General features: G+C 47.2%; 52 protein-coding genes and 1 tRNA gene (2 of these 53 only partly in view). 40 read left to right on the top strand and 13 right to left on the bottom strand.

Annotation, left to right across the window (positions count from 1 at the left end):
• The 9 genes from D0C16_RS06160 to D0C16_RS06115 all read left to right on the top strand — a co-directional run.
• On the top strand, nt 1–813 hold the 3' portion of the coding sequence (locus tag D0C16_RS06160; protein ID WP_225318924.1) for an AI-2E family transporter. 285 nt of this gene lie to the left of the window's left edge; the window shows 813 of its 1,098 coding nt (coding positions 286–1,098); its start codon lies beyond the left edge, outside the window; the stop codon is at nt 811–813.
• Nucleotides 814–1,012: 199 nt separating this feature from the next.
• A complete protein-coding gene (locus tag D0C16_RS06155) occupies nt 1,013–1,174 on the top strand; it encodes a DUF1328 domain-containing protein (RefSeq protein WP_151031500.1) in 162 nt (53 codons plus the stop codon).
• Between the two features lie 50 nt (nt 1,175–1,224).
• On the top strand, nt 1,225–1,518 hold the full coding sequence (locus tag D0C16_RS06150; protein ID WP_151031499.1) for a hypothetical protein: 294 nt from the start codon (nt 1,225–1,227) through the stop codon (nt 1,516–1,518).
• 44 nt (nt 1,519–1,562) lie between these two features.
• Nucleotides 1,563–2,018, top strand: coding sequence for a hypothetical protein (locus D0C16_RS06145; RefSeq protein ID WP_151031498.1), 456 nt, complete (start codon nt 1,563–1,565; stop codon nt 2,016–2,018).
• Nucleotides 2,019–2,428: 410 nt separating this feature from the next.
• Nucleotides 2,429–3,748 (top strand): sigma-54 dependent transcriptional regulator, encoded by a 1,320-nt coding sequence (locus D0C16_RS06135; RefSeq protein ID WP_151031496.1) that lies wholly within the window; start codon nt 2,429–2,431, stop codon nt 3,746–3,748.
• Nucleotides 3,749–3,767: 19 nt separating this feature from the next.
• Entirely contained in the window at nt 3,768–3,989 is a 222-nt protein-coding gene (locus tag D0C16_RS06130) for a histidine kinase (protein WP_151031495.1), read from the top strand.
• A 38-nt stretch (nt 3,990–4,027) separates the two neighbouring features.
• Nucleotides 4,028–5,482, top strand: a complete 1,455-nt coding sequence (locus D0C16_RS06125; protein ID WP_151031494.1) for a CHASE3 domain-containing protein — start codon at nt 4,028–4,030, stop codon at nt 5,480–5,482.
• A gap of 48 nt (nt 5,483–5,530) precedes the next feature.
• The gene (locus D0C16_RS06120; protein ID WP_151031493.1) at nt 5,531–5,974 is read left to right on the top strand and encodes a response regulator; all 444 of its coding nucleotides are present in this window, start codon (nt 5,531–5,533) and stop codon (nt 5,972–5,974) included.
• Between the two features lie 21 nt (nt 5,975–5,995).
• Nucleotides 5,996–7,927: a response regulator gene (locus D0C16_RS06115; protein ID WP_151031492.1), complete on the top strand. Its 1,932-nt coding sequence runs from the start codon at nt 5,996–5,998 to the stop codon at nt 7,925–7,927.
• A 59-nt stretch (nt 7,928–7,986) separates the two neighbouring features.
• Here D0C16_RS06115 and miaB read toward each other — a convergent pair whose 3' ends face one another.
• Entirely contained in the window at nt 7,987–9,363 is a 1,377-nt protein-coding gene (miaB, locus tag D0C16_RS06110) for a tRNA (N6-isopentenyl adenosine(37)-C2)-methylthiotransferase MiaB (RefSeq protein ID WP_151031491.1), read from the bottom strand.
• Between the two features lie 164 nt (nt 9,364–9,527).
• Here miaB and D0C16_RS06105 point away from each other — a divergent pair, with 164 nt between their 5' ends.
• Nucleotides 9,528–9,854: a DUF6172 family protein gene (locus D0C16_RS06105; RefSeq protein WP_151031490.1), complete on the top strand. Its 327-nt coding sequence runs from the start codon at nt 9,528–9,530 to the stop codon at nt 9,852–9,854.
• An 87-nt stretch (nt 9,855–9,941) separates the two neighbouring features.
• Here D0C16_RS06105 and D0C16_RS06100 read toward each other — a convergent pair whose 3' ends face one another.
• A complete protein-coding gene (locus D0C16_RS06100) occupies nt 9,942–11,294 on the bottom strand; it encodes a DEAD/DEAH box helicase (protein WP_151031489.1) in 1,353 nt (450 codons plus the stop codon).
• Between the two features lie 194 nt (nt 11,295–11,488).
• On the opposite strand from D0C16_RS06100, the gene D0C16_RS06095 reads away from it, so the two are divergent.
• The 5 genes from D0C16_RS06095 (at nt 11,489) to D0C16_RS06075 (ending at nt 16,892) form a co-directional block, all read left to right on the top strand.
• Nucleotides 11,489–11,998, top strand: coding sequence for a MarR family winged helix-turn-helix transcriptional regulator (locus D0C16_RS06095; RefSeq protein WP_151031488.1), 510 nt, complete (start codon nt 11,489–11,491; stop codon nt 11,996–11,998).
• Entirely contained in the window at nt 11,995–13,026 is a 1,032-nt protein-coding gene (locus D0C16_RS06090; RefSeq protein ID WP_151031487.1) for an HlyD family secretion protein, read from the top strand. Before D0C16_RS06095 ends, D0C16_RS06090 begins: the two co-directional genes overlap by 4 nt.
• Nucleotides 13,027–13,062: 36 nt before the next feature.
• Nucleotides 13,063–14,640 (top strand): DHA2 family efflux MFS transporter permease subunit, encoded by a 1,578-nt coding sequence (locus D0C16_RS06085; RefSeq protein WP_225318923.1) that lies wholly within the window; start codon nt 13,063–13,065, stop codon nt 14,638–14,640.
• Between the two features lie 150 nt (nt 14,641–14,790).
• Nucleotides 14,791–15,132 carry a DUF1820 family protein gene (locus tag D0C16_RS06080; protein ID WP_151031486.1) on the top strand — a complete coding sequence of 114 codons (342 nt, stop codon included), beginning with the start codon at nt 14,791–14,793 and terminating at the stop codon, nt 15,130–15,132.
• A gap of 257 nt (nt 15,133–15,389) precedes the next feature.
• A complete protein-coding gene (locus D0C16_RS06075; protein ID WP_151031485.1) occupies nt 15,390–16,892 on the top strand; it encodes an FGGY family carbohydrate kinase in 1,503 nt (500 codons plus the stop codon).
• 96 nt (nt 16,893–16,988) lie between these two features.
• Here the strand turns inward: D0C16_RS06075 and D0C16_RS06070 are convergent, their stop codons facing one another.
• Nucleotides 16,989–17,840: a pirin family protein gene (locus D0C16_RS06070; RefSeq protein ID WP_151031484.1), complete on the bottom strand. Its 852-nt coding sequence runs from the start codon at nt 17,838–17,840 to the stop codon at nt 16,989–16,991.
• 72 nt (nt 17,841–17,912) lie between these two features.
• The gene (locus D0C16_RS06065) at nt 17,913–18,512 is read right to left on the bottom strand and encodes an FMN-dependent NADH-azoreductase (protein WP_151031483.1); all 600 of its coding nucleotides are present in this window, start codon (nt 18,510–18,512) and stop codon (nt 17,913–17,915) included.
• A gap of 132 nt (nt 18,513–18,644) precedes the next feature.
• On the opposite strand from D0C16_RS06065, the gene D0C16_RS06060 reads away from it, so the two are divergent.
• The gene (locus tag D0C16_RS06060; protein WP_151031482.1) at nt 18,645–19,583 is read left to right on the top strand and encodes a LysR family transcriptional regulator; all 939 of its coding nucleotides are present in this window, start codon (nt 18,645–18,647) and stop codon (nt 19,581–19,583) included.
• A 54-nt stretch (nt 19,584–19,637) separates the two neighbouring features.
• On the opposite strand, the gene xthA is transcribed toward D0C16_RS06060, so the two are convergent.
• The 5 genes from xthA to D0C16_RS06035 form a co-directional block, all read right to left on the bottom strand.
• Nucleotides 19,638–20,450: an exodeoxyribonuclease III gene (gene xthA / locus D0C16_RS06055; RefSeq protein ID WP_151031481.1), complete on the bottom strand. Its 813-nt coding sequence runs from the start codon at nt 20,448–20,450 to the stop codon at nt 19,638–19,640.
• Between the two features lie 75 nt (nt 20,451–20,525).
• A complete protein-coding gene (locus D0C16_RS06050) occupies nt 20,526–22,637 on the bottom strand; it encodes a carboxy terminal-processing peptidase (protein WP_151031480.1) in 2,112 nt (703 codons plus the stop codon).
• Nucleotides 22,638–22,809: 172 nt separating this feature from the next.
• Nucleotides 22,810–23,700, bottom strand: coding sequence for a transporter substrate-binding domain-containing protein (locus D0C16_RS06045; protein ID WP_151031479.1), 891 nt, complete (start codon nt 23,698–23,700; stop codon nt 22,810–22,812).
• Between the two features lie 188 nt (nt 23,701–23,888).
• Nucleotides 23,889–24,305 (bottom strand): hypothetical protein, encoded by a 417-nt coding sequence (locus D0C16_RS06040; protein ID WP_151031478.1) that lies wholly within the window; start codon nt 24,303–24,305, stop codon nt 23,889–23,891.
• Between the two features lie 236 nt (nt 24,306–24,541).
• Nucleotides 24,542–25,621 carry a 3-deoxy-7-phosphoheptulonate synthase gene (locus D0C16_RS06035; RefSeq protein WP_151031477.1) on the bottom strand — a complete coding sequence of 360 codons (1,080 nt, stop codon included), beginning with the start codon at nt 25,619–25,621 and terminating at the stop codon, nt 24,542–24,544.
• Between the two features lie 356 nt (nt 25,622–25,977).
• On the opposite strand from D0C16_RS06035, the gene D0C16_RS06030 reads away from it, so the two are divergent.
• The gene (locus D0C16_RS06030) at nt 25,978–28,170 is read left to right on the top strand and encodes a patatin-like phospholipase family protein (RefSeq protein WP_151031476.1); all 2,193 of its coding nucleotides are present in this window, start codon (nt 25,978–25,980) and stop codon (nt 28,168–28,170) included.
• Between the two features lie 73 nt (nt 28,171–28,243).
• Here D0C16_RS06030 and D0C16_RS06025 read toward each other — a convergent pair whose 3' ends face one another.
• Nucleotides 28,244–28,996, bottom strand: coding sequence for a TIGR04219 family outer membrane beta-barrel protein (locus D0C16_RS06025; protein WP_151031475.1), 753 nt, complete (start codon nt 28,994–28,996; stop codon nt 28,244–28,246).
• A gap of 65 nt (nt 28,997–29,061) precedes the next feature.
• Nucleotides 29,062–29,982 carry a LysR family transcriptional regulator gene (locus tag D0C16_RS06020; RefSeq protein WP_151031474.1) on the bottom strand — a complete coding sequence of 307 codons (921 nt, stop codon included), beginning with the start codon at nt 29,980–29,982 and terminating at the stop codon, nt 29,062–29,064.
• A gap of 156 nt (nt 29,983–30,138) precedes the next feature.
• Between D0C16_RS06020 and leuC the strand changes: the two genes are divergently transcribed.
• The 23 genes from leuC (at nt 30,139) to D0C16_RS05905 (ending at nt 55,888) form a co-directional block, all read left to right on the top strand.
• Nucleotides 30,139–31,557: a 3-isopropylmalate dehydratase large subunit gene (gene leuC, locus D0C16_RS06015; RefSeq protein ID WP_151031473.1), complete on the top strand. Its 1,419-nt coding sequence runs from the start codon at nt 30,139–30,141 to the stop codon at nt 31,555–31,557.
• Between the two features lie 14 nt (nt 31,558–31,571).
• A complete protein-coding gene (leuD, locus tag D0C16_RS06010; RefSeq protein WP_151031472.1) occupies nt 31,572–32,219 on the top strand; it encodes a 3-isopropylmalate dehydratase small subunit in 648 nt (215 codons plus the stop codon).
• Between the two features lie 49 nt (nt 32,220–32,268).
• Nucleotides 32,269–33,345 carry a 3-isopropylmalate dehydrogenase gene (gene leuB / locus D0C16_RS06005; RefSeq protein WP_151031471.1) on the top strand — a complete coding sequence of 359 codons (1,077 nt, stop codon included), beginning with the start codon at nt 32,269–32,271 and terminating at the stop codon, nt 33,343–33,345.
• 31 nt (nt 33,346–33,376) lie between these two features.
• On the top strand, nt 33,377–34,483 hold the full coding sequence (gene asd / locus D0C16_RS06000; RefSeq protein ID WP_151031470.1) for an aspartate-semialdehyde dehydrogenase: 1,107 nt from the start codon (nt 33,377–33,379) through the stop codon (nt 34,481–34,483).
• Between the two features lie 350 nt (nt 34,484–34,833).
• The gene (locus tag D0C16_RS05995) at nt 34,834–38,133 is read left to right on the top strand and encodes a FimV/HubP family polar landmark protein (RefSeq protein WP_151031469.1); all 3,300 of its coding nucleotides are present in this window, start codon (nt 34,834–34,836) and stop codon (nt 38,131–38,133) included.
• 86 nt (nt 38,134–38,219) lie between these two features.
• The gene (gene truA, locus D0C16_RS05990; protein WP_151031468.1) at nt 38,220–39,119 is read left to right on the top strand and encodes a tRNA pseudouridine(38-40) synthase TruA; all 900 of its coding nucleotides are present in this window, start codon (nt 38,220–38,222) and stop codon (nt 39,117–39,119) included.
• A gap of 134 nt (nt 39,120–39,253) precedes the next feature.
• Complete coding sequence (locus D0C16_RS05985; RefSeq protein WP_151031467.1) at nt 39,254–39,880, top strand: phosphoribosylanthranilate isomerase; 627 nt, start codon at nt 39,254–39,256, stop codon at nt 39,878–39,880.
• A 33-nt stretch (nt 39,881–39,913) separates the two neighbouring features.
• Nucleotides 39,914–41,125 (top strand): tryptophan synthase subunit beta, encoded by a 1,212-nt coding sequence (gene trpB / locus D0C16_RS05980; protein WP_151031466.1) that lies wholly within the window; start codon nt 39,914–39,916, stop codon nt 41,123–41,125.
• A gap of 57 nt (nt 41,126–41,182) precedes the next feature.
• Entirely contained in the window at nt 41,183–41,992 is an 810-nt protein-coding gene (gene trpA / locus D0C16_RS05975; protein WP_151031465.1) for a tryptophan synthase subunit alpha, read from the top strand.
• Nucleotides 41,993–42,060: 68 nt separating this feature from the next.
• On the top strand, nt 42,061–42,921 hold the full coding sequence (accD, locus tag D0C16_RS05970) for an acetyl-CoA carboxylase, carboxyltransferase subunit beta (RefSeq protein ID WP_151031464.1): 861 nt from the start codon (nt 42,061–42,063) through the stop codon (nt 42,919–42,921).
• Between the two features lie 10 nt (nt 42,922–42,931).
• On the top strand, nt 42,932–44,218 hold the full coding sequence (folC, locus tag D0C16_RS05965; RefSeq protein WP_151031463.1) for a bifunctional tetrahydrofolate synthase/dihydrofolate synthase: 1,287 nt from the start codon (nt 42,932–42,934) through the stop codon (nt 44,216–44,218).
• Nucleotides 44,219–44,263: 45 nt separating this feature from the next.
• Nucleotides 44,264–44,890: an SPOR domain-containing protein gene (locus D0C16_RS05960; RefSeq protein WP_151031462.1), complete on the top strand. Its 627-nt coding sequence runs from the start codon at nt 44,264–44,266 to the stop codon at nt 44,888–44,890.
• A gap of 75 nt (nt 44,891–44,965) precedes the next feature.
• Nucleotides 44,966–45,487 carry a CvpA family protein gene (locus D0C16_RS05955; RefSeq protein ID WP_151031461.1) on the top strand — a complete coding sequence of 174 codons (522 nt, stop codon included), beginning with the start codon at nt 44,966–44,968 and terminating at the stop codon, nt 45,485–45,487.
• Nucleotides 45,488–45,530: 43 nt separating this feature from the next.
• Nucleotides 45,531–47,057 carry an amidophosphoribosyltransferase gene (purF, locus tag D0C16_RS05950; protein WP_151031460.1) on the top strand — a complete coding sequence of 509 codons (1,527 nt, stop codon included), beginning with the start codon at nt 45,531–45,533 and terminating at the stop codon, nt 47,055–47,057.
• A 41-nt stretch (nt 47,058–47,098) separates the two neighbouring features.
• Nucleotides 47,099–48,310 carry an O-succinylhomoserine sulfhydrylase gene (locus D0C16_RS05945; RefSeq protein WP_191968655.1) on the top strand — a complete coding sequence of 404 codons (1,212 nt, stop codon included), beginning with the start codon at nt 47,099–47,101 and terminating at the stop codon, nt 48,308–48,310.
• A 102-nt stretch (nt 48,311–48,412) separates the two neighbouring features.
• Nucleotides 48,413–48,489: transfer RNA gene (locus tag D0C16_RS05940), tRNA-Val, on the top strand.
• A 204-nt stretch (nt 48,490–48,693) separates the two neighbouring features.
• Entirely contained in the window at nt 48,694–49,272 is a 579-nt protein-coding gene (locus D0C16_RS05935) for a hypothetical protein (protein ID WP_151031459.1), read from the top strand.
• 44 nt (nt 49,273–49,316) lie between these two features.
• Nucleotides 49,317–51,245 (top strand): trypsin-like peptidase domain-containing protein, encoded by a 1,929-nt coding sequence (locus D0C16_RS05930; protein ID WP_151031458.1) that lies wholly within the window; start codon nt 49,317–49,319, stop codon nt 51,243–51,245.
• A 404-nt stretch (nt 51,246–51,649) separates the two neighbouring features.
• On the top strand, nt 51,650–53,554 hold the full coding sequence (htpG, locus tag D0C16_RS05925; protein ID WP_151031457.1) for a molecular chaperone HtpG: 1,905 nt from the start codon (nt 51,650–51,652) through the stop codon (nt 53,552–53,554).
• A gap of 157 nt (nt 53,555–53,711) precedes the next feature.
• Complete coding sequence (locus D0C16_RS05920) at nt 53,712–54,179, top strand: methylglyoxal synthase (protein WP_151031456.1); 468 nt, start codon at nt 53,712–53,714, stop codon at nt 54,177–54,179.
• Between the two features lie 2 nt (nt 54,180–54,181).
• The gene (locus tag D0C16_RS05915) at nt 54,182–54,727 is read left to right on the top strand and encodes a hypoxanthine-guanine phosphoribosyltransferase (protein WP_151031455.1); all 546 of its coding nucleotides are present in this window, start codon (nt 54,182–54,184) and stop codon (nt 54,725–54,727) included.
• Between the two features lie 3 nt (nt 54,728–54,730).
• On the top strand, nt 54,731–55,480 hold the full coding sequence (locus D0C16_RS05910; RefSeq protein ID WP_151031454.1) for an S-methyl-5'-thioinosine phosphorylase: 750 nt from the start codon (nt 54,731–54,733) through the stop codon (nt 55,478–55,480).
• 189 nt (nt 55,481–55,669) lie between these two features.
• Nucleotides 55,670–55,888 carry a cold-shock protein gene (locus tag D0C16_RS05905; RefSeq protein WP_151031453.1) on the top strand — a complete coding sequence of 73 codons (219 nt, stop codon included), beginning with the start codon at nt 55,670–55,672 and terminating at the stop codon, nt 55,886–55,888.
• Nucleotides 55,889–55,986: 98 nt separating this feature from the next.
• On the opposite strand, the gene D0C16_RS05900 is transcribed toward D0C16_RS05905, so the two are convergent.
• Both D0C16_RS05900 and mfd read right to left on the bottom strand, forming a co-directional pair.
• Nucleotides 55,987–56,919: a CsiV family protein gene (locus D0C16_RS05900; RefSeq protein ID WP_151031452.1), complete on the bottom strand. Its 933-nt coding sequence runs from the start codon at nt 56,917–56,919 to the stop codon at nt 55,987–55,989.
• A 46-nt stretch (nt 56,920–56,965) separates the two neighbouring features.
• A protein-coding gene (mfd, locus tag D0C16_RS05895) for a transcription-repair coupling factor (protein ID WP_151031451.1) crosses the window boundary here: on the bottom strand, nt 56,966–57,671 show its final stretch. The gene runs 2,756 nt beyond the window's last position; only the last 706 of its 3,462 coding nucleotides appear in the window; the start codon falls outside the window, past its right edge — the gene reads right to left on this strand; its stop codon occupies nt 56,966–56,968.

Here is a 57,671-nt window from a genome sequence, read left to right as displayed (position 1 = left end):
CCGGCCAGTCACTGGATAGGTCGATTGCCGGAATTAAGCGATAAAATAGCAGTTGCTACAGGTGAGTTGGCATCATCATTCGATTCAATTAAAAGCTACTTGTTTCCTGTCGTAGAGGTAGAAGGAGCTATGGTTAGCGTCGCAGAGTCCTTGTTAGTGGCTGCTTTTTCTGCCGTGGCAGGAACTACCGCGACGTTTGTTATTCAGATAACCGTTGTGTTTGTAATTGCGTATTTTTTCCTTGTATACGGCGATGCGCTCATGCGCAATTTGCTGCGAGCACAGTCATCCTTTAGTGAAAAGCGAAAGACTGTCATTATTTTTCAAACTGTACGCGATGATATTTCTCATTATGCGCTGGTTATTTTTCTTATTAACGCAGGCTTGGGTATGGCTACCGCTGGGGTCATGTTTGCCTTAGGGGTTGGCGACCCTTTGCTGTGGGGAGCGTTAGCTGCAACGTTGAATTTTGCCCCTTACTTAGGGCCTTTATTCTTATTGGTGATTCTTACAGGGGTTGGTTTTATAGAATGCGAATCTATAGGGGGCGTACTGATGGTTCCCGGGGTTTATCTGTTGTTGAATTTTTTTGAATCGCAATTCGTAACACCAACGGTGCTAGGTAAGCGATTTAATATGAATCCTCTGTTGGTTGTATTGTGGATGTTTGTCTGGGGTTGGGTATGGGGTGTTATCGGGATTTTGATTGCAATTCCAATGTTAGTTTTTTTTAAAATACTCGCCGTCCATATTGGATTAGTTGGTGGTTGGATAAATATTCTTGATGTTTCTCCAGGTTCTTCGCGGTGTTAAAAAAATTATTAAAAATTGAAAAATTTTCAAAATATTGAGTTTTATTAGTTGCGAAATAATTTTCACGTATTTTAAGTTATATATTTAACGTATTGAAAATTAAGTAGTTATAGTTGAATTTAAGTCGATTAAAGCTATTTTTTGGAAGATTGGCACGGTCATTGTTACAGGCATAGTAATCCCTTAAAGGAGGTTTTTTATGTTGTACTACTCGATTGTGTTTTTTGTGATTGCAATTATCGCTGGTTTGCTGGGGTTTGGTGGCATTGCAGGTGCCGCTTCAGGAATAGCACAAATACTATTTTTTATTTTCATTGTGTTATTTGTTCTATCCCTGCTATTCGGACGGCGGCGCCTATAACCAAGTTGATATCCCTGCCGATCTACTTTACTAACATAGAGGAAATGATTATGGCTACCACATCTTCACTCAAAAATTCGGGTAACGAAAAGCTCAATGACATTACTATGTCAGAAGCAATTACCCAATTCAAAGAGGCCACTTCCGGTGTTTATGATGCAGTTAGCATGATAGGCGCTGCATCCGCCGCCTCGGCAACAAACCGCATTAATGCAGGTAAGGAGCAGGCTATGGAATTGGAAGCAAAAGCGGAGGACGTAGTAAAGGCCAGGCCACTTGTGGCAATTGGTGTTGCCTTTGCAACGGGGTGGTTGGTGTCACGCCTATTACAAAGTCGGCACTAAACCCCGTATCGGGCTTCTGAGTTTTATATCTGGAGAGTTTGATCATGGAAATACATGATCTGAAAAATGGTCCCCCCGAAGAGCAAGCAGCTTCGGGGGGTTCCAGTTTAACCAGCGAATTGGAAAATACCTTACAGCTCGGAGCGCAAGTTATTCACTGTGCCGTTGGTGTGGCAGATTTAGCAAACGCGGAACTACAGCTTGCAATCCATTCATTACCCAGGTTGCTGATGTTGTGGCTAATTAGCATGCCAATACTGCTAATCACATGGTGTTCGTTTTCGGTATTGATTGCCTGGTGCGTATATGAGTTGAGCAATATTGGGGTGCTTGGATTTCTGGTGTTTTTTTTAATGCAACTATTTCTGTTATTGGTCTGTAATTCGTTGTACAGAAAATATCGTACACGAATGATGTTACCAAACACGTCAGCGCAAATTCGAGATTTTATAAAGGTGCTCAATTATGGATCTTCAAGCAAGGGTGAAACAAAAAAATAGCCAGTTACTGGTGCATCGCAATGTGCTGTTATTGAACATGCGGCGCCATGTAGTGGCGAGTGATTCTAAAAAGCTACTGCCGGCTTTTGTAATCGCTTCGTTTTTCTTGGGGTTCATTTCGTATCGCGCGCGCGGTTTCTTTGGTGGCATTCAAGCATTAAAAATGGTTAGGCGTTTTCTTCTTTTTGGTCGCAGTTGAATATTGACTGGTGTCACGTTTTTCCAGGTCTGTTTATTTATTCAGAAAGTGTTCATGTTATTTAAAAGTGAGCAGTTGTTATTTTTGATGGCGCATCGTTTTCTTTAAAATAGTGATAGAAGTCGCTAACTGATTGATTTGATCTGCATTATCCTCTGTGAGTGGTGCTAGAATGGTTCTGCGCTCCGCTGGTAAACATGAGGGTAATATCGTGGCTGAAGTACTATTAGTTGACGATGACAATATTTTTTTGGATGCTACGGCAGAGCTGTTGAAGCTTTTGGGGCACAACGTAAAGGCGGTAAGTTCGGTTGCACGTGCGCGTGAGTTGATTGACGAGTTTCATTTCACGCACATGATACTTGATCTGATTTTGCCGGATGGAATTGGTTTGCACTTGTTAGATGCTTTGCCAGAAAGAAGCAATACGAAAATTATTCTTGTAACTGGCCATCCCTCCGTGAAAGAAATTGTTAAAAATCTATACGGCTCAAATGTTAATTACCTGATTAAACCTATCGATCTTTCGCAACTACAATCAATTTTTGTTGAAAGTAAGCCACTGACTGCTATTCAGCAAAAAAGTTCATCTTTACATTTCAATTATTTGGTGGGCGAATCAGAGCCCATGAAAAACCTTTATCAAATGATCGAGCGGGTAGCCGCAACCAAAGCCAATGTAATGCTGATGGGTGAGAGTGGTGTTGGTAAAGAAATGGTGGCGGCTGCGATCCATTATGCCAGTAACGTAGAGGGAGATTTTGTTGCTACAAATTGTGGTGCGTTTTCGCGTGAATTGATCAATAGTGAGCTATTTGGTCACGAAAAAGGGGCCTTTACTGGGGCGTCTCATCGTAAAATCGGTGTGTTTGAGCAGGCGGATAAAGGGACTTTATTTCTGGATGAAATCACCGAGATGCCACTGGATTTGCAGCCCAATTTATTGCGTGTCCTTGAGACACAAAAATTAGTTAGGCTGGGCTCTGTCGCGTCCGTTGATGTTGAAACAAGAGTGGTTTCTGCTACTAACCGTACGGAACTTGAAATAGCTGAGCAACAGTGTTTACGCCAAGATTTATATTTTCGACTTGCGGTCTTTCCTATTCATATCCCGCCGTTGCGAGCGCGCAAAAGTGATATTCCATTGTTGGTTGAGTATTTTCTTAACACATTCAACCAGCAATATGACAGTGAAGTTAGTATTAGCGAGCAATCTTTGGGGCGATTAATGGATTATGACTGGCCCGGAAATGTGCGTGAATTGCGTCACGCTATTCACCGTGCCTATATCATGGCAGATCCACAGACGAAGCAACTGCTACTTCCAAATGACCTTACATCGCCTTTTTCCAAAGTTAGCTCACAGCAAGCGGCTGGAATTACGGTAGGTAAAACCGTCGAAGAAGTGGAGCGTGAATTGATAGAAGTTACTTTGCAGCATTTTGATGGCGACAAAAAGCAAACAGCGGATATGTTGGGGATTAGCTTGAAGACGCTTTATAACCGCTTAAACAGTTATGTAGACGCATAGTGTTAGTTTTGGAGGGCCAATGGATAGCAAAGTTATTAGCGATAGATTAATACATGATGTACGTAATCCATTGAACAATATTTCGATCAATGCTGAGTTGGGGAAGCTTACATTGGAGAGGACTGGCGATATAGCCCGCGCGATACGGATTTTTGAAGTTATTTTACTCGAGTGTCGCGCGTGTAGCACGAGGTTGGACGCATTCAAAAGCACCAACGGTCCCGATGAGGCAGGACGGTGAATCCGATATCCTCTGTGAGCGAATCGGGTTTTGGAGGGATGCCAAATTATGTCTGGCACTTGGTGCTGGCTTCGGTAGTCAGCTTTTTTTTAATCAGTACTGCACTTTCGTACCGCTCAGTCAATATTATCGCAGAGAATAACCGCAGTATTAATAATAATCTTCAAACTATTAATCTCATCAAAGACCTGAAAACCGAGATATATGCCGCAGAAAGTAGCCACCGTGGCTATCTGTTAACGTCTAACGAGAAGTATCTCGAACCCTATCATAATACGCTGGTCATTATTGATGATCTCTTAAATAAATTGCGTGAAGCATCCAGTAACATTCCCTCGCAAGCGCAACGTTACGATCAGCTATATTCAAAAATTCTCGATAAAATCAATGAAATGCAATTGATTGTCAGTCTGACTGATGACGATCGCTTTCGTGATGCCGTCAATAAAATCCGGACGGATGAGGGGATCAAAATAATGGAGGAGATTACCGCGTTAATCAGTGAAATGGAAAAGGATGAAACCTTTCGGTTAAAAGAAAACAAGAATCATGCAGTCAATAATCGCCAATTTATTGTAGCATCATTACTGTTGACCAACTCTATAGGTCTGGCGCTATCCCTGGGAATATTTTTTATTTTGTATCGAAATTCCGCAAAAATAGAGAATCTATATCGTGAGTTGGAGCGGGCGAATAGTGAACTGGAAGTCAAGGTCGATATGCGCACTCAGGCGCTAATGCAGTATTCTGAAGAATTGCATCGCAGTAATAAGGACCTGGAGGCATTTGCATTTGTGGCGTCGCATGATTTGCAGGAACCATTGCGCAAAATACGTGCGTTCGGCGATCGACTGCAACAAAAGTTCATGCAGGAACTGGGTGAGCGCGGTGCTGATTATGTGATGAGAATGCAGGCGGCATCCGAGCGCATGTCGGCATTAATTAATGACCTATTAAGCTTCTCCCGCGTGACTACCAAACAAAAGCCTTTTGAGCGCGTCGACCTGAATCAGGTAATTGCCAGAGTGTTGGATGATCTCGATTATGCGATCGAAGAATCTGGTGCACGATTGTATATCGAATCGTTGCCCGCTATTGACGCAGACGCTTCGCAGATGGGGCAGGTATTCATGAATCTGATGACTAACAGTATAAAGTTTCACAAGCCAGATACTGCTCCCGAGATTCGAATCACTTGTGACGATAAAGTTCCCTCACCATTGGTGGAAGATACAAGGGAATGGTGTTGCATACAGTTTGCTGATAAGGGAATAGGTTTCGATCAACAATATTCTGAGCGCGTATTTAATTTGTTTCAGCGCCTACACGGACGCGATGAATATTCAGGGACCGGCATTGGCTTGGCCTTATGCCGAAAAATTGTCGAGCGCCATGGCGGTAGTATTGACGCTGAAAGTGAACAGGGAAAGGGGGCTACATTTATTATTCGTTTGCCAATAACTCAACCGGTGATAGAGCCGATACACCTTTAACGTTAAGTGGCGTCAACTATATGTTGCGCGAATGAGTGGTGGCAAATTATGAATATTTCTAAAAAAACATTGGTGATTTTGATGGCGGAAGATGACACGGATGACCGTCTTCTTGCGCAAGAAGCGATGTTGGAGAGTCGAGTTTTAAACGAACTGTATTTTGTTGAAGATGGGGTACAGCTATTGAGTTATCTACATGGTAAGGGAAGTTATTCGGATCGCACTCGCTACCCCATGCCGGGACTAATTTTATTAGATTTAAATATGCCGAAAATGGATGGGCGAGAAGCACTGGCAAAAATTAAAGCTGACAAAAGTTTACGTCGCATTCCCGTGGTGATTTTGACTACGTCTAAAGCGGAAGAGGATATGGTTAAGGGATATGATTTGGGTGCTGCCTCCTATATTACCAAACCAGTTACGTTTGAAGCATTGGTCGAATTGATGAAGGCGTTGGGCAGATACTGGGTGGAGTTCGTGGAATTGCCATAGATTTTATCTGGAGACGGTGTTATGCACGCGGTAAAACTACTAATCGTAGATGATGATGAGGACGATTTTTTGCTGACTAAGGAGTTGTTGGGGGAAATTGATCAGGGATATCAGTTGGAGTGGGCACCTTCGTTTAATGAAGGTTTGGCGCGTCTGAGTCAAAGCAGTCATGATTTATGTTTAATGGACTATAAATTAGGCGCTCAGGACGGTATTGCTTTGTTACGGCAGGCCCAAAATGCGGGTTTTACGGGGCCAATTATTTTATTAACCAGCGTTCATCGGGAGGATGTTGATATCCAGGCGCTGGAAGCTGGTGCTGTGGATTATCTGGTTAAAGCTGATTTGAGTGCTGAGCAACTAGCCCGCGCGATCCGTTATGCATTAGCGCGTAGTGAAGTAGAGCGCGAGCGTGTTGAGCGGTTAAAAGCGGAAGCTGAAAACCGTTCGAAAAGTGAATTTCTCGCCCACCTTAGCCATGAATTACGAACTCCCTTATCGGCTATTCTTGGGTTTACGGAATTGTTAATTAATAAAATAATCGATACAGAGAGCCTTGCACACTTACATATTGTGCATAGAAACGGCAAGCACTTGTTGGGCTTGTTGAACGATGTGTTGGACCTATCCAAAATTGAAGCGGGCAAACTTGAACTTGAGCTGCAAACCATTTGTTTGTCGTCATTTTTGTGCGATATCTACTTTTTAATGCGTGGCGCTGCTATTGATAAAAATTTAGAACTGCGCATAGAAGCTACCCAGCCATTACCAATAGAGATCGTGACTGACCCAATGCGGTTGCGGCAGATTTTGTTGAACTTGATTGGCAACGCGATTAAGTTTACTGAAGAAGGAGAAGTCGTTTTACGTATAGAGCGCGTTCTGGAGGACGGAACAGAACAAATTTTGTTTACGGTGAAGGATTCTGGAATTGGTATTGCCCAAGATATTATGGAATTAATTTTTGAACCTTTTGTGCAATCCAAAGATACCTATGCGCACCCTCGTGCAGGAACAGGTTTGGGGCTAACTATTAGTAAAATGCTGGTTGCGCGATTAGGGGGAGCTATTCGCGTTCGAAGCGAAGTTGGTAAAGGCAGTGAATTTAGTTTTTCGATAGATCCGGGCGATATTGCACAGGCAGATTCTGCATTATTAACGTTGAATTTCGACATGGTTGGAGAAAAATCCACCATTGTGCCGCAATTACGTGGGCGTGTTCTCGTTGTAGATGATCTGCGCGATATTCGTTTGTTGATCGGACATTTCGTCGCGCTAACTGGTCTGGAAGTGATGTATGCCGTTAATGGCGACGATGCAATACGGTTAATTACTGCTGAAGCGGCTCAGAATCGCCACTTTGATCTGGTGTTGATGGATATTCACATGCCGGTGATGGGTGGGCACGAAGCAGCTAAAAGATTGCGCCAAGCCCGTTTTGAAAAGCCGCTGATTGCATTGACAGCGGCACATATGAAGGGTGATATGGATAAGTGCTTTGAATCGGGATTTTCATTTTACCTTGGTAAACCCGTTGATCAGTCGCGCCTGTATGAGTGCCTTACACGTTACTTACCCCTCGTGCCCACCGATGCAAACAGTGGTGCAGCCCAAGGGCGAGTAATACTCGTAGTGGAAGATGATCCAGATGCATTGCAGGCGATGTCCGCATTGCTCGGGCTGCTGGGGTGGCAGGTAATAACGGCGACCAGTGCCGCAGTAGCTTTGCGAAAAGCCAAAGACTATGTTCCGGATATTATTTTAGTTGATGTCAACTTGCCCGATATGAGCGGCTATGCGTTTGCGGAGCAAGTTCGTGCGTTACAACCAGCGACGCAAATTATCGTGGTTAGTGGCGAGGAGATTGATAAGCAGCGCGCGGAGGATGCCGGAATTAGTGGCGCTTTGTTAAAACCTGTTTCCTTGGCTCAGTTGGAAAAATTTTTGAAATAAAAAAGCCTGCAACAGTGCAGGCTTTTACAGTTGGTGGCGCAACGCATGCGCTGATGAAATTAAAGTTTGATCCAGTCGCTATCCAATTCCGAGCTCAACAATGTACCCCGCAATGAGTTTGGCAGGGCCTCTTCAATTAGTACATCCGCAAACTTTCCAATCAAATCGGCGTTGTCACAGCGGAAATTCACTACGCGATTATTCTCGGTACGGCCGCACAATTGGCCAGGATCTTTTTTAGAGTAGCCAGAGACCAGAATACGCTCGGTGTTGCCTACCATGCGACGGCTGATGGCCATGGCTTGCTGAATAATGCGGTCTTGCAGAATCGCCAAACGCTGTTTCTTCAATTCCTCGGGGGTTTCATCGGGCAAGTCGGCTGCAGGAGTACCAGGGCGCGGACTGTACACAAAGCTGAAAGAGGTATCGAATTCCATATCGTGGATGAGTTTCATGGTCGCTTCAAAATCTGCCTCGGTTTCACCGGGGAAGCCGATAATAAAATCGGATGAGAAGCTGATGTTGGGGCGGATTTTCTTAATGCGGCGCAGTTTGGATTTGTATTCCAACACCGTGTGACCGCGCTTCATCGCCATCAAAATGCGATCCGAGCCGCTCTGTACTGGCAGGTGTAAGTGGCTCACCAGCTCAGGTACATGGTTATAGACGTCGATCAATGAATCAGTAAATTCCACGGGGTGCGAGGTGGTGAAACGGATCCGGTCAATACCATCTACTGCCGCCACATAGGTTATTAACTCGGCGAGATCGATAACGGTACCGTCAGTAGCTTCACCACGATAGGCATTTACGTTTTGGCCGAGCAGGTTAACTTCGCGCACACCTTGTTTGGCGAGGTGGATAATTTCGGCCATTACATCGGCTACCGGGCGGCTGACTTCTTCGCCGCGGGTATAGGGCACTACACAAAACGTACAGTACTTGGAGCAGCCTTCCATAATGGAGACGAATGCGCTAACGCCGTCGGCATCTGGCTGGGGCAATTTGTCGAACTTCTCAATCTCCGGGAAGCTGACATCCACCACAACGACGCCGTTGTTCTTTTTGGTTTCCATCATTTCCGGCAAGCGGTGCAGGGTTTGCGGGCCAAAGATCAGATCCACAAAAGGCGCACGCTCGGCAATGGCAGCGCCTTCCTGGCTGGCGACACAACCACCAACGCCGATAACCAGTTCCGGGTTCTTTTTCTTGAGGTGTTTCCAGCGGCCCAATTCGTGGAAGAGTTTTTCCTGCGCTTTTTCGCGGATAGAGCAGGTGTTAATGAGAATAACATCGGCTTCATCGGGGTTTTCGGTCGCCACCATGTTGTGGGACTCGCCCAATAAGTCACGCATGCGCGATGAATCGTACTCATTCATCTGGCAGCCGTGGGTTTTGATATAGAGCTTTTTGGTCGGGGTTTCTGTGGCGGACATCGACAACACCTGCGTAAACGCTGATTTGATTAAAAATCATGCAAAAATAAAGGCGCGCATTATAGGCGGTTAGGGCCGCAGAATCACCATTTGTTTGCACCCGAAAAGGGTTCATTGCGGTAAGATGCGCTCCCGGATTTACCCCTTATTACTATCGAGCGATCATGAAAAAGACATTCAAACTCAATATCGAAGGCAAACACCCCGAGCGTTTGTTCGAAGCCATCAAGCACGAGGTGCGCAAATACGTAAAGCGCGAGCGCAATAAAGCCTTGCCAGCGGGCAGCAACTATTGGGCGTTTGATTGTCGCTTTGGCGCTACTGAAGCAGAGGCAGAAGAGGTTCGTCTGGCGGTCATTATTGACCTGATGGATAAAATTAAAGCTGCTGGTGGAGAAGGCTTTTACGTGGAGATTCTCGCCCGTGCAGCGACACGCAAGCCGCGTGCATACGATGATGACCTGGATAACGACGAGGATTTGGGGGATTAATTCCCAGCTGAGGATTCATAAAAAAGGCCGGCTGTTGGGAAGCAGACGGCCTTTTTGTTTTCCGAAGGTTTTTTCGTATTTTAGCGATTAGCGCTTTTTCGGCGCAGTTGGTTTTGCACTGCGGGTTGTTTTGGAGCTGGTGCGCGCCGGTTTGCTGGCTGCCGGGCGAGCGCTAGCTGCCTTGCCTTTTGCTGGTTTTGCAAAGGCAGATTTTTTAGGATTGCCCGATTTGGGTTTACTGGCCGGTTTCGCAGCGAGTTTAAGCAAGCCGCTTTTGGGTTTGGTAACTACCTTAACGACTTGCTCGGTAACCTCAAAGCCTTTGATTTTTTCACGTTTGATTTTGGTGCCAATTACATCTTCAATCAGTGAGATTTTGTGTTCTTCCGCCGGTGTCACGAGTGAAATCGCAGTGCCCTTTTTGCCGGCGCGACCGGTGCGGCCTACGCGGTGTACATAGTCTTCGGTAAAGAACGGCAAGTCCAGGTTCACTACAAAATCCAGCCCCTGAATATCCAATCCGCGTGCGGCGACTTCGGTCGCAACCAGCACTTGCAGTTTGCCTTCTTTAAATTCCTGTAGTGCGCGGCGGCGTGAACCCTGGGTTTTCTCGCTGTGAATAACCGCTGCATCAACCTTGTCATTTTTCAAAGCCTGGATCAGTTGTTCTGCAGCTTCACGCGTACTGCTGAATACCATCACCTGATACCAGTTTTGGCTGTGTAGTAAATGGATAAACAGCTCGTATTTGCGGGTGCTATCTACGGGATAGAGCACATGGTCTACGGTTTCGGCCACTGAGTTGCGTTTGGAAACGGTGATCAGGGTAGGGCGATTCATCGCCTGCTTGGAGAGGTTGGTTACCAGCGGCGAGCCGGTTGCAGAGAAAAACAGAGTTTGGTGCTTGCGGGTGATGCTGGTGAGGATTGCGTGCATATCCACCACAAAGCCCATATCCAGCATGCGGTCGGCTTCGTCGAGCACGGCAAATTCCACTTTGGCAAGATTCACATTTTCCAGTTCGATGTGTTCTTTCAGGCGGCCGGGAGTCGCGACCAGAATGTCTACGCCGGCACGCAATTTGGCTCCCTGACTGGTGACTTTTACTCCACCGTAAACAGCAGCAATTTTAAACGGCGTGAATTGCGCAAACTCTTGCAGAGCTTTGGCGATTTGCTCCACCAACTCGCGTGTCGGGGCAAGGATGAGTGCACGGACGAATCCTGCTTCAGTCCCTTTGGGTTTTTCCAGCATTTGTTGCAGCACTGGCAGGCTGTAAGCCGCCGTTTTGCCGGTGCCGGTTTGGGCCGTGGTAAGCAGATCAAGGCCGCGGCGGGCGGCGGGGATGGCCTGCTCCTGCACTGGGGTAAGGGTTTTAAAGCCGATGACTTTAAGGGCGCGCAGCAATTCCGGCGCAAGTCCAAGGGAGGTAAAGTTCATGGGCGTATCCACCAGTCCAGCTGAAAAAGGGCGCGCAGTATAACGACTAAAACCGCTTTTGGGGTTAGCGTTGGCGATCTTTTGAGCACTTTATAACCCAAAAACGATTTTCATGTCGCGCTAAGGCGAAACCCATCTTTGGAAAAATAGTAAGCTATGTATATTATATATTTAACTTGTTATGAGGATGGTTTATGAGTTTGTACGACCTTGATGATATTGGCCCTCTGGTTCCCGAAAGCGAAAGCCTGGGTTTTTTGCTGGCCGATAACGTGCGTTTAACCCGTCGTATCGCCTCTCATTATTTCGAGCAATACCAACTTACGTTATCCCAAGCGAAGGCACTCTTGGGGGTTCGTCGGTGGCAGGGTATTCGGCAGGTGGACCTGGCGGATTATATGGATATCCAACCCATCAGCCTGGCGCGCTTGTTGGATCAATTGGCCGAAAACGGGTGGATTGAACGTCGCCCTGATCCCAAGGATCGTCGCGCCTTCCAGCTTTTTTTAACCCCTTCGGCTGCGCCAATCTTGAAGATGATTACGGCAGCGTCCGCCGAGTTCCAACAACAAGCGCTCGCGGGTTTAACCCCGGAACAACAACAGGCTCTGTTTTCCGGATTGAATCAGGTACGTGAAAACCTGACGGTATTAAGCAAGAACATTTCTGAATCCAAAGTGGTATCTGAGGTAAGTGAAAAATGACTGAAGCATTGAAGTCGCGCCGCTTTTTGTTACTGGTTGCCATACCGGCGTTGCTGGGGCTAGTCGGGTTGGTGATATATCTTTCTGGCGGCCGTTATGCAACTACGGAAAACGCCTATACCAAAGCCGATGTCATCAATATTCGCCCGCGCGTTGCCGGGGCGGTGGAACAGCGTTTGGTAGCGGAAAATGAACATGTCAAAGCGGGTCAACTGTTATTGGTGTTGGATCGCAAACCCTATGACGTTGCTTTGGCAAAGGCCAACGCTAAGCTGGGTGAGGTACGTACTACTCTGGCAGCTCTACACGCGAGTTACCGCGAGAAGCAATCCGAGTTGCAGCTGGCCATGGCCAATCGCGATTACGCCGTAAAAGAACAACAACGCCAGGCCAATCTGGCAGAGCGCAAACTGGTGGCAAAAGCAACATACGATGAAGTGAGCCACACCCGTCGTATTAATGACCAACAAGTTGTCACTATTCAGCAGGATCTTAAACGCATCGCTGAGTCACTTGGCGGTGATGCAGGTTTGCCTATCGAGCAACATCCCAGTTATTTGGCGGCTAAAGCGGAAGTAGAGCAGGCGCAGTTGAATCTGGAATACACCCAAATCACCGCGCCTAAAGACGGCGTAGTTACCAAACCACCAGAGGCAGGCGAGTTTTTGGCAGTGGGTAGTGCGGTTATGTCACTGGTAGCGAGCGATAACCTCTGGGTAGAAGCGAATTTCATTGAGACTGACTTAACCCATGTGCGTGTCGGGCAAAGCGTCAACGTAAAGGTGGATACTTATCCTGGTGTAGTCTGGGAGGGAGAGGTACAAAGTATCAGCCCGGCAACCGGCGCCGAGTTCTCGGTAATCCCGGCGCAGAATGCCACGGGTAACTGGGTGAAGATCGCGCAGCGGGTGCCGGTTCGCATCAGTATTAAGCCCAACGAAGCTGCTCCACGTTTGCAAGCGGGTCTGAGTACAGGTATTGAAATCGATACCGGCTACAAACGCTCATTGCTCGGATTTTCCATCTAATTTTTTGTGTTGAATTTTTCGCATGGGAGAGCTGTTGTGGCCCAGGTAGCGAGTGATGCTTTACCCAATGCTCCCGAAGCAAATGTGTCCCCAACCAGCGTGTCGGCTGGCAAGCGAGGGTTAATTACGGCGTCAGTAATGCTGGCGACTATTATCCAGGCGCTGGATACTACTATCGCCAATGTTGCTTTGCCCCATATGCAGGGCAGTATGTCGGCCACCCAGGATCAGATTTCCTGGGTGTTGACATCCTATATAGTCGCGGCGGCGATTTTCCTGCCGCTCACCGGTTTTTTGTCTGATCGTTTTGGTCGCAAGCGTTTAATGCTCTGGTCTATCGCGGGCTTCACCATCACCTCCATGCTCTGTGGTGCGGCACAAAACCTGCCGCAAGTGGTGATTTTCCGCTTATTGCAAGGGATCTGTGGCGCGGCGTTGGTGCCTTTATCCCAATCGATTTTGCTGGATACCTACCCCAAAGAAAAACACAGTCAGGCGATGGCGGTTTGGGGTATGGGCGTAGTACTTGGCCCTATCCTTGGTCCGACACTGGGTGGCCTGTTGACTGAGCATTACAGTTGGCGCTGGGTGTTTTACATCAACGTTCCCCTTGGCGTATTGGCGTTTTTAGGGGTAATGGCGACAGTGAAAGAAACAGCGATTAATACCAAACGTCATTTCGATTTGCTGGGCTTTGCGTTTCTCAGTTTAGGTATTGGCGCCCTGCAAATGATGCTCGACCGGGGCGAGAGCCAGAACTGGTTTAACAGCTCGGAAATCGTTATTGAAAGTATTTTGATGGGGTTGGGCTTCTATTGGTTTATCAGTCATATCTTTACTTATAAGCAGCCATTCATTGAGCCGGCGATTTTTAGGGATCGTAACTTTTCCATCGGTCTGATCTTTATGTTTGTGGTGGGTATTATCCTGCTTGCCACTATGGCGCTATTGCCGCCGTTCCTGCAAAACCTGCTGGGTTATCCTGTGGTAGATGTGGGTTTGGTAATGGCGCCGCGCGGCATGGGGGTCATGTTCTCCATGATGATCGTAGGCAAAATCGCCGGCAAAATTGATCCGCGCGTGCAGGTGGGGTTCGGGTTGATCCTCACAGTGATTTCGCTGTGGGAAATGACCTTGTTTAATACCAATATTACGGGTTGGGATATTGTGCGCACCAGTGTGGTCCAGGGCGTTGGTCTGGGCTTTATCTTCGTGCCTCTGTCCGCAATTGCCTTTGCCAGCTTGGAAGGGCGTTTCCGCAATGAGGGAACCGCCTTGTTTAGTTTGACCCGCAATATCGGCAGTAGTATTGGGATATCGGTAGTAATGGCAGAGTTGCAACAGAATATTCAACGCAATCACGCTGCTTTTGCGGACTACATTACGCCTTACAATCAGGCATTGGCGAAAGTGGGTGAGACTGGCCATTGGGATATAGCGACTACGACCGGTCTGATTTCTATCAATAACGAAGTGCAACGCCAAGCGGCGACTCTCGCTTACCTGCAGGACTTCCAACTGATGATGTGGGTGACTATCGCGGCGCTGCCACTGTTACTGTTATTGCGCAGACCCAAGCCGGGTGGTGCGCCGGTGAATGTGGCTGCAGACTAGTTTGCTAATAACACAATCGACTAATGCCGGTGTATGAAAATCAGCCATGCGGGGCGAGAATAGGGGAAACTTGTGTTATCCTGCGCGCCCTTTGCCGGGCATGCTTGTCCTTGCCCCGCACGTATTTTGAGAGATGTCCAAGAGAGAGTTATGGCTGCCAAACCCGTTTATAAAGTGATATTCCTGAACCAGGGCCAGGTTTACGAAGTCTTTTGCTCCGCGATTTACCAAAGCGAGATGTACGGTTTTATTGAGATTGAAGAGTTTGTGTTCGGTGAGCGCACTCAGGTGTTGATTGATCCTGCCGAGGAAAAACTCAAAAACGAATTTGCCGGTGTTAAGCGTTCTTATATTCCGATGCATTCAATTGTCCGTATCGATGAAGTGGAAAAAGAAGGCCCGGTGAAAATCACCGAGATCAAAGGCGGCAGCGATAAAATCGCCCAATTCCCCTATGGGACTTTTATTCCTAATCCCAAGCCGATTGAATAATTGAAATTGGCATAATCTCGAAGGGGGGAGAATAGTATTTGATTTAAAACTGTATGAGGCATGGATGCCGATTCGAGCCTACATGGGTGTAGTGGGCAAATAGCAAAACATGTTTTGTGCACACGGAACGACCGCAATTTATTGCGGGCAGGCCCCGAAGGGTATTCACGGCGTGTTTTAAATTGAATACTATTCTTCACCTTACCTCTCCCGCATTTAGTTACTAAACTTGCTTTATCGTTTTACGAGCAAGTGCCATGAAAGAAAATCTCTACCTCGCTATAGACCAGGGTGGACAAAGCTCCCGTGTGGGGGTGTACTCCAAATCCGGTGAATTAATTTGCCAATTCTCAGCGCCTTGTGCGACCAGCCATTACCAGCCTGAAAATTCTCCCTATCCTTATATCGAACAAGACGGCAATGAAGTTTTGTTGGGCATTCGCCAATGCCTGGATAAGGTTCTCGATCACCTGGGTGAAAGAGTCTGCAATATCAACGCGGCCAGTTTTGCAGGGCAGGGCTCATCACTTTTATGTTGGAATTCAAAAACCGGTGACCCACTCACACCGGTATTAAGCTGGCAGGATATTCGCGGCGAACCCTACCTGAAACAAATCCCCCTAACACACCAGCAAGCGCAAAGTACTACTGGCTTGCGCATGTCGCCGCATTATGGCGCCAGCAAAATTCGTTGGTGTCTGGATAATTGCGACCGCGTTAAACAAGCGCTGGATCAACAGTCGCTGGCGATAGGACCTATAGTCAGTTTTATTTTCTGGCATTTACTCGATCAGAAGAATCATGTCGATCCCGGCCATGCACAGCGGACCTTATTGTGGAATTTACATCGCAACGAGTGGGATGAGCGTTTGCTTGAATTGTTTCAAATTCCAAAATCCGTTTTGCCTGAGTGCCGATTTCACAACAGTCATTTTGGTAATCTGAAAATGGGTCACCATGTAATTCCGTTTTTCGCCAGCGCACGCGATCAAGGCGCTTCACTATTTGCGGTGGGACTGCCGGATGTTTCAACTTGTTATGTGAATATGGGTACAGGTGCATTTATTCAACGCATCAGTAATATTTTGCATGCACCAGATGGCTTATTGGTTAGCCCGCTATGGATTCCGCAACACACTTACGGTGAAGCTGAAAATATTAATGCATCATCGCCGTGTTACTTAAATGAGTTGGCGGATAAGCCTTGGTATGCATGGGAAGCAACTGTAAATGGTGCCGCTTCTGCGATGACTTTTATTCAGGAGCAAACAAATCTGGAAATTACGCCTGTGCAGATGGAGGCTGCACTTCAGCTAAATCCCCAACGCGAAGTGTATTTTTTAAATGCGATAGGTGGATTAAGCGCGCCCTATTGGCGAACGGATCTGCTCTCGCGGTTTGCAGAGGGTTTGTCGGCGCAAGAAAAAATCCTTGCCTGGATTGAATCGGTCATTTTTCAGATCGCAGTGAATATCAAGTTAATGAAAACGTCGGGCGAGATTAGTTCTATCCGTATCAGCGGCGGGTTTAGTAAGTCCAATGCAATCTGCCAGAAGCTCTCGGATATCAGCGAGTTAGAGGTTTGTCGCAGTGATAATGCTGATGCTACCTTGCAAGGTGCGGCCTGTATGGCGACGGGCTTATCACCCGATTGGCAGCCGCACTTTCAATCAGAGGTTTTTTGTCCGCAAGAAAATGCCGATTTAAATAATCGTTTTCATGCTTGGCAAAATGCCATGCAAAAATGGCTAACCCCGTAGGGGCGCAATTTATTGCGTCCAACCATCAGTCCAAAAATATTTAAATAGTTAAACATAAAACAAAAAGGGCGCAATCAATGGCGCCCCTACGACATCTTACTCGGCTAAAGTACCATCACGATAATCCTGAATGGCTTGTTCAATTTCTTCGGTGCTGTTCATCACAAAAGGCCCGTATTGCACAATTGGTTCTTTGATGGGTTTGCCCGAGATCACTAAAAAACGTGCTTCAGTGTCTAATGCCTGCACACTTAATTGATCGCCTTTACTGAGTAAACCGGTATTACCTTTGGTGAGTTTGCGCTTGTCTTCACCTATCGCGATTTCACCTTCATACACATATAGAAATGTATTGTGATCTTCCGGTAGGGCATGGTGGAACTCATTGCCCGCGGGTAAATGTACATCCCAATAAATGGCCTCAGTAGTGAGACCCTGTATGGGGCCGCTAACAACTTTTCCACCCACAAATGCCGTATTCGCAATTACTTTGATACAGCCACCATTAGGTAAATCGGCTACCGGAATTTCTGCTGATGGGATATCTCGGTAGTGTGCTGGTTTCATTTTTTCGGCGGCGGGCAAATTTAGCCACAATTGAAATCCACGCATTAATCCATGTTCCTGTTGTGGCATTTCCGAGTGAATGATTCCGCGCCCTGCAGTCATCCATTGCACATCGCCATCACGCAAGTGACCTTTGTTGCCCATATGATCTTCATGCAACATATGACCTTGCAACATATAGGTCACAGTTTCAAAACCGCGATGGGGGTGAGCAGGAAAACCGGCGATGTAATCATCGGCGCTACTGCTGCCGAACTCATCGAGCATTAAAAATGGATCAAAACGTGAATAAGGATTTTGACCCAGGGTACGTTTGATGCGAACACCAGCACCGTCGCTGGTCTCGCGGCCTTGTACGATTTGCTGTAGCTGGCGTTGCATAATTTTTCTCCGAAAATTGTTGCGTCGTTTGTTTGCGTCTCGTCCAGGTTCACTCTTGGAAGTTGCGGCTGCTTAAGCCGCAACTTCCTGAGCAATTTCAGTTTTTGCTGCGGCAAAAGCCTGATCTTTTTGGCCCATATTCAAACCTTCAGCGTAAATAATGTGTACATCTTTCAAACCCACGAAACCTAAAAAGTTTTTCAGGAATTGGCTTTGGGTATCGCTAGGTTGCCCCTTGTGCACACCACCGCGAGTTGCAATTACATATACCGGTTTATCGTTTAACAAACCTACCGGGCCAGTTTCGGTGTATTTAAATGTGACGCCAGCACGCGCTATATGATCGAAGTAGGCTTTGAGTGTGGAAGGTACACCAAAGTTATACAGAGGAACACCAATCACTATCGCGTCCGCCGCTTGAATTTCCGCGATGATATTATCCGAGTAATCCAGGACTGCTTGTTGCTCGGCGGTACGTCCTTCGGCCGGGCTGAATAATGCTTGCACACGTGCCGCATCCAAATGAGGAACTTCTTCCTTAGCGAAGTCGCGGACGGTGACTTCGCCGGTTGGGTTTACGGCTTTCCAACGTTGCACAAACTCGTTGGCCAGCGTAGTGGAGTTACCGTTTTCGCCGAACAGACTGCTATTGATTTGTAAAAGCTTAGCCATGATCAAATCCTCTTGGTTAGGTGGCGTGATTGCCATGTGCTCATTAAATGATTTGACGAATGAATGATAAATACGGATATTTAGCGGTATATGATCTAATAATTGAATTGATCACCAATAATGAGGGTGGATATGCCAGATTCTGGTCCTGTGGTGGTTACCGCCATCAGCGAAAACAAGGTGACTCTAGAGCAGTGGCGCGCATTGCTGGCAGTGATCGATGCTGGCGGCTATGCCAAGGCTGCTGAGCTGCTCAACAAAAGCCAGTCAGCAGTTTCCTACTCGATTTCGCAATTGGAGTCCGCGCTGGGCGTAAAAGTGTTCCAGTTACAGGGGCGCAAAGCGGTTCCTTCGCCTGCCGGTGAGTTGCTGTATCGCCGCGCACGCCAATTGCTGGAGCAAGCGGAGCGACTGGAAAAGTCTGCGGGCTGTTTGTCGATTAAAGTGGAGCCTCTGATAAAAATCGCGGCTGATTTGATTATTCCCCCCATTCGCGTTCTGCAATGCCTGGAGATATTTGCCAAGGACTTTCCGGACACCCGGGTTGAGATTTTTGAGTCTGTGTTGAGCGGCACTGAGGATGCGTTACTGCAACGCCATGTTGACTTGGCAATCGGGGGTCGTGTTCCGACCGGCTTTATGGGCGAAAAGTTGGTAACCGTGACTATGCATGGCGTATCCAGTCCTGATCATCCGTTACAACAATTGGGGCGTGCAATTAACTACGAGGACATGCGTCAGCATCGTCAGATCATTGTGCGCGATTCAGGGCAGTATCGCCGTCGGACAGAAGGTTGGCAGGAGGCGGATCAGCGTTGGACCGTCAGCCATATCAAGACGTCGTTGGATGCGATTCGTATGGGGCTCGGATATGCCTGGTTACCCGATGCGTACACACATGAAGATATTTTGGCTGGGCGTCTGAAATATCTACCCGTCGAAGTGGGAGCTGTACGTGAGGTGCCGACTTATCTCACCTTTGCCGATAATGAGTTTTCCGGGCCAGCAACGCGGCGTTTGGCGGAGGTGTTGAAAGAAAACTTACCAAAGATGTGTGGTTATTCGATATAACCGGCAAGCAAAAAAAATCGGCCCGACGGCCGATTTTTTTGAGTTGTTTTTCACTTAAGCTTTAAGGTCAACCCAAATGGGGCAGTGATCTGAAGGTTTCTCCATACCGCGAATCTCGTAATCGATACCGGTATCCGCACATTTATCCAGTAGGCTTTGCGTCATTAAAATCAAATCAATACGCAGGCCGCGTTTAGGTGTATCTTCAAAGCCGCCGCTGCGATAGTCAAACCAACTAAACAAATCACTGACGGTCGGATTTTTTTCGCGGAAGCTGTCTTTTAGGCCCCAAGACAATAGATCATTTAGCCACTCGCGTTCTTCCGGTAAAAAGCTGCATTTACCAGTCCGTAGCCAACGCTTGCGGTTTTCGTCACCGATACCAATGTCGATATCCTGGTGGGAAATATTCATATCGCCCATCACAATAATTTGCTTGTCAGGTGTGTGCTCGCCTCTTAAATAGCTGTTCAGGTCTGCGTAGAATTTGCGCTTTGCAGGAAACTTTACCGCGTGATCTCGGCTTTCACCTTGAGGGAAATATCCATTTAATACTGTGATTTCCCCTAGTGGAGTATCGAAAACACCACCGATAAAACGACGCTGTGCATCTTCAGCATCGCCGGGAAAACCTTTAATGACTTTTTTAAACGGATAACGTGATAAAAGCGCAACGCCATAGTGAGTTTTCTGGCCGAAATATTCAACTTCGTAACCGAGTGCTTTAATCGTTTCCAAGGGGAAGTCAGGGTCGTTCACTTTAGTTTCTTGCAGGCCAATAAAATCCGGGCGATGTTTTTCGACAACTTCTTCCAGTTGATGCATGCGAGTGCGAACACTATTTACGTTAAACGAAACTGCAATCATGGTTGGGCCTTCTTCTGGTAAAAAAACACCCGAACATTGCTGCTCGGGTGTTTTGGTTAAAGCAATATAGAGATGTTACTGTTTCGCCACTTTGGAGTCAGGCTGCTTAATTTGGTCGATAAAATCTGCCAGTATGTGGCCTGCCTCCATCAGGTAAGGATCTTCCTTTGGTTTAATTTCTTTGTCCGCTTCTTTGGGTGGAGCATCCTCGTCTTCATCGCCACCATTGGCAGCCTTGAGCGCAGCGTAATCTGCATAAGGCTTTTCTCCTTTGGCAACGCGGCGCTGATTTTCGTTATCCAGCGTGCGCTTTTCCATCGTTTTTTGCTCTGCCTGACGGGTTGCCAAACGTAACGAAACCACTTTTTTGTCTGCAGCTTCTTTAAACATTTCGCTTTGCTTGTTCAGAAAAATGAATTCCGGGTCCTTCGCCATGCGTTCCTGATGTTCGGTTTCAATTTTTGGCAAAAACTTGTTGATACTGTAATAATTCTGATGTGGAGCAGGGTGAATACGATCCCATGGCAACGCATTGTCGTAGCTGCTTTCACCAATTTCACTTGGGTCTAGTAAACTGGGTAGCTGCACATCTGGAATTACACCGCGGTGCTGAGTGCTATCGCCGGAAATGCGGTAGAACTTGGCTTCGGTGATTTTCAGGCGGCCATGTTTTAAATCTACCAGATTTTGTACAGAGCCTTTGCCGAAAGTGGTTGATCCAATGACGATTCCGCGGCCGTAATCTTGGATGGCGCCAGCAAAAATTTCTGATGCAGAAGCGCTTAAACGATTAATCAAAACAGCAATTGGAGCGCGATATGCCGCTGGCTGATAGGCGCGGTAATTGCGCGAAATAGTGTCGTCACTTTGACGAATTTGCACCACAGGACCTGGATCTACAAACAAGTCTGTCAGCATGGCTGCTTCTGGTAAGGAACCGCCGCCGTTATCGCGCAAATCGATAATTACACCATCCACTTTTTCTTTGTTTAAGTCGTTAAGCAGGTTGAGTACATCGCGCGTAGTGCTTTTGTAGTTCGGGTCACCTTTTTGATAGGCCTCAAAGTTCATGTAGAAAGTCGGAATGTCAATAACGCCAAGTTTATAGGTTTTTTCGCCATCTTTGACTTCGAATACTGCTTTCTTGGCCGCTTGATCTTCCAGTTTCACAGTTTCACGTTTGATGGTAATTGTTTTATTGGCGGTGGCGGTTGGGTCAGACGGAATGACCTCCAAGCGTACAAGTGTGCCTTTCGGACCGCGAATTAGTTTCACTACTTCGTCCAGTCTCCAGCCAACTACATCAACAAACTCCCCATTAGCGCCCTGAGCAATAGAAATAATTTTGTCATTGGGTTTTAATTGACCTTGTTTTTGCGCGGGGCCACCGACCACAAGGCTACTAACCTTGGTGTAATCCTCATCACTTTGCAGTACAGCGCCAATCCCTTGTAATTCCAGCGACATGCTGATGTCAAAGTTTTCCGCATTTTCCGGTGATAGATAATTGGTGTGCGGATCATAGAGCATGGTGAGTGAATTCATCATCACACTAAATGCTTCTTCTGATGTTTGCTGTTTCAATCGGCGCAGTTGATTGGCATAACGTTTACGTAGCGTGGTTTTACTTTCGTCCAGCTTTTTTCCGGACAACATAGAGTTTAATAAATTGGATTTGAGGTACTGCTGCCACAGTTTATCGGCTTCTACCTGATTGGTTGGCCAGCTGGCCTTTTCCCGATCCAGTTGAATGCTTTCTTCTACGTCGAAGTCAAAAGTGGTTTTGGGGTCGTCAAGTTCTTTAACCACTTTTTCAAGCCGTTGGATCATGCGCTCATTAAAACGATTGTAAATCGCAAAGCTATTGTCGAGCTTGCCCTTTTTATAATCGTCATCAAAGCTTTTGCGAAACTTTTCAAATTCTGCAATATCGCTTTGCAAGAAAAAGTTTCGCGCGCTATCCAATGATTTCAGGTATTCATCAAAGTAGCGGGATGACAATGCATCGTTAAATTCTTGATCGCGGTAGTGTTCACTATCCAACTTTTGAACCAGATCAATGGCGGCTTTACTTTGCTCGTCACTGGGTTTCAGTATCTCAATTTTGTCGGCGAAGCTCAGTGATGACAGACTGAGTAGGAGACTAAACAGCGTGAGCTTAAACGGTCTAACAACAGCAGTTTGCATATGGGGATTTCTCAATAGGTCAGGCGCTTCCAGACGATATGCTGGACGAAACACTGCTTACTATAGCGGAATTCAGCACTAAAGGCAGGCGCCAAGCCACTGTTTATGGCGGCGATTGGCGTCCAGTATCCAGTTAAGATGCACATTTAATGAAAAAGTTGCGTTCTGGATATTACTGCGCGGCTTCGGCGATGGGTTCGCTCACTGATTTGGGGGATTCTCCCATCAAATCCAGCCAGAGTTCTTTTCGATCTAGCGGCGTCGCTTTGGGGAGGTAAGGATTGGCAATACGAATAGCGTGGCGGTGTTTGAGGTCCGCTTTACCCAGTGCTTCTTTTACTTCCGGGCTGTTGTAAAAGTAACGATCAAAGGCGCCGTCTTTAATCGCAGATTCAAGACCAAATTCTATGTCTTTAGCAAGTTCGGGGTCTTTAGGGCTTACAAAAAAGTAGGTCGGTAATGGGTAAATGAGCACCAGGTTTTTCTCTACGGTCAATTTTAAATTGGGGAAGGCAGAGAGTTCTGTCCAGACTTCATTAGCACCGCGTGGAAACGCATCAAAACGGCCTCCGTCCAACATGTGGTAAAGGCTTGGCTTTTTAGTGGCTTTGACTACTTGTAGACCTGCGCCCTCCAAAATAGAAGCATCTTGCCAACTTCGGCCCTGGCCAAATTTGATTTTTTTCAAGTCGTCGAATGTTTTGACTCGGTCAAAGCGCGCCTGATCTCCCTGGCGGATAAAAAATAGACGGTGGTTCATCAAACCGCGGTATGCATCTATGCGGATAGGTATAAAATCGCGCTCCATTTCTTCTGAGGTGCCGCCCCACATTACCGAAATACTGCCAGATTTAACTGACTCCATTACGCGAGGGCGGGAATAAACTTCAGAGGTGGTAGCGTAGATATATTCTTTGTTGGAATACGACAGCGCCAATTTTAGCAAACCGTTCATGTAATCAGTTTGGACATTGGATTTCATATTGGTGGTGACTGTTTTCTTTTCCGCTGCAACACCGGGAAGAGTGATTAGTCCGGCAACTAATATCAGCGCGCTGGACATAAAAAACCGGTGAAACGAACAACTCAGCATGGATAAAAAAAACATAAGACGGCTCGCCAGGTTTATATGGTTATAGGGCTAAAAGTAGCACATAAATCTTATTAACGCGGTTTGCCGATAAAATCTATTTGCCAAATAAAAATGCCACAGTGGGCGCTGCGGCATCTCTTGGCTTTTATTCTTTTAGGTTAGCAGGCAGTGCTGCAATCAAACATCATTTGCATAAAATCAATTTGGTCGTTATGAGTTACCGGCGTGATAGACACCTTGGTGACTTGGCGGTTTTCCCACGCATAATCATAACGAGTAAAATTCGTTGTGCCATTCGCGGTTTCATCCGCGCTGATCACCATACTTTGGTGAGGTGAGGTATCCAGTAAATCCAGGAGTTCGCGAATGGTCTTGTCGGCTCGCTTGGGTTGTAGTAACTCATGCGTACCTTTGTGACTAACAAAAATATAATCGCAACCCAGCATTGTGCTCAAGCTTAAGTGAAATTCTCCACGCGCTACAGCAGTTGCAACGTCAAAACCCTTTAGATTGTGATTCGCTCCCAAGTCTGGCGTTCGATAACTATCAAGTTGGGCGTTTTGGCTGTGAGACATGAAGTGCTCCGCAGGGCTGATGGATTATTGTTATTGCGTCCCGCAACTTCGTTCCAGAGTTTACAGAAATTAACAGGTGAAAATTTAACAGTCGAGCAAGGAAAAAACCATAGGCAAAAAGACGAAAGTGTCGATCAATTTAACAGCTTTTGCGCGATGCACCTCTCAAAAAGGAATAAAAAAAGCGGCTTTTTAGCCGCTTTTCTTTTTGCATCAATAGGTTGTCGCCTCGATCTTCACTGCGTGCGAGCGCGTGCAACCAGAGCTTCTTTGATGGTATTACGCATATTGCGCAGGGTTTTTTCCGTCGTTTCCCAATCGATACAGGCGTCAGTGACCGATACGCCGTATTTCAAATCGCACAGGTTTGCCGGGATGCTTTGGTTGCCTGCGCCAATGTTACTTTCTACCATCAGACCAATGATAGATTTATTGCCTTCAATAATCTGATTGGCAACATTCTCCATTACCAGCGTTTGCAACTCATGATTTTTGTTGGAGTTGGCGTGGCTGCAATCCACCATAATGTTGGGAACCACTTTTGCTTTGGCTAGCTCCTGCTCGCACACCGCAACACTTACGGAGTCATAGTTAGGCTTGCCATTGCCTCCGCGCAGTACAACATGGCCATAACCATTGCCGCGGGTATGAATAATGGATACCTGACCTTCGGTATTGATTCCAAGAAAACGATGGGGTTTGGACACTGATTGCAATGCGTTAATGGCGACCGTTAAACCGCCATCGGTACCATTCTTGAACCCAACCGCCGATGACAAACCACTAGCCATTTCGCGATGAGTTTGCGATTCGGTTGTGCGTGCGCCAATTGCTGACCAGCTAATCAGGTCGTGCAAGTACTGAGGTGATATTGGGTCCAGAGCTTCAGTGGCTGCCGGCAAACCTATCTCAGCAATATCTAGCAACAGTTGGCGACCAATGTGCAGACCTTCTTCGATTTTGAAGGAGTCATCCAGGTATGGGTCATTGATCAATCCTTTCCAACCAACTGTGGTGCGCGGCTTTTCGAAGTAAACACGCATAACCACATAAATAGTGTCGCTGACTTCTTCTGCCAGCTTTTTCAGGCGTTGAGCATAATCCTTAGCGGCGGCCACATCGTGGATGGAGCAGGGGCCAATCACCACAAAAATGCGATGGTCTTTGCGATCGAGTATGTTGCGCACAACCTCACGGCCCTGGGTAACGACTTCGCGCGCCTTTTCGGTGAGAGGAATCTTTTTCTTAAGCTCTGCTGGAGAGATCAGCAGCTCTTGCGAGACCACGTTGAGGTCATCGACTTGGGTACTGGTCATGATGCAATTTCCTAAAAGTATCAAATCGAGGGGCATTCTACCGAAATTAAATCGAAATGTGGGATGTTTTTTTAAATATCGACGATAAATAAAGATAATCTGTCTGATTTTTTGGTGTTTATGAGGCTGAAGCTACATTATATGCATGATTATTGGAAAAATTGTGGCGGTTATCCTGCTAATGGATTTAACAAAAGGATATTTATCCTTCAAGGATTGTACGAATAGGATGCTGCGCTAGGTAAATACTATACGCGTAGGTTAAATTTTGATCTTGCAGTGGCTGGGCTGGTTTATTCTCTGTGCGATTGTTATGTTTGTGCTACAGGGTAACCACAAGGTTGGATTTCTTATATATGGCAAGATTTAAGGAGCGGATTGCTAAGGCAATCGTTGGGCTGCTAGGCAGTTGTTTGCTGGTTGCTGTCGCTCAGGCGGCGGAGAGACAGCGAACTGCGTTGGTTCTGGGCGGTGGCGGCGCGCGTGGAGCGGCGCATATTGGTGTTTTGGAGGTGTTGGAACGAGAGCACATACCGGTGGATTGTGTGGTGGGAACCAGTATGGGGGCTTTGGTCGCGGGTTCATATGCAGCTGGGCTTTCCCCGAAAACTATGCGCAAGAAGCTCTCAGAAGCAGACTGGACGGATATTTTTTTGGACGTGGCAGATTTCTCGCAATTGAGTTTACGCCGGAAAAAAGTTAGTCAACGTTATTTGCCGGGGACTGAAATGGGTGTCACCGATTCAGGATTGCAATTGCAAGGGGGCGTTGTTGCCGGCGAGAAAATTAAACTCTTTTTCAATCAGCTGGTTGATGCCAACCTAGGTGAGCGCACTATTGAACAGTTGCCGATTCCGCTCGCGATAGTGGCAACAGATATCGGTACAGGTGAACGGGTAGTGTTTCGAGAAGGCAGCCTCACCCAGGCAATGCGCGCGAGTATGTCTGTCCCAGGGTTGATGGAGCCGGTGGAGTACAAAGGGCGAAAGCTGGTGGACGGTGGCTTGGTCGATAACTTGCCCGTCGAATTGGGGCGAGAGCTGTGCATGGCTGATCGCGTCATTGCTGTGAACGTAGGGTCGCCCCTAAAAGAGCCTGAGCGCATCGGTTCGCTATTAAGCGTGACTGCTCAAATGATCGGAATCTTAACCAAACAAAATGTTGAGCGATCATTAACCACATTGTCCGGTGCAGATGTTTACATCTATCCGGAATTAGGTTCTCTTAAAGCTTCTGAATTCGCTCGTTATGATGAAGCGGCAGATATTGGTCGCGCGGCAGCAGAAAAACAGGTTGTAGCTTTACGTGATTTGGCTGTTGATGAAAATACTTACGCTGCGTGGAAAAAGCGCAATAAAGTCGCGCCAAAAACGGAACTGGTGGTTGATGAAATTCGAATATCTCCTACGCAGCGAGTGCATCGCAATTATGTTGCTCGTCAAATTCATCAGAAGCCAGGGGAAATGCTCGATCGGGCTGTATTGGAACAGGATTTGATTCGTACTTATGGTGATGGCTTTTATCAGACTGTTGATTATCGTGTGATTAACGAAGATTTTAAAAATGTGCTCGAAATTACTGCGAGCGAAAAAAAATTAAGCTCGGATTATGTGATTTTTGGCTTTTCGATAGATAACGAATACCGTTATGGATCAAATTTTAATTTTCGCGCAGCCTATCGTAGTACTTGGCTAAATAAGTATGGCGGTGAGTTTTTTGCGACAGTAGATATGGGAGGGGCGCCACAGGTGGAGCTGGATTTTTATCAGCCGTTAGACACGCGTCATCATTTTTTCGTGGAGCCTCGATATTTTCGAAAGCGTGAAGATTTAGGGTTATTTGTCGATGACATACGCATCGCTGAGTATCAATTAGATACCTCTGCTAGTGAGGTGATGCTTGGTTTGAATTTAGGAAATTTTGGCCAATCAAAGTTTGGTTGGCGCGAATATAAAATCCTGGGGAAAACAGAGATTTTTTCTGCAGATCTACCCTATGTACGTGAGCAGTATGGTGGGCTGCTCTATGAGTTTAGTCTTGATAAGCGCAATCGCCTGCATTTTCCTTCACACGGGTGGCGCGCTGATCTTAGTTATTTCGATTCGCATGCAGAGAGTTATAGTAAATTGTCTGCAGATGTTGGTGGTGCTTATAAAGTAAGTGACTACGTGTTTGGGGTTCGCTCCTCATATGTCACTTCTGTTAAAGGTGATGCTCCGCTCTATGATGCGGCCCTGTTGGGTGGTTTTTTGAATATGTCAGGTTACGCTAGCAACCAGATTATCGGCGATGATGCTTTTTATGGTCATATTCGATTGGAGAAAATTATTGGGCGTATGCCCCTTGGTTTAAACGGGGATTTGCGGCTGGGTTTTGGGCTTGAGGCGGCCAGGCTTGAAGAAAATTACTTAATGTCAAAGAGCGATGATTGGCTTGATTCAGGTGTGATTTATCTTGGCGGCGAAACGCCTTTGGGCCCCTTGTATCTTGGTTACGGGTTTAGTTTCCGCGGAGATTACAATATGTACTTGCAGTTAGGTGCTTTGTAATTTCGATAAAATTGCGTGCGGAAACACTTGGCAACGGCGGGCATATTATCTGCCCGCCTTTTTAAAATTGCTGTTAAAAGTGAAAAAGGGCTGCCACGTAAGGGCCTTTAATCTCCAGGTTGGTAGCTACGTCATCTTCGTTAATATCAAGCTTCACTGCGCGATAACCGACTTCTAACCCTAAATCGAGCGATGAGTCAAACATGTATCCTATTTTGGCGCTGTAGTCACTCAGGTTGTTTCCATCGTAACTAATGTAATTTCCTTCAAATCCGGCTGAGAATCCGCTGAAAGGCAAATCAAATTGAAATTTGCCGTAAATTAGCGGTACCCCAACGTCAATGTCAATGTCGTCACTGAATTGCATGGTTTCTGCTTTTAGATAACCAGAATATTTTCGTAGCGTGATACCCAAATCCAAATTGAGCCAATTGTCCAGCACCTCGTAATAGAGTGTTGCGTCTGTGTAACTCAAATCAAAATCGGTTTTTACATCGCTTCCCGCAGGGAAGGTGACGTCGCCAATACTAAAGCTTTTTTCAATTGTGCTGCTTTGGTCGCTGGTAATATCGTTTTGTTGCACTTTAATGTTGGGCAGAAAGGGTACAGGGTGTTCGATGGCAATGTAATAAAACGCATTATTTTTTTCTTCCATTCCTAAATCTTGTGCTGTTACCGCAGGATCGCCCGCTTCACCGGAATATTCGCCCTGCCAGCTTCCAGCCCCGGCGTAGATGCCAAAGACGGTATCAGCAGAAACGTGTTGGCAACCGACGAGTGCCAGAGTGGCGAGTGTGATTTTTTTTACAGGAAAGGTGTGTTGCATAAAAGCATCCTATGGCATTAGTTGATTTCTAGAGAAATTGATATTGAGAAATTGTGCCGTAAAATTTACAGCGTGCCCGCTAAATGTTTCGCAGAAATGTCACCGCCTTGCAAAAGTGATAAAAAAACCCTTGCAGCGTTGTTCAGGGTGCGTTGATTGTGATGAATACATCCCAGTGGGCGCATGATTGGCGGATGGTTAACGTTGAGAATTTGTAATTGCGTGTCGATAATTTTGCGCGGCAACACGCCCCAGCCGAGATTAATACTGAGCAGCATTTTGATAGTATCGAGGTGATTGGAAATCATGCCTATATCGAGCGGCAAGTTTTCACCATCAAACAAGTTCTTGATGAGCTGGGTTGTGTAGGTGTTGGTATCCGGCATTATCGCCGGGTGCTTGCTTAAATCGGCCAGGCGAAGATGCGATTGTGTGGCATCGGAGCTTCCTGATTGCGCAAGGGGGTGAGAGGGCGCGACGACGAAGTGGAGTTGATCGTGCCAGAGAGTGTGGCTTTGGAGTCGTGGGTCTTGCGAAAGCGCGAGCGTAATAATGGCGAGGTCGAATCTGCCTTGTAGGATTTCATGGTATGCCTGCTCCGAATCGAGAAAATGTAAGTCCAGCTTTACCTGTGGGTAACGCGTCGAAAATTCGCGCAAATAGGGTGGCAAATAGTGCAACCCCACATGGTGACTGGTTGCGATACTCAGTTTGCCCTGTACATCGCCTTGTAAATCTGCGATGGCCCGCTGCGCGGCAATCACTTCACCCAAGATTAACTTGGCTTTGCTTAATAAGACCTGACCAGCCTGGGTTAGTGCCACTTGGCGGCCAATTCGATCAAATAAAGGTGCTCTAAGTTGTTCTTCCAGCAGAGCTATGCGCTTGCTTATCGCGGGCTGCGTGAGATGCAACCGCTCGGCAGCAGCAGAAAATGACCCATTCTCAGCGATGGCGACAAATGCCTGTAGGTGTTGAGTATCCATTCGTAGAATATTTAAACTATTCCTAAATGGAATGCAATATATAAAAAAGATAAATTTGTTTTATGGGTTTGGCGAGCGTAGCATGGCTGCATTCTTTCGATAAGTTTCTCTGCAACCCTGTGAGCCCCGGATTTAAGGGCTAATTAGGAGATCACCATGGCTAAAACCCTTTATGACAAACTCTGGGATGCCCACCTCGTCCATCAAAGTGACGATGGTTCTGCCCTCATCTATATAGATCGTCACATAGTTCACGAAGTGACTTCGCCGCAGGCGTTTGATGGTCTGCGCATGGCGGGCCGCAAGCCTTGGCGGGTGGACTCTATTCTCGCGACGCCCGATCACAACGTTCCTACTACCCAGAAAGAGCGCGCTAATGGCGTGAAAGGGATTCAGGACCCTGTTTCCCTGATTCAGGTACAGACTCTGGATGACAACTGCGATGAGTTCGGCATTCTTGAGTTCAAAATCAATGACGAGCGTCAGGGCATTGTGCACGTTGTAGGGCCGGAAACCGGCGCCTGTTTGCCGGGTATGACCGTGGTCTGCGGCGATTCTCACACCGCGACTAATGGTGCCTTGGGTTCTTTGGCGCACGGTATCGGCACCAGTGAAGTTGAGCATGTCATGGCGACCCAGTGCTTGGTTGCCAAAAAAATGAAGAATATGTTGATAAAGGTGGATGGCAAGCTGGGTCTTGGCGTTACTCCTAAAGACGTGGTGCTGGCGATTATCGCCAAAATAGGTACTGCGGGCGGTACTGGTTATGCGATGGAATTCGGCGGTCAGGTATTCCGCGATATGAGTATGGAAGGTCGTATGACCGTATGTAACATGGCGATCGAAGCGGGTGCGCGTGCCGGTATGGTGGCGGTAGATCAAACCACTATCGATTACGTAAAGGGCCGCACCTATGCACCTAAGGGTGAGTTGTGGGAAAAAGCAGTTGCCGACTGGAAAAACTATGTCAGCGACGAAGGTGCCCATTTTGATGCGGTGGTAGAAATCAACGGCGCTGATATCAAGCCGCAAGTGAGCTGGGGCACATCGCCAGAGATGGTGGTGTCGGTTGAAGATAAAGTGCCTGATCCTGCACATGAAGCTGATCCGGTTAAGCGCAATGACATGATTCGCGCGCTGCAATACATGGGTTTGCAAGCGAATCAGCCAATCACATCGATTCATGTTGATCGCGTATTTATTGGCTCTTGCACCAACTCGCGCATTGAAGATATTCGCGCTGCTGCAGAAGTGGTGAAAGGCCGTACTAAAGCTGCCTCAGTAAAAGAGGCGATTGTGGTTCCAGGTTCTGGTGCAGTAAAAGCGCAAGCCGAAGCGGAAGGTTTGCATAAGATTTTTATCGAAGCTGGATTGGAGTGGCGTGAGCCAGGCTGCTCTATGTGCTTGGCGATGAATGCTGACAAGTTGGGTGCAGGCGAGCATTGTGCCTCTACATCTAACCGCAACTTCGAAGGTCGTCAGGGTTACGGTGGTCGCACTCACTTGGTGAGCCCGGCGATGGCGGCAGCGGCGGCAATTGCTGGCCACTTTGTTGATGTGCGTACATTTAACTAATAGGAGTAGGTGCCATGAAAAGTTTTACCGTTTTAAAAGGCATTGCTGCTCCTATGGATCGCGCCAATGTCGATACCGACATGATCATTCCCAAGCAGTTTTTGAAATCCATCAAGCGCACTGGCTTTGGCAAAAACCTGTTTGATGAGTTGCGCTACCTTGATGAAGGCAAGCCGGATCAAAGCTGCGAAGGCCGTCCGATCAATGCCGAATTTCCGCTGAATTTTCCGCGCTATAAAGACGCCAGTGTATTGTTAGCGCGCGAAAACTTTGGTTGCGGCTCAAGCCGTGAGCATGCGCCCTGGGCGCTGGATGACTATGGTTTTCGCTGTGTAATCGCACCGAGCTTTGCCGATATTTTCTTCAACAACTGTTTCAAGAATGGCTTGTTGCCAATTATTTTGAGCGAAGCGATTGTTGATAAATTATTTAAGGAAATGTACGCAACAGAAGGTTATGAGTTGACGATTGATCTTGCTGCACAAACAGTTACTACGCCATCAGGTGAAAGTTTTGGTTTTGAAGTTGATGCTTTTCGTAAGCACTGCCTGTTGAACGGTTTGGACGATATAGGTTTGACCTTAGAGAAAGCCGACGCGATTCGCGCTTACGAAATCAAGCGCCGCGCTGAAGCTCCTTGGTTATTTGATGTCGTCAAGTGATCATTGAATAAAATAGGCAGAAAAATATTTTTAATTTTGGAGATTGCCCGTGGGTAAACATATTTTAATTCTGGAAGGCGATGGCATAGGTCCAGAAATCGTGCGTGAAGCGCGTAAGGTTCTCGACGTTGTTAATGCCAAATTTGATTTGGGTCTGACCTTCGAAAATGACCACATGGGTGGCTGCGCCATTGATGCCTATGGTGTTCCCTTGGCTGATTCTACGCTGGAAAAAGCGCGCAAAGCGGATGCGATCTTGTTGGGGGCGGTAGGTGGTCCCAAGTGGGATAAGTTGGATCGTTCCATTCGTCCGGAAAAAGGCCTGCTAAAAATTCGCTCGCAATTGGGTTTGTATGCAAACCTGCGTCCGGCGCTGTTATATCCACAATTGGTTGATGCTTCTTCCCTGAAACCGGAAGTGGTTTCCGGTTTGGATATTTTGATTGTGCGCGAGCTGGCTGGTGGTATTTATTTTGGTGAGCCGCGCGGTATTCGTGTGCTGGAAAATGGTGAGCGCGAAGGTTACAACACCTATAAATACTCCGAGAGCGAAATTATCCGAATTGGTCGTACCGCGTTTGAGATGGCCCGCAAGCGCAACGGGAAAGTGTGTTCGGTCGACAAGGCTAACGTACTGGAAGCGACTATGTTATGGCGCGAAGTTATGGATACCCTGCACAAGGAGTATCCGGACGTCGAGTTGTCGCATATGTATGTGGATAATGCAGCCATGCAGCTGGTGCGCGCGCCAAAACAATTCGATGTGTTGGTGACTGGTAACATGTTTGGTGATATTTTGTCCGATGCGGCTGCTATGTTGACTGGCTCAATCGGCATGTTGCCGTCGGCCTCGCTCGATAAAGATGGTCGTGGTATGTACGAGCCATGTCATGGTTCGGCACCGGATATTGCCGGGCAGGGCATTGCTAACCCGCTCGCCACAATTTTGTCGGTATCAATGATGTTGCGTTATTCGCTCGGTTATCCGCAGGTCGCGGATGCGATTGAGGTGGCAGTTGGCAAGGTGCTGGATCAAGGTTATCGCACCGCTGATATTTATACGGAAGGTAAGACCAAAGTATCTACCTCACAAATGGGTGATGCCGTTGTGGCGGCTTTGAATTGATTTTCGCTGAAACATTTAAAGAGAGACTGAGATGAAAGTAGGTTTTGTAGGTTGGCGCGGTATGGTGGGCTCCGTATTAATGGAGCGTATGCAATCGGAAAATGATTTTGCCAATATCCAGCCGGTATTTTTTACTACCTCGAATGTAGGTGGCGCTGCACCAGCGGTAGCCGCTGGCTTGCCTGCATTGAAAGACGCATATTCTATTGATGATCTGAAGCAACTGGATGTAATCATTACTTGCCAGGGCGGCGATTACACCAATGAAATATTCCCGAAACTACGCTCCTCTGGATGGAATGGCTATTGGATCGATGCAGCTTCCAGCCTGCGTATGGAAGATGATGCGGTAATTATTCTTGATCCGGTAAACCGCGGTGTTATCGACGCGGCTCTGCAGAAGGGTGTTAAGAATTTTATCGGTGGTAACTGCACAAACTCCATCATGTTGATGGGTATGGGTGGACTGTTCCATGCTGGATTGGTCGAGTGGGTCAGTTCTATGACTTATCAGGCGGCATCAGGTGGCGGCGCTAATCACATGCGTGAATTGTTGAAAGGAATGGGTGTGATTCATAGCGCGGTAGCTGATGAACTGGCGACACCTTCGTCGGCTATTTTGGATATTGATAGAAAAGTGGCTAACACTATTCGCAATGATGTGCCGCGCGAATTTTTCCCTGCGCCTCTGGCTGGCGGCTTGATCCCTTGGATCGACAAGCAACTGGACAATGGTCAGTCCAAAGAAGAGTGGAAAGGTCAGGCTGAGGTTAACAAAATTCTCGGCACTGAAAGTACTATCCCGGTAGATGGTCTGTGTGTGCGTATCGGTGCTATGCGCTGCCATAGCTTGGCGCTGACCCTCAAACTGAAAAAAGATCTGCCATTGAGCGAGATCGAGTCCATCATCAAGTCGGGCAATGACTGGGTAAAATTTGTTCCAAATGATCGTGGCATCACTGAGCAAGAACTGACTCCTGCTTCTATTACTGGTGGTCTGAAAATTGGTGTTGGCCGCGTACGCAAACTCAACATGGGGCCGGAGTATGTGTCTGCTTTTGTAATTGGTGACCAGTTGCTGTGGGGGGCGGCTGAACCTCTACGTCGTATGCTGCGCATTTTGCAAGAGACAAAATAAACCTTTTTGGGTCTGAAAATACTCAAAAACCCCGGGCCTAAAACCCGGGGTTTTTGCTTTATATAACTGTTTTGGTAATAAATAAGGATTTAAATGTCAGGCTTTTTTCACAATTTTGCGAATACGACGCGCGAAAGAACCAAAAAACCGTGTTTATGACAGCTTTGTCAAGACCCCGAGTATTGATAAAAACCTATTTATAATGAATACTTACGAGCGATACTGAATATTTATTCGAGGTTTTTAGCCTCTAGAGCGCAGCGAGCTTCTACAATGAAGGCTGTGTACATCAACTAAAATGTCTGGCTAATCATTGCAATTCAGCCGTGGAATAATAAAAGGATAGCGCTATGCGTCTTCGTCAGTTGGTTTTAGCCTGTGGTCTAGCGTCTCTGGCGCTCTCATCCCACGTGAGTGCTTTGGGGTTAGGTGAGGTTAAGCTTAAGTCAACGCTGAATCAGCCGCTCGAGGCTGAGGTGAAGCTGCTTGATACGCGTGATCTCACCGCAGAGCAGATCCTCGTTACCTTGGCATCGCCGGCAGATTTTGAGCGCAATGGCGTTGATCGTTTATTTTTCTACACGGAGTTTCAATTCGCGGTCGATCTGGAGTCACCGGATGGGCCCAAGGTGTTGATTACTTCGCGCAACCCGGTGCGCGAACCCTATCTGAATTTCCTGATAGAAGCGCGTTGGACCGCAGGGCGTTTGTTGCGCGAATACACGCTGTTAATGGATTTACCTACCTTTGAGGAAGACGGCGCAGCTCGCGCGGTGCAATCCGCTACAACTGCCGCTCCAAAGGCTGTGAGCCGCCCAGCTGCTGGTGAGGCTCCGGCTACTAATCAAGCGCATTCTGCCAGAGTTTCATCGGGTTCGGGTTCGGGTTCGGGTTCGGTAAGCCGTAAACCAGCGCTTAGTAGCAAAGAATATGAAGTACGTGGGAACGATACCTTGTGGGAAATAGCGTTGCGTGCCCGTCCTGATTCCAGCGTCTCTGTCCATCAAAGTATGATGGCCTTGTATAAGGCCAATCCCGATGCCTTTATTAGCGGCAATATCAATCGCTTGCGTCGTGGGCAGGTGCTGCGTGTACCCGATGCTGAAGAAATGAAGTCGCTTGGTAAATCTGAGGCGGTAAGTCAGTTTGCGGCTGCAAGCGGCGACTCGGCTTTGGGTGCGCAGATCAATGCTTCACGTCGAGCAAGTACTAGTCGATCAGAATCAACCGAAGTCAGTGGACGAGTAAAGTTGGCGGCCCCTTCTGCAAGCGGTGGAACTGGGCAGGGTAGCGGCGCAAATGATGGTTCGGGCAAAGCGCTTGAGTCTGAATTGGCGACCACTCTGGAGGAGCTTGATAAATCTAAAGCTGAAAATACTGAATTAAGTTCTCGTGTTAAGGATCTGGAATCCCAAATCGAAACAATGCAGCGCTTGGTAGACGTGAGCAATGAAAAGTTGCGTGCATTGCAGGTCGCTGCTGAGCAAAAGCCCGCCGATGCTTCAGCTCAAATAACTACACGGACTGAAGCTGTTAGCGCTCCAACCCAAGAGGTCTCCGCTCAGGAAGTTGCCCCCGTTGAGCAAGTTGCAATAGCTAGCGCGGCTGCGTCTAGCGCTCCGGCTGCTGCTAAACCGGTTGCTCCACCCAAAGTGGTTAAAGCCCCACCGCCGGAGCCTAGCTTGGCCGATACAGCAATTCAAAATGCTCCCTGGATTGGTTTAGGGGTCTTAGGTTTGGCTGGTGCAGGTTATTTTGCATATCGTCGCCGCAAGCAGCAGGCAGAAGAGCAGCAAACCTTTGAACAGGAAGACGTATTTGCGATAGATGAAACTCCCCATGATTCGGATGAGCCCGCGGACGCGCAGAATAACTTGCACGAAATTGATGAGACTTCATTATTTGATGAAGATCAGCCCGCATCTGCTGTAGCCGAAACGGGTGATGTTGTTGGTGAGGCAGATATCTATATCGCTTACGGCAAACTCGATCAGGCTGAAGAAATGTTGCTGAATGCCCTGAAAAAGGATCCGGATTCAGCTGATATTCGCATGAAGCTATTGGAAGTTTATGCTCAGCAGCAAAATGCTAGTGGTTTTGATAAACATTACGCGGCGCTTTTACCAATTGCTGGGGCTGCCTTGCTGTCTAGGGCGTCTGAGTTGCGTGCTGGTATTTCGGGGGTGGGCGAGTTTGATTCCGGTGCGGCGGTCGCTGCAAGCGAATCAGCCGATGATTTTTCTCTGGATGACTTCTCGTTGGATGATGATTTGTCGGTGTCCGAGCCTCTGCCTCAGAGCGAGGCGGTTGCAGGTGGTTTTGAGCCTAGTGATTTTGATTTCAAATTAGATCTGGATGATGATGAGCCTCAGTCAGCATCAGTTGATTTGGCGGACGATTTTGCACTGGATTTGGATGACTCGCCGGTTGCAAAAGATGTCGATGATATATCTGAGTTGTCGCTTGCTCTGGATGAGTTGACCGGGCATGAGTTGCCCGAAGATGTTGAGGCTGCCTCTGCATCGATTGCAGACGAATTTAATTTTGATTTGGATGAAGATCTGGCGTTAGACGGTGATCTTGCTCTGGATGAGGAATTGGCGCTCGATGACGAGCTCCTTTCTGGTGGGGAAGTTGTGCCGGCGAATGCGCAATCGTTAGTCGTAGGCGATACAAGCTCCGACTCGCTGGATGTTCCTGCTGACGATTTCAATCTCGATATGAATGTCGATGATATAGATTTGGCTGCGCTTGACCATGAAATGGAAAGTCTGGATGTAGACTTTGATGATGAGTCATTAGATTCAGGCGTAGCGAGTATTTCCGAGTTTGCGGCGCAGGAAATAGCGAAAGATCAAGCGGATTTTGAGCTTGACCTTGATGAAGATATGCAGCTCGATGATTTGTCCCCATCCAACCTGAAACTTACTGACGATTTGGATTCTAGTGAGACTGCTATAAATTTTGAACTTGAGGATGACGCCTCTTTTGATGGTGAACTAGAGGCAAATTTTTCAGCCGATGCTGACTTTGCTTTGCAGGACGAAGGCGGTGTAGCTGAAAACGAAACATTGGATTTTACTGAAAGCTTGGATGACGCTCCTGTAACTTCTATGCCAGAGTTTAGTGTGGCTGAGTTTGAGGCCGATGAATCTCTTTCTGATCTGGACGCGGCATTCGGTGGGTCGTCAATCGCAGCGGCTGAAGACGTGTTGTCGGAGGTTGATCTTGAGTTGGATGAAGAGATTCCTGGGGCGCATGACACGATGGTTGCGGGCGGCTCGATTGGTATTGAAGAGTCAGTTCCGTTTGAGTCTGCCACTGACTTTGAGGCCCCTGCTGAAGAGCAGCATGATGAAGATTTGTTTTCTCAGGCCTTATCTGAGTTCTCCAGTGAGTCTGATGATCTGGATTTAAATGAATTCTCCAGTGACGAAGCTGCGCTGGCTGACTTGTCTGATGATGATATGGACTCAGAGCTGGATTTCCTGGCTGACGCAGATGAGGCTGCAACCAAGCTTGATCTTGCGCGTGCTTATATCGATATGGGTGATACCGAAGGTGCGAAAGATATTCTCTCTGAAGTGATTGGCGAGGGTAATGACGAGCAGCGCAATGAGGCAAATGAATTGCTCGGTCGAATCGTCTAATCGTAGCGATGTTTGTGAAAGCCTTGCATCTCTGGTGCAAGGCTTTTTTTATTTTGTATCCAATTATTTTTTGATGATTAAAGTCAATGAGCGAAAACTATCTCCCAATTTCAAAACCTTATGCGCGCAATGGCGAAATTGTAGCTGATACACCTTGGCCGGAGGCTATGCATAGAATCGCATTGGGGATTGAATACAAAGGGGCTGATTTTCATGGGTTTCAGGTTCAGCCGAGTGGTGTTAAAACCGTTCAGCAGGCGTTGGAAAAGGCGCTGTCAAAAGTTGCGGACGAAGAAATAACGTTAGTTTGTGCTGGCAGGACTGATGCTGGGGTACATGCCACTAACCAGGTTATTCATTTTGATACATTAGCGGTGCGGCCGGAAAAGGCTTGGTTGCGTGGCACTCGCCCCCATCTACCCGATGCTGTGAGTATTCGTTGGGCAAAAGAAGTTGCTCCGCAGTTTCATGCACGTTTTAGTGCGCTAAATCGAACCTACCGTTATTTATTGAGCGATGCAAAAACTCCCTCTGGGCTATTGCATGATCAGGTGACTTGGTCGCCGCGCCCATTGGATGTCTCTCTCATGCGAAAAGCGGCGGGTTATCTCGTTGGGCAGCATGATTTTACGTCCTTTCGTGCCACCCAGTGCCAGGCAAAAAGCCCGGTGCGGAAAATCGAGTATTTGCATTTGGTAAGGCGTGGTGAATTGATTGTGTTAGAGGTGCAGGCGAATGCGTTTCTTCACCATATGGTACGTAATATCGTCGGCGTTCTTCTGGCGGTTGGCTCGGGTGATAAGCCCCCGGAATGGGTTGGGCAGGTGTTGGCAGCGCGCGATCGTAGTGCTGGCGGCGCTACCGCAAAGCCCTTTGGGCTGTACTTGGTGGGCGTAGATTATCCTCAATTATTTAGCTTGCCCGCTTGTTTACCAGGGCCATTGTACTTCTCTGAGCCTCTAGGTGGATTTTCTTCAGAGATGTAATTGGTTGAATTTTGTGCTCAGCCTTTTTGCGGTTTTTCGCATTGAAGTCTGTTAATATCCCGCCTGATTTTAAAAAGCGACCCATTTTATAAGGCCGCTTTTTGTGTTTTTAAGGCTGACGGGAGCATTTCAGCGTGTCCGGCACAAGAGTCAAAATTTGCGGTATTACAAATGTCGAGGATGCTCAGGCAGTTGTGTTTCATGGTGGTCATGCCTTGGGATTGGTTTTTTATGATGCCAGCCCCCGCGCTGTTGGGCTTGAGCAGGCCCGGGAGATTGCGTATGCGGCCGGTCCATTTATCACCGTAACTGCACTGTTTGTAAGCCCGTCGGTGGCTTTAGTTGAGTCCGTGTTATCTAGCGTCCCTGTTCAGCTATTACAGTTTCATGGTGATGAAACGCCTTCTTTTTGTGAGAGTTTTCGGCGCCCCTATATAAAAGCAATCAGAATGCGACCTGATTTGGATTTGGAAATGGCAATCGCCAACCATCCAAATGCATCCGGAATTTTGTTAGATGCGTATCGTCCTGGTGTACCAGGTGGTACCGGAAAGACATTTGATTGGGCGAGGGTTCCCCGTAACTCAGCGGTTCCTATTATCCTTGCTGGTGGTTTGACATCTGAAAATGTTGCGCAAGCCATTCGATCAACCGGAGTCTATGGGGTTGACGTCAGTGGTGGTGTAGAATCAGCGCCCGGAAAAAAAGATCACAACCAAGTCAAATCTTTTATTACTAATGCCCGGTTGGCCCGAATTTAATGGTGCTACCGGCTTACTACAGGTGATTTAACGGTGAGTCAGTCGATTGATTACAGCGCCTTTCCTAATGCGGAAGGTCATTTTGGCCCTTACGGCGGCCGCTTTGTGTCCGAGACCTTGATTTACGCGCTCGATGAACTTCAGTCTATTTATTCGCGCTTAAAAGATGATCCAGGCTTCCAGGCTGAGTTTGATAAGGACATGGCCCATTACGTCGGACGTCCATCCCCTCTGTATCTCGCTGAGCGATGGACCCGTGAATTAGGTGGTGCGCAAATCTACTTGAAGCGTGAAGATCTGAATCACACTGGTGCGCACAAGGTGAATAACACTATTGGTCAGGCGTTGCTGGCGAAGTTCACCGGCAAATCCCGGGTAATCGCTGAAACCGGAGCGGGTCAGCACGGTGTTGCTACCGCAACTGTTGCCGCACGGTTAGGCTTGAAGTGTCGTGTCTATATGGGGGCTGAGGACGTTAAGCGTCAGGCACTTAACGTGTATCGTATGAAGTTATTGGGGGCAGAAGTGTTCCCGGTTACCTCCGGTTCGCGCACATTAAAAGATGCGATGAACGAAGCCATGCGCGATTGGGCAACCAATGTGGATGACACTTTCTACATTATTGGTACTGTCGCTGGTCCGCACCCTTATCCGCAATTGGTGCGTGATTTCCAATCGATTATTGGTCGTGAGGCGCGCCGTCAATCATTGGATCAAGCGGGCCGTTTACCTGATGCGTTAGTTGCTTGCGTTGGCGGCGGCTCCAACGCGATTGGTTTGTTTCATCCGTTTCTGACTGACGAATCTGTGAAAATGTACGGCGTCGAAGCGGGTGGTATGGGTATTGAAACCGGCAAGCACGCAGCGCCGTTGAATAAAGGAATTCCCGGCGTGTTGCATGGTAATCGCACTTATTTGATGGAAGATGAAAACGGACAGATTATTGAAACCCATTCAGTGTCTGCTGGTTTGGATTACCCTGGTGTTGGTCCTGAGCATTCATGGTTGAAAGATATTGGCCGCGTAAATTATGTGGCGATCAATGATGACGAAGCTCTGGCTGCTTTCCGCAAAGTGACAAAAACCGAAGGTATTATGCCTGCGCTGGAATCCAGTCACGCATTGGCGTACGTGGAAAAATTGGCACCGACTATGAGTAAAGATCAAATTATTATCGCCAACCTTTCTGGTCGCGGCGATAAAGATATTTTGACCGTGGCCGGTATAGATGGAATTACCGTTTAATAAAAGTTGAATTTATTTTTAATGTCACATTGCTGACCGCAATTTCAGGAATTATCGATGAGTCGTATTTCCCAGCGTTTGAATCAGGCGAAAGCCTCAGGTAAAAAAATTCTCGTCGCTTACGTGGTTAATGGCGATCCATTCCCGCAAGCAACCTTGCCAACCCTGCATGAAATGGTAGCGCAGGGCGTTGATGTAATTGAGCTGGGCGTGCCTTTTTCCGATCCGATGGCCGAAGGTCCGGTCATTCAAAAAGGCCATGAGCGTGCGCTTGAGCATGGCATCAGTTTGAAAAGCACGCTGGAGATTGTTAAACAATTTCGTGCAACCAATAACACCACGCCCATTGTGTTAATGGGCTACGCCAATCCGGTTGAGCGTTTTGGATATGTGGAGTTTGCCAAAGCAGCGTCCGATGCCGGTGTGGATGGATTGCTAACCGTTGATTTGCCCCCGGAAGAAGTTTCTCTACTGAAAGCTGCGTTGGATGCAAATGGGTTGGATAATATTTTCCTGCTCGCGCCAACAACTACTGTGGAGCGTGCAAAAAAAATCGCCGTACACGCGTCAGGTTTTCTCTACTACGTATCACTGAAAGGTGTTACCGGGGCAGGTCATCTGGATGTTGCAGCAGTTAAGGCAAAGTTGGCTGAGTTTGGTCAATTGACAGATCTACCTGTGTGTGTGGGTTTTGGTATCAAAGACCCTGATACTGCGAAGGCAATTGCAGTACTCGCTGATGGTGTGGTGGTGGGTAGTGTGTTGGTAGACAAGATGGGTGCTCAGTCAGATAAAAAGCCGGAAGAAATCGCAGCGTCCGTTGGTGATATTATTAGCGGTATTCGCAAGGCGATCGATACACTTTAATTTTTACGCTGGTTGTTCGTCATCGTGTGAACAGCCAACTACCTTGAAACAAATACAGAGATGCAACCATGAGTTGGTTAGATAAAATTATTCCGAGTATTTCCCGTACTGAAACCAAGCGAAGTAACAAGGTTCCAGAAGGATTATGGGAGAAGTGTGTCAAGTGTGATGCTGTATTGTATAAGCCGGAGTTGGAAAAAACGCTGGATGTATGCCCGAAGTGTGATCATCACATGCGCGTTGGCGCTCGTGACCGTTTGAATATGTTTTTAGATCCGCAAAATCGTCAGGAATTGGCTACCGACGTGGAGCCGGTTGATCGGCTGAAGTTTAAAGATATTAAAAAATACAAGGATCGCCTCACAACCGCGCAAAAAGAAACTGGTGAAAAAGATGCCTTGGTAGCTATGCGTGGCGAATTGAAAGGTATGCCAGTAGTGGCTGTTGCCTTTGAGTTTGCATTTCATGGTGGTTCCATGGGGTATGTGGTTGGCGAGCGTTTCACTCGCGCAGCAACGGTTGCGTTAAAAGAAAATATCCCGTTTGTGTGTTTCTCTGCAACAGGTGGCGCGCGTATGCAGGAAGCATTAATTTCTCTGATGCAAATGGCTAAAACCAGCGCAGTAATTGAACGTTTGAAAATGCAGGGTACGCCCTATATTTCGGTGATGACAGATCCGGTTTACGGCGGTGTGTCGGCAAGTCTGGCGTTGTTGGGTGATTTGAACGTGGCTGAACCAGGTGCTCGTGCCGGTTTCGCTGGTCCAAGTATTATCGAACAAACTATTCGCCAGAAATTGCCGAAAGGCTTTCAGCGTGCAGAATTTTTGTTGGAGCACGGTGCCATCGACATGATCATTCACCGTCGCGATATGCGCGATAAACTCGCCGCGTTACTTGCGAAATTTACGCGCAAAGCGGCGGTGTAATTAATCGTTTATGCAACTTGAATCGCTATCTGCGTGGCTGGAATGGTTGGAGAAAAACCATCCGCAGGAAATAGATCTCGGACTTGAACGGGTTGCCTGCGTTGCTGCGCGGATGGCGTTGTTAAATCCCTCTGCAAAAGTGGTTACAGTGGCTGGAACCAACGGAAAGGGTTCCTGTGTAACGGCAACAGCAGCCTTGCTTGCTTCTGCCGGTTTTTCTGTCGGCGTTTACACCTCTCCTCATTTAATCCATTACAACGAGCGCATCGTGGTTGACGGAAAGGCCGTTGATGATGAAGAAATTTGTGTGGCATTTGCGGCAATCTATACAGCTTGCCAGCAGGTTTCTGCTGAGTATCCACAGCCGATCAGCCTTACTTATTTTGAATATGGCACTTTAGCCGCATTGGAAGTTTTTCGCCGCCGCGCAGTAACAGCAATAGTGCTTGAAGTTGGTTTGGGTGGGCGTTTGGATGCGGTGAATATTATTGATGCTGATATTGCAGTCATCACCAGTATTGCACTGGATCATACCGATTGGCTAGGTGATAACCGCGATTCCATTGGCTATGAAAAGGCGGGAATTATGCGTGCGGGCAAGCCTGTAATCTGTGCAGACTTTTCACCGCCGGTAACTGTGCTTGATCATGCGATGGAATTAGCGGCACCCTTGTATTTAATCGAGCGAGATTTCGGTTTTGTTCCGGTTGTTGGCGAACGTTGGAGTTGGTGGTCGGGTGCGCAGGAATTTCGCAGTCAGCCGTTACCACAGTTGCCGTTACCGAGTGTTGCCGCTGCGTTACAAGTCGCACATATATTGAATTTGGATTTGCCTGCGTTGAATGCATTTAGTTGTGTTGCTGCGCTGCGAGTGCCAGGCCGTTTTCAGACTCTTGAGTGGAAGCAGCGGCAGGTAATTTTGGATGTTGCCCACAATCCGGCAGCAACAGAGTATTTGGTGGAGCGATTAGTGCAAAGTGCTCCAGCTAATTCCAGTGTGCATGGCATAGTGGCGATGATGTCAGATAAGGATCGTGCGCAAAGTTTGGATAATTTAAAAGGCCGAGTGCAACATTGGTATCTAGCTGACTTATCTTTTATTTCACGTGCGGCAACCATTGAACAATTGCATCAAAATTTAGTCGACTTGGATGTGGCAGAGTGCTTTTCTGGCAGCGTTGCAGAGTGTTTACAGGCTGCGTTGACTAACTCGAGCCCGGGTGATCGCATTTTAATATTTGGATCGTTTTATACCGTCGCTGCTGGTTTGCAAGCCTTGAATATTTGTCTTCAGTAAACGTTTGTTGATTAAGCTGGTTTTTAGAAAACATAGGGGTTTTAGGTGAGAGAATCCGTAAAGCATCGCTTGATTGGCGCAGCAGTATTAACGGCGGTTGCGGTCTTGTTCTTGCCCAGTTTTTTTAAGGACCGTCAGCAATATCAAGTTAATACGGAGTCACAAATTCCCGGTCGTCCGAGTATTACCGCAGTGGATTTCAATGAGCCAGCGCAACCGGAAGGTATTGAATCAGCGCCTGCGCCTGAAGCTATGTTCGTTCCTGAAAATAATGAAGTGCCTGTTACAGAATTGGCAGTACCCCCGGCCGAAACCGCTGATGTTCAATCCGCACAACAAATGGCTTCCAGTTTAAAGGCGTCTGCGGCAGCTGCCTCCAGTGCTACAAAAGCTGATCAGGTGCCGGCATTACCATTAAATGCCCAGGGGTTGCCGGATGCCTGGGTAATTCAGGTAGCTAGCCTTAGTTCGCAAGACGGGGCCAACAAGCTGCGTGATCAGTTACAGGCTGAGGGTCATAAAGCCTATGTACGCGCGGCGCCCTCCGCAAATGGGAATATTTATCGGGTATTTATTGGTCCTCGCCAGGATAAAGCGCAACTGCAAGCCATAAAAACACAATTGGATAAGCGCCTTAAAGTGAATTCCCTGGTTTTACCTTTCAAACCATGAAGCCATAACGTATTGCCTCTGGTAGAATGCGCGCCTTAGTAAACCTCTCACTTTTCTTCCGGAGCGGTCGGGCGAATGAATTGGGCTGATTGGGCCATTATCGGGATCTTTTCCCTGTCCTGTTTTATCGGTTTGATTCGCGGTTTTGTGCGCGAAGCACTATCGCTGGTAATCTGGATTGCCGCCGTGCTGGTAGCCAGAGTCTTTGGTGCGCGGCTTGAAACACTGCTGGTCGACCATATTGAAACCCCCTCTGTTCGCTTGATGACGGCCTATGCCGTGTTATTTATTTCCACGTTATTACTTGGTGCGATGGTCAGTTACTTGATCGGTGCATTAGTGCGCGCGACTGGTTTGTCGGGTACCGATCGGGTGCTTGGCATGGTATTCGGTGCGGCGCGCGCTTTTATTATTGTGATGGCAATTTTAATTCTATTGCCTGGGTTTATCCCCGTGAATGAAGATGACTGGTGGAAGCAGGCGCAGCTGATTCCCCATTTTCAATCCTGTGAGGGTTGGGTTGTGGCGGCCTATGGCGAGGTCAGTGAATGGGTGCAAGCGCTGTTTGGAAGTGTTGAGCAAGCGCAGTCAGTCTAGAAATTTCAGTTTTTATTTTGGTTAAAGTTATTGAGGCGAGTTTATGTGCGGCATTGTAGGTATTGTGAGTAAGCGCGATGTAAATGTGCAGATTTACGATGCGTTAACCATTTTGCAACACCGTGGTCAGGATGCCGCTGGTATGGTCACCTGTCAAAACGGGCGCATGAGCCAGCAAAAAGGCAATGGTCTGGTGCAGGATGTTTTTAGAACTCGCCACATGCAGCGTTTGCTCGGCAGCATGGGGATAGGTCATGTGCGTTACCCAACCGCGGGTAGTTCAGGCCCGGCGTTGGCGCAGCCTTTTTATGTGAATTCTCCCTACGGAATTGCATTGGCGCATAACGGCAATCTGACCAACGCCGATAAGCTCAGTGAAGATATTTTTAAAACTGATTTGCGCCATGTAAATACCGATTCGGATTCCGAGGTCTTGTTAAACGTGTTTGCGCACGAGTTGCAACAACAAGGCAAATTAAGTCCAACAGCGGAGGATATGTTTGCTGCTGTTGCTGGAGTGCATAAACGCGTAACGGGTGGTTATGCCGTAGTTGCGTTGATTGCAAATTATGGTTTGGTTGCCTTTCGCGATCCGCATGGCATTCGCCCATTGGTGTATGGCAAGCGCAATGCAGAAGAGGGCGGTGTTGAGTATATGGTTGCGTCCGAGAGCGTCGCGCTGGATGTGCTCGGTTTTGAATTGCTTGATGATGTTGCGCCTGGTGAGGCAATTTACATCACTGAAGAAGGTGAAATGCATCGCCGTCAATGCGCAACAAATCCACGGTTAAGCCCGTGTATTTTTGAGCACGTATATTTTGCGCGTCCAGATTCCATTATGGATGGAATTTCGGTTTATAAAGCGCGTTTACGTCAGGGCGAAAAACTGGCGGAAAAAATTCTGCGCGAGCGCCCCGATCACGATATCGACGTGGTAATCCCCATTCCGGATACCAGCCGTGTCGCCGGTCAGGCATTGGCGCAAGGGCTGAACGTGAAGTTCCGTGAAGGCCTGGTAAAAAATCGCTACATCGGTCGCACCTTTATCATGCCGGGCCAGCAGCAGCGTAAAAAATCGGTGCGCCAAAAGCTGAATCCAATTGAGTTGGAATTTAAAGATAAGGTTGTATTGTTGGTGGATGATTCCATCGTACGCGGTACGACTTGCCAGCAAATTATTCAGATGGTCAGAGATGTGGGGGCGAAGAAAGTGTATTTCGCATCTGCAGCGCCGGCAGTGAAATACCCTAACGTCTATGGTATCGATATGCCAACTACCGCTGAGTTAATTGCTCATGGTCGTAGCGATGATGAGGTCTGTAAAGAAATTGGTGCGGATTGGTTGATCTATCAGGATCTTGAAGATCTAATTGCTGCTTCTGCTGAAGGCAATAGTAAAGTTACAGAATTTGATTGCGCCGTATTTAACGGTGAATATTGTGCGGGCGATGTAACTCAGCAGTATTTGGATAAGGTTGCTGCGGCGCGCAACGACAGTGCCAAAGCCGGCAAAAAAGCCAAGCAAATCGAATTGCCAATTGGTTTGCACAATGGTGCGGCGCGCGATTAATTAACGTCGCAGCCAATTGATTCAATCTGTGGTGAATGTTGATGGACAATTTTTCTGACGAAGATTTTTCTTACGATCCGCTATTCGGCGCAGCACTGGATACACTGGCAATTCGTGCGGGCCAGACTCGCTCGCACGAAGGTGAGCACAGTGAAGCGTTATTTTTAACTTCAAGCTACGTGTTTGGTAGTGCCCAGGAAGCGGCAGATCGTTTTTCCGGTGCGCAAGCGGGTAATGTGTATTCACGCTATACCAATCCTACTGTCCGCATGTTTGAGGAGCGTATCGCTGCGCTCGAAGGTGCAGAAGCTGCAGTGGCAACCTCATCGGGAATGGCCGCTATATTGAGCACCTGTATCGCGCTCTTGAAGGCGGGCGACCATGTGCTGTGCTCGCGCAGTGTGTTTGGCACTACCACAGTTTTGTTTACTAAATATCTGCAAAAATTTGGTGTGACTACCACGTTTGTAAATCCGGTAAATTACGAGGAGTGGCAAGCGGGTTTTACGCCCAGCACCAAGCTTGTCTTTGTGGAGACTCCTTCAAATCCACTGTGCGATGTGATTGATATCCAGCGCCTTGCAGATCTTGCTCATGAGCATAGCGCGCTCTTGGCGGTTGATAACTGTTTCTGCACGCCCGCGTTACAACAGCCGTTAAAGTTTGGTGCGGATCTAATTATCCATTCCGCTACAAAATATATAGATGGTCAAGGCCGCTGCCTTGGTGGCGTTGTCGCCGGCGCTAAAGTATTGGTGGATGAAGTGCTCGGTTTTATTCGCAGCGCCGGCCCTACATTAAGTGCATTTAATGCCTGGGTATTTTTAAAAGGTTTGGAAACACTGCGTTTGCGTATGGAAGCCCATTCGCGCAACGCTCTAGAGCTTGCGCAGTGGTTGAATGCACAACCGGCGGTAGAGAAGGTTTTTTACGCGGGTTTGCCATCGCATAACGGACATGAACTTGCCGCTAAACAGCAATCCGCATTTGGTGGTGTGTTGTCGTTCCGTGTGAAAGGCGGCCGCGAAGAGGCATGGAAGGTTATCGATGCAACGCGCATCATGTCCTTAACCGCAAACCTGGGTGATACCAAAACTACGATTGTTCACCCGGCAACTACGACCCATGGTCGTTTGTCGCCAGAGCAAAAAGCGGATGCCGGCATTACCGAAAACCTGATTCGTATTGCAGTAGGTCTGGAAGATATTGGCGATTTAAAAGCCGATCTCGCTCGCGGTTTGGGGAATCCTTAAACATCTGAGGGGGTAGGGCTCAAAAAAATGGTTTTTGGGTCTTGTCCTAGCGGGTGCGCCTTGGTAAAGTGCGCGCCCTGACACCCTAAGGGTATGCATTTTAGGACTATAGCTCAGTTGGTTAGAGCACCACCTTGACATGGTGGGGGTCAGCAGTTCGAGTCTGCTTAGTCCTACCAATTCTTTATTAAAAAAGCCGCTCAATGAGCGGCTTTTTTTTGCCTCTGATTTAACTGATATTTTTGCGCCACTTTTACCAATCTGTTAATTTTCCGACTAGAGTAGTGTGGGTGCTTTCTTCCAGTAGAAAGTACAGAGAGTGTTGGATTATTAATACAAACCAAAAGGCATAAAAAAGCTGAAATTGGCCAAAGGGGTGCTAAGTGAGCGAAGTCATGGAATACAACTTAATTTTCAAGGGCGAAGTTGAACAAGGATTCGATATTTCAGTCACCAAAAGAAAATTGGCAAGTGCATTCAAAGCCTCAGATGAGAAAGTAGAGGCGCTGTTTTCGGGGCGGCCGACGATAATAAAAAAAGGGCTTACCTTTGAGTCTGGTGTCAAGCTTCAGCAGCAGTTATTGAATATAGGTGCAAAAACCGAGCTTGAACTATCCGATATAAAACAATCGCCCCTTGAGTCGCGCAAACCTTCTGTAAGAATTCCTCCAGTCGCTCCTGCGCGTCCCGAAAGCAAAGTGGCGTTGGCGCTCCAGCCTGTTCAACAGGTTGCAACGCCAATTGAACCAGAGCCTCAAACAGAGGTAGAAGAGAAAACTTCGAAATTCAGTTTTCAGCAAATAGCGCTATCGATGAGGCGTACCTTTGCAGTTGTGCTGCTTTTGTTGGGTATTGCATGTTTGGTGGTCTATTCGCCATTTGCAGATCAAGTTATACGAATAGGTTTTTTGTTGGGTGGGTTGCTGGTTTTTTTAAGCTATCGCAAATTAAAGCAATGGTAACTTTTCAATTGAAGAAAATAAAACTACAACAAAGGACGCTTTAGATGCGCAGATTTTTTTTATGTTGCCTTTTAATTGTTTTTGCATCAGTTGTTCGCGCTGAAATCTATCAGTGGACTGATGAAGATGGCAAAGTTCATTTTGGTGAAAAACAAGCAGCTCAAGATCAGAAAGAGGCTACTAAGGTTGAAGTGCGGGGTAAATATCTGATTCGTGATGTCGAAGCCCTGAACGCTATTTATTATACAAACCCCTCCCCACATCGATTGATCGATTTTAATTCAATCAAACTAGCTCTGCCTGATTCAGAGTATACCAATGTTAGGATTGGGCGTATCACTTGTGGTAGACCAATAGATTTGTATTGGCAGAAAGGTATCGTCGACTTTACTCAACCCGGTGTTATTAGGGGAAGTATTTCAATCTTTGAAAAGTTTGGTTATGCCGTCCGCAATGGTATTAAAGGCGGTGCATCGGCAGCCAGTTTAAATCTAGAAGCTGAAATCATTGATATAAAAATGAATAAATGTCCCGCGGAAAAAAGCGATGACATTACACAGAATGCGACCTATCTAAAAGTGAAATGGAATTTATATGACCCTTTAGCCAAAAAACTATTGTATTCAACGGAAACCATGGGTTCTCATAACGCGATGAGTGTCAGGGCCATCAGAAATGGAGGTGATATTAGTTTTGATGCTGCTTTGTCACTTGCAACGAACAATTTGTTGGCGGACCCTGAATTTGCAAAAGTGATTGTGCCTGTTGATATGACTACGCTGGTAGAAAAATTTGACGAGGAAGTGAATGTCAAAATCAATTACGGCACCGGTGCAGGTTCGTTTAAAGAAAGCGCTGATCAATTGATGAAAAACGCCGTTATCGTAAAAACCAAAGATGGGTTTGGTAGTGGTGTGGTTATTAATAACGATGGCTATGTATTAACTAATGCGCACGTGGTTGGCGATGAGACAAAGTTTCATATCCTTATTGGTGATAATACGCTGGGTGCAGTTTTGGTTCGTAAGGAAGCCATTCGCGACGTTGCCTTGATTAAAATCAATGACAACTATTCCAGGCTGGAAGGTGTTACTGTTGCGAAGGATCAATCCGATGTGGGAGATGAAATTTATATTATCGGTGCTCCGCTTTCGTTGGAGCATAGTCAGACTACAACAAAAGGCATTGTTTCTGCCTATAGAGATATGCAAGGGCTCCGCTATTTGCAAACCGATGCAAATGTTAACCACGGCAGTTCAGGTGGGCCAGTATTTAACGAGCACGGAGAACTAATTGCACTGACGGTGGCGGGCTTATTAACACGCGATGGTGCAGGTTTGGGAATTAACTATTTGATACCCATTAATGATGTATTTAGATATTTAAAATTAGGCACTGCTAAAAATAAAAATGAAATGTTGGCTTCAACCGATAACTGGTTTCAATCAAAGCTCGCTTCTAAAGATGACAATACCGTTTTATCAGGCGTATACCGGAAATTTGGCACCGTATTAAATTGGTTAAACACGCCGTTATTTACCATAGGAAATGTTGCTGAATCGCCTTCCGCTAATAGTGAACCTTTACCGCAAATATCCGGGTTGACCCAATTGCCTGATAAAATTAGCAACCAGATGCTACTTCGCGCCAAAGCGGCGGATGCGTTGACCCGCATTACTCCGTTGAAAATGTCTATTGCAATGTATTACGTAGATCATGATCAGGAGTGGCCGAGCAGCTTTAGCGATATCGATGTGGATGGCGATAGTTTGAGTCATCCGGGGTTAATTGAGTCCGTCACTATTGAACTAAACGGCACTCTTCGCGCTGATTTATCCGAAGAAACATTCGGTCATGGTTATTACTTTGAATTAGTCCCGGATGCCAAAAACGCAAGCTTGTCTATGGATTGGTCATGCGTAACAAACCTTGATAAAGGATTGTGGGTTGGGTCGTGTACAAGTGATTTGTAGCCGCAAGGCGGAAAAGAATGTAGTCGTTATGTGGTTCGTTCTTCCCGGTGTTTCGACTGTGACCGAGAAAGAAATTAGACACGCCTACCAGTGGTAATCCTGGCGGGCTTTCCGTTGGTGTCCTGGATTGTAGTTTCAGTGTTCGTTCTCAAGTGGAACGGTTAGCTAACGCGATTTGTGGGTGAATGCACTTTTTTAAGGGCGACGGGTTCGTTGGGCTGATAACTTCGCGTTCCGCACAAAAAATCCGCTAGCTGAGTAGGGTATAGAGCCTCTGCGTCGTACTCCCAAACCGTTTAACCCTTCCCCCTTGAATTCCCCGTCCTATGCCCCATTTAGTCTTCACCTGCCTGTAAAGGCTGATTCCCCTAGTAAATTCGTGCATGTATTCAGGAGTTCGACAAATGACCGTTGATGCCCGCAAAGAGACCCGTGGCTTTCAGACCGAAGCCAAGCAGTTGCTGCATTTGATGATCCATTCATTGTATTCAAACAAGGAAATTTTCCTGCGCGAGCTGGTTTCCAATGCCTCGGATGCGGCGGATAAGCTGCGTTTTGAAGCGGTTTCCAATGGCGATTTGTATGAAGGTGATGCGGAGTTAAAGATTCGTATCAGCTTTGATAAAGAAGCAAAGACCCTCACCATTAGCGACAACGGTATTGGTATGTCGCGCGATGAGGTGGTTGAAAACTTGGGTACTATCGCCAAGTCTGGTACTGCGCAATTTATGCAGAAGTTGACTGGTGATCAAAAGAAAGATGCGCAATTAATCGGTCAGTTTGGTGTGGGTTTCTACTCCGCATTTATTGTTGCCGATCGCGTTGTAGTGACTACTCGCCGCGCCGGTGCGCCAGCTAATGAAGCCGTGCGTTGGGAGTGTACTGGCGAAGCAGAATTTACCGTTGAGTCGGTAGAAAAAGCATCACGCGGTATGACTGTTGAATTGCATTTGAAAGATGATGCATTGGAATTTGCGGATCATTGGCGTTTGCGTTCCATCATCAAAAAGTACTCCGATCACATTGCCATTCCGGTGGTTATGCAAAAGCAAACTCCAGCAGGTGAAGATGCAGAAAGTGCCGAGCCTGAAGATGAAGTGATCAACACAGCTACTGCACTCTGGACTCGTTCACGTTCTGATGTGACTGATGAGGAATATAAAGAATTCTATAAGCACGTAAGCCATGATTACGCTGAACCACTGAGCTGGAGCCACAATCGTGTGGAGGGCACTCTGGATTACACCAGCCTGTTGTATATCCCGGCACGCGCGCCTTTTGATTTGTACAACCGCGATGCGTCACGTGGTTTGAAACTGTATGTGCAACGCACGTTTATCATGGATGATGCAGAACAGTTCCTTCCGCTGTACCTGCGCTTTATCAAAGGGGTAGTGGACTCGAATGATTTGAGCTTGAACGTATCGCGCGAAATTTTGCAGAAAGATCCCAACATCGATTCCATGCGCTCTGCATTGACCAAACGTGTGTTGGATATGCTGAGCAAAATGGCGAAGAGTGAGCCGGAAAATTACACTACTTTCTGGAAAGAATTTGGTCAGGTAATGAAAGAAGGTCCGGCAGAAGATTTTGCCAACCGTGAAAAAATTGCCAAGCTGCTGCGTTTTGCATCAACCCACACTGAAACGGCTGAGCAAAGCCAATCGCTCGACGATTATGTAGCGCGCATGAAAGAAGGGCAGGAAAAGATTTACTACATTGCCGCTGAAAACTTCAACACCGCGAAAAGTAGCCCACATCTGGAAGTGTTCCGTAAAAAGGGCATTGAAGTGTTGTTGTTGTCGGATCGCGTTGACGAGTGGCTGATGAGTCACTTGCAAGAATTCGAAGGCAAGAGCTTCCAGGACGTGGGCAAGGGCGAATTGGATCTGGGTAAACTGGATTCCGAGGAAGAGAAAGAGGCCCAGGAAAAAGTTGCCGAGCAACTTAAACCCCTGTTAGAGCGTGTGAAGACTGCTTTGGGTGAAGAGGTTTCTGAAGTACGTATAACCCATCGCTTAACCGATTCACCGGCTTGTGTGGTCGTTGGTCAATTCGATATGGGTGCGCAGATGCGCCGTATATTGGAAGCCGCTGGTCAGAAAGTGCCAGATTCCAAGCCTATTTTTGAGTTGAACCCTGAGCATCCGCTGGTGAAAAAGCTGGATGCAGAGTCCAACGATGGCCGTTTTGGCGATTTGGCGCACATCCTGTTTGATCAGGCTAACCTGGCAGAAGGCGCACAATTGCAGGACCCAGCGGCATATGTGCAGCGCTTGAATAAGCTGTTGCTGGAGCTTAGCAACTAAGCACTTACCATTCTTATTGTGTTATTCAAAATGACCTTGTCTGAGCGACCCCGTCTATACTCAGTCAAGGTCATTTTTTTTGCCCGTTATTATTCCCATTAACGAAAACAGATTTTTAGACTGGTTTTCCGGTTTACGATTTTTAAGGTAAAGCCCTATGGAATATAAAGAAGTTAGTTTGCCTGCTGTTAAATCTATTGCTCTGGTTGCACATGACAATAAAAAACAGGATTTACTTGCCTGGTGTAAAAAGCATCGCAACGATTTACAGCAACACACCTTGTTTGCCACAGGGACTACCGGTGCGTTAATTGAGAAAGAAACGGCCCTACCAATTAACAAATTAATTTCCGGACCGCTCGGCGGCGATCAGCAAATTGGTGCGCTGATTACCGAAGGCAAGGTGGATATGTTGATTTTCTTTTGGGACCCATTTGAACCAATGCCGCACGATCCGGATGTAAAAGCGCTGCTACGGATTGCGGCGGTATGGAATATTCCGGTGGCCTGTAACCAAAGCTCTGCCGATTTTATGGTGGTCTCACCGCTGTTCAATCGTGAATCGACCCACGCAGTTCCCGATTACGATGCCTATATCGCCAAGCGTTCCAGTGCGAGTCGCTAATTATGAATATTGAACAATTACAACAAGTATACTTTTCCGCCGATTGTCTCTACAGCCTGCAAGATGTAGAAGAGGCGCTGGATAATTTGATTGCGCCCATTATTCAGGATCTGGGCGATAAAACGCCGCTGGTATTGGGGGTAATGAATGGCAGCCTTGCAACATTGGGTTATTTATTGCCGCGGTTGCCTTGTTTATTGGAGGTGGATTACGTGCATGCCACTCGCTACCAGGGGGCATTGCAAGGCAATCAATTAATCTGGAAGCGCAAGCCGGATGTTGAATTAAAAGGTCGCTATATTTTGTTGGTTGACGATTTGCTGGATCAAGGAATCACCCTGAAAGCAATCGCGGATTATTGCCTCGAACAAGGTGCTGCTCAGGTAAAAATTGCAGTGTTAGGGACAAAAAAAATCCAGGGCTACCAAGCGCCAATTACCGCAGACTACAGTGCGTTGGAGATTCCGGATAAATATGTGTTCGGTTTTGGAATGGATTATCACAACTACTGGCGCAATGCGCCGGGCATTTTTGCATGTCAGGATTAATGTATGTTGGCAATTATTGGCGGTTCCGGTTTGAATCAATTTCCGGAATTGCGCATTACTAAAGAGCGATTTTTTTCTACTCCTTACGGCGATTGCTCTGCGCCGCTCACGTTTGCTGAAATTGAGTCTGAAGGCAAAATAAATTCAATTATTTTTTTACCGCGTCACGGCAAAGGCCATCGGTTACCACCACATCTTATTAATTACCGGGCGAACCTTTGGGCGTTAAAAGAGGCGGGAGTTACGCGCATTCTTGCTATCAATGCTGTCGGTGGAATGGGCGTTGGAATGGGGCCCGGGGCGTTTGTTGTGCCGCATCAGTTAATCGATTACACCTGGGGACGCGAGCATAGTTTTAATTTTGCGGCAGATGGTTATGTTAACCATATCGACTTCACTCAGCCTTATAGCGCTCGGATGCGCGAGTTATTGATTAAGGCGTTAAATTCGGCTGGACTGCCGTTTCACCCACAGGCTGTTTATGGTTGCACTCAGGGGCCACGTTTGGAAACAGCGGCGGAAATCCAGCGCCTGATTCGTGACGGGTGTGATTTGGTTGGAATGACCGCTATGCCGGAGGCTTCGCTTGCCCGTGAGCTGGGTATGGAATATGCCTCACTTTGCCTGGTAGTGAATTGGGCCGCCGGCCTTGCAGATCAAGAGCTTAGCCTTGATGAGATGATGCGGGTTCTTGCTGCTGGTATTAGCGACATTAAAAAAGCAATTTTCATATTTGCAAAAACAACAATTTGATTGAAGAAGCAACAAAAAAATCACCTCTTATTTCTAAGTTTTGTTAATATCTGTTAACTCGGGTATTTTTGTTCTACCGAATAATACCCGTTAGTTCTGGATAGCTTGCTGGCCTGCTGTGCTGGCGATCAACGGATGAGACAAACCGAGCAAATAACAATAAGCATCAAGGCTGTAGAGGTGTTTCATATGACGACAGATCGTGAAATTGGCACGGTTAAATGGTTTAACAACGTGCGTGGATATGGGTTTATAACCAGAGGAGAAGGAGGCGAGGATATTTTCGTGCATTATCGAAATATCCGTGCGGATGGTTACCGCTCCCTAGCTGAAGGTCAGAACGTGGAGTTTCAGTTACAAAAAGGTGATAAAGGCTTGCAAGCAGAAGATGTAGTTCTGCTGGGCTAAGTAGTTTGATGCGACACAATAAAAACCCCGGCTTCGAGCCGGGGTTTTTATTTATTCAATTTGCGTTTCTGCTTTTTAATTTTTAAATATTTATCTGATCATGGTGCAGAAACCTTACTGGACGTAGTTGCCTCTGTCGTTCCTGTATAAGGCGTTACTTGAATGATAGCGGCCAAGACCGGATGATCCAGATAATGCACTTCACCGCTGCGCATGTCGCGCTCTTGTTGTAACAAAATAATTTGACGTGTTACGTATTCTTGCCCTGAAGTTTCAGTCGCCGCATTATTTGCGTTGGGATCAAAGCTGCCGTTTGCCCATTGCTGATTTTCACTGGCTAAAGCTTGGTCCAACTCCAGATTACTATCCAGCGATAAGCCAGAGGTATTAGTGCGCGTGAAGTTAGGGCGCAAGGGAATTTCCGGCCAGGTGCGAGTCACCTCCTGGCCGACATTCACATCAAATTGCGAGTACCAAAAATTGGTTTGCAATTCCAGATAAGTGGCAACACTCAAGCGAATACTGCCTTCCAAAGTCTGGTGTTGGCCAAACTGCTGGCCACCATTAATTAAAATCGCTTTGGATGCTTTTTTGTTAGTGATGACTTGCCGCCATGCTTGATGAAACAACACTTCAAAACGTGAATTGTTTTCCAACCGTTTGGCCTGCGCATTTAGTTGGCGCTCAGCAGCAGGCAACAAATAAAATGGTTCTTTGGTGAGATCTACCGTTGAAGTTAGTGGAGTGCTATTTGTTCCGATGGAGTTGGTGGCCTCGGGGCTAGCTGTTGCACTTGCTGCGTTAGGGTCCTTTAATTCAACCCAATCACCCGGGTAGCGCAATTTAATATTGTTGGGCCAATGCTCCTGGCCTGCATCATCTGTGCGTGCAAATACAATCAACTCCACCTGGTACCAGCCCTCATGATTGGACTTTGGTGCTTGTGCCACGGTGCTGACGCTAGCGAGCAGAGTTGTTACACCGATCAAGCCGGTAATTATGTTATGCGAAACTCGCGAAACAAAATTCATATTAAGATTCCTGAAATATTTTCAGTGGTGAATGATCGATTCGTTGTTAGTGTTTTGGTGTCAGGTAATCAAGCAAATCCATAACACCTTGGATACGTTTTTCGGTCGCTTCCAGATCCAGCGTAAATTTCAACTGACTGGCGCCTTCCAATTTGTATACGCGTGGTTGGCTTTGAACCAACTTTACAATCTGCAGCGGGTCAACCTTGGTATCACTGGTGAACTCAACTTTGCCACCGCGACTATTGGCTTCGAGTTTGATGATGCCAATTGCTTCTGCGCGAATTTTAATTTGCGTAACGCGGAAGAGGTTTTTAATTGCCTCTGGCAACAAACCAAAGCGGTCAATCATCTCTACTTGCAGCTCTCGCAGTGCCTCTTCATTTTGGGCGTTCGCCAGACGCTTGTACATCACCAATCGCGTATGTACATCGGGCAAGTAATCCGAGGGGATTAATGCCGGAATGCGCAAATTAATGTCAATGGCTTCACTGAGTGCTTTTTCCAGATCGGCTTGCTTGCCCTGGCGAATGGCTTTAACCGCGCGGTCGAGCATATCCATATAGAGCGAGAAGCCGATGGTTTGGATTTGGCCGCTTTGCTCTTCGCCGAGTAATTCACCGGCGCCGCGAATTTCCATATCGTAAGTTGCCAGGGTAAAACCTGCGCCCAGGTCTTCGGCGGCACTGATGGCCTCTAAACGTTTTACCGCATCGTCGGTCATGGCACGTCGGTCCGGCGTTAATAAATAC

Source organism: Cellvibrio sp. KY-GH-1 (assembly GCF_008806975.1).
Lineage (GTDB): Bacteria > Pseudomonadota > Gammaproteobacteria > Pseudomonadales > Cellvibrionaceae > Cellvibrio.
This window is presented reverse-complemented; position numbering and strand designations above follow the sequence as displayed.

Coding starts and splice junctions, on each gene's coding strand:
- D0C16_RS06155 (WP_151031500.1), top strand. CDS start 1,013: ATGTTGTACTACTCGATTGTGTTTTTTGTGATTGCAATTATCGCTGGT.
- D0C16_RS06150 (WP_151031499.1), top strand. CDS start 1,225: ATGGCTACCACATCTTCACTCAAAAATTCGGGTAACGAAAAGCTCAAT.
- D0C16_RS06145 (WP_151031498.1), top strand. CDS start 1,563: ATGGAAATACATGATCTGAAAAATGGTCCCCCCGAAGAGCAAGCAGCT.
- D0C16_RS06130 (WP_151031495.1), top strand. CDS start 3,768: ATGGATAGCAAAGTTATTAGCGATAGATTAATACATGATGTACGTAAT.
- D0C16_RS06125 (WP_151031494.1), top strand. CDS start 4,028: ATGCCAAATTATGTCTGGCACTTGGTGCTGGCTTCGGTAGTCAGCTTT.
- D0C16_RS06120 (WP_151031493.1), top strand. CDS start 5,531: ATGAATATTTCTAAAAAAACATTGGTGATTTTGATGGCGGAAGATGAC.
- D0C16_RS06115 (WP_151031492.1), top strand. CDS start 5,996: ATGCACGCGGTAAAACTACTAATCGTAGATGATGATGAGGACGATTTT.
- miaB (WP_151031491.1), bottom strand. CDS start 9,363: ATGTCCGCCACAGAAACCCCGACCAAAAAGCTCTATATCAAAACCCAC.
- D0C16_RS06105 (WP_151031490.1), top strand. CDS start 9,528: ATGAAAAAGACATTCAAACTCAATATCGAAGGCAAACACCCCGAGCGT.
- D0C16_RS06100 (WP_151031489.1), bottom strand. CDS start 11,294: ATGAACTTTACCTCCCTTGGACTTGCGCCGGAATTGCTGCGCGCCCTT.
- D0C16_RS06095 (WP_151031488.1), top strand. CDS start 11,489: ATGAGTTTGTACGACCTTGATGATATTGGCCCTCTGGTTCCCGAAAGC.
- D0C16_RS06090 (WP_151031487.1), top strand. CDS start 11,995: ATGACTGAAGCATTGAAGTCGCGCCGCTTTTTGTTACTGGTTGCCATA.
- D0C16_RS06080 (WP_151031486.1), top strand. CDS start 14,791: ATGGCTGCCAAACCCGTTTATAAAGTGATATTCCTGAACCAGGGCCAG.
- D0C16_RS06075 (WP_151031485.1), top strand. CDS start 15,390: ATGAAAGAAAATCTCTACCTCGCTATAGACCAGGGTGGACAAAGCTCC.
- D0C16_RS06070 (WP_151031484.1), bottom strand. CDS start 17,840: ATGCAACGCCAGCTACAGCAAATCGTACAAGGCCGCGAGACCAGCGAC.
- D0C16_RS06065 (WP_151031483.1), bottom strand. CDS start 18,512: ATGGCTAAGCTTTTACAAATCAATAGCAGTCTGTTCGGCGAAAACGGT.
- D0C16_RS06060 (WP_151031482.1), top strand. CDS start 18,645: ATGCCAGATTCTGGTCCTGTGGTGGTTACCGCCATCAGCGAAAACAAG.
- xthA (WP_151031481.1), bottom strand. CDS start 20,450: ATGATTGCAGTTTCGTTTAACGTAAATAGTGTTCGCACTCGCATGCAT.
- D0C16_RS06050 (WP_151031480.1), bottom strand. CDS start 22,637: ATGCAAACTGCTGTTGTTAGACCGTTTAAGCTCACGCTGTTTAGTCTC.
- D0C16_RS06045 (WP_151031479.1), bottom strand. CDS start 23,700: ATGTCCAGCGCGCTGATATTAGTTGCCGGACTAATCACTCTTCCCGGT.
- D0C16_RS06040 (WP_151031478.1), bottom strand. CDS start 24,305: ATGTCTCACAGCCAAAACGCCCAACTTGATAGTTATCGAACGCCAGAC.
- D0C16_RS06035 (WP_151031477.1), bottom strand. CDS start 25,621: ATGACCAGTACCCAAGTCGATGACCTCAACGTGGTCTCGCAAGAGCTG.
- D0C16_RS06030 (WP_151031476.1), top strand. CDS start 25,978: ATGGCAAGATTTAAGGAGCGGATTGCTAAGGCAATCGTTGGGCTGCTA.
- D0C16_RS06025 (WP_151031475.1), bottom strand. CDS start 28,996: ATGCAACACACCTTTCCTGTAAAAAAAATCACACTCGCCACTCTGGCA.
- D0C16_RS06020 (WP_151031474.1), bottom strand. CDS start 29,982: ATGGATACTCAACACCTACAGGCATTTGTCGCCATCGCTGAGAATGGG.
- leuC (WP_151031473.1), top strand. CDS start 30,139: ATGGCTAAAACCCTTTATGACAAACTCTGGGATGCCCACCTCGTCCAT.
- leuD (WP_151031472.1), top strand. CDS start 31,572: ATGAAAAGTTTTACCGTTTTAAAAGGCATTGCTGCTCCTATGGATCGC.
- asd (WP_151031470.1), top strand. CDS start 33,377: ATGAAAGTAGGTTTTGTAGGTTGGCGCGGTATGGTGGGCTCCGTATTA.
- D0C16_RS05995 (WP_151031469.1), top strand. CDS start 34,834: ATGCGTCTTCGTCAGTTGGTTTTAGCCTGTGGTCTAGCGTCTCTGGCG.
- truA (WP_151031468.1), top strand. CDS start 38,220: ATGAGCGAAAACTATCTCCCAATTTCAAAACCTTATGCGCGCAATGGC.
- trpA (WP_151031465.1), top strand. CDS start 41,183: ATGAGTCGTATTTCCCAGCGTTTGAATCAGGCGAAAGCCTCAGGTAAA.
- accD (WP_151031464.1), top strand. CDS start 42,061: ATGAGTTGGTTAGATAAAATTATTCCGAGTATTTCCCGTACTGAAACC.
- folC (WP_151031463.1), top strand. CDS start 42,932: ATGCAACTTGAATCGCTATCTGCGTGGCTGGAATGGTTGGAGAAAAAC.
- D0C16_RS05955 (WP_151031461.1), top strand. CDS start 44,966: ATGAATTGGGCTGATTGGGCCATTATCGGGATCTTTTCCCTGTCCTGT.
- purF (WP_151031460.1), top strand. CDS start 45,531: ATGTGCGGCATTGTAGGTATTGTGAGTAAGCGCGATGTAAATGTGCAG.
- D0C16_RS05945 (WP_191968655.1), top strand. CDS start 47,099: ATGGACAATTTTTCTGACGAAGATTTTTCTTACGATCCGCTATTCGGC.
- D0C16_RS05930 (WP_151031458.1), top strand. CDS start 49,317: ATGCGCAGATTTTTTTTATGTTGCCTTTTAATTGTTTTTGCATCAGTT.
- htpG (WP_151031457.1), top strand. CDS start 51,650: ATGACCGTTGATGCCCGCAAAGAGACCCGTGGCTTTCAGACCGAAGCC.
- D0C16_RS05920 (WP_151031456.1), top strand. CDS start 53,712: ATGGAATATAAAGAAGTTAGTTTGCCTGCTGTTAAATCTATTGCTCTG.
- D0C16_RS05915 (WP_151031455.1), top strand. CDS start 54,182: ATGAATATTGAACAATTACAACAAGTATACTTTTCCGCCGATTGTCTC.
- D0C16_RS05910 (WP_151031454.1), top strand. CDS start 54,731: ATGTTGGCAATTATTGGCGGTTCCGGTTTGAATCAATTTCCGGAATTG.
- D0C16_RS05905 (WP_151031453.1), top strand. CDS start 55,670: ATGACGACAGATCGTGAAATTGGCACGGTTAAATGGTTTAACAACGTG.
- D0C16_RS05900 (WP_151031452.1), bottom strand. CDS start 56,919: ATGAATTTTGTTTCGCGAGTTTCGCATAACATAATTACCGGCTTGATC.